Source organism: Janthinobacterium sp. GW821-FHT03C10 (assembly GCF_059420865.1).
Window position 1 is genome coordinate 246,909 of sequence record NZ_JBWKUN010000002.1, and the last position, 56,316, is coordinate 303,224.

A 56,316-nucleotide genomic window follows, 5' to 3' on the forward strand; every position below is an offset into this window, starting at 1 on the left:
AAACTGGAGCGGGAGAAGAGTCTCGAACTCTCGACCTCAACCTTGGCAAGGTTGCGCTCTACCAACTGAGCTACTCCCGCGTCATCAACAACAGGCCAGCATTATAGAGGGATTACAGGGGCTGTCAACGGGCAATATCTGGTCTTTTGCAAAATATTCCGAAGAAAGCCGTCGACTGCCTAATCCCTGTGCAATTAATGGAGGTTGCCGGCCTTTTCCTTGATCAAGGGCCATGCCAGGCGCAAGTAATAGAACATCGACCACACTGTCAGCACGCAGGCGATCCACAGCAGCTTCTCGCCCCACACATGGGTGTCGATCGCGCCGAAGATCACTTCGTGGTACAGCAGCAGGGGAATGGCCGTCATTTGCGCGGCCGTCTTGATCTTGCCAATCGAGCTGACGGCCACCGATTTCGACGCGCCGATCTGCGCCATCCATTCGCGCAAGGCGGAAATGGTGATTTCGCGGCCGATGATGATGAAGGCCAGCACGGCATTGACCCGGTCCAGCTGCACCAGCACCAGCAAGGCGCCCGCCACCATCAGCTTGTCGGCCACGGGGTCGAGGAAGGCACCGAAGGCCGACGTCTGGTTCCAGCGCCGCGCAAGAAAACCATCGAACCAGTCGGTCACGGCCGCAACGATGAAGACCAGGGTGGCAACCAGGTTCTGGTCGCCATGCAGCAGCATCGACGGCGGCAGGTAAAACACGCCGACGACGAGCGGTATCAGGGCCACGCGCAGCCAGGTCAAAAGGATGGGAATATTAAAAGGCATAAGAGAGCAATCGGCCGACGGGTAAATTGAGCATGAAGAAAGCGTGAAGAAAGCGCCACTAGTCTACATGGCCCGGCAACATTAGCCTAGTCCGGTTGCGGCAGCGCCGGACCAGGCCACGCCGCCATCAGTGCAATTGGCGGTAAATCTCTTCCGCCAGCTGCGTGGAAATTCCCTCCACCGACATCAGGTCCTCGACGCTGGCGTCGACCACGCCGCGCAAGCCGCCAAAGCGCGACAGCAGTTTCTGGCGGCGCTTGGCGCCGATGCCTTCGATCTCCTCCAGGCGCGAGGTCTGGCGCGTCTTGGCCCGCTTGGCGCGCATGCCCGTGATGGCGAAGCGGTGCGCCTCGTCGCGGATCTGCGCGATCAGCATCAGCGCCGCCGATTCCTTGCCCAGTTCCTGCGCCGCGCGGCCATCGACGAACAGCAGGGTTTCCAGGCCCACCTTGCGCCCTTCCCCCTTGGCTACGCCGACAATCAAGCTGATATCGAGTCCCAGCTCGGCGAACACCTGGCGCGCCATTTCGATCTGGCCCTTGCCACCGTCGATCAGGACCACGTCGGGCATCACGCCGTCGCCATTCGCCACCTTTTCATAGCGGCGCATCAAGACCTGGCGCATGGCCGCATAATCGTCGCCGGGCGTGATGTCGTTGATGTTGTAGCGCCGGTATTCGCCGTTCTGCATGGCGTGGTGGTGGAACACCACGCACGAGGCCTGCGTCGCCTCGCCCTGCGTGTGACTGATGTCGAAACACTCGACGCGCAGGCTGTCGAGGTCTTCCGTTTCCAGGCGCAGCGCCTCGGCCAGCGCGCGCGTGCGCGACTGCTGCGAGCCCTGCTCGGACAGCAGGCGCGCCAGCGAAATCCCGGCGCCCTTTTGCGCCATTTCCAGCCACTGGCGGCGCTGTCCCTGCGGCTGGAAGATCAGGTTGATGCGGTGGCCGCACTGTTCCATCAGCGCCACCATCAGGGCCGGCTGGTCGAATTCGATGTTCAGGATCAGGGTGCCGGGGATGAATTTCTCCGTGTAGTGCTGGGCCAGGAAGGCGGCCAGCACTTCCACCTCGATGGCTTCTTCGGCAATCGCCGCCGCATCGCTGAGCTGGCTGGGGAAATACGCGCGGTCGCCCAGGTGGCGCCCGCCGCGCACCATGGCCAGGTTGACGCAGGCGCGTCCGCCCTGGACCAGCACGGCGATGATGTCGACGTCGGCGTCGCCCGTCGTTTCCATGCTCTGCTGGTGCAGCACGCGCGACAGCGAAGCGATCTGGTTGCGCACCACCACGGCCTGCTCGAATTTCAGCTCGGCGGCAAACGCGTGCATCTTCTTTTCCAGGTCGGCCAGCACTTCGCTCTGGCGCCCGCGCAGGAAGCGCGCCGCGTTTTCCACGTCGTTTTTATAGTCTTCCTTGCTGATCAGGTCCACGCAGGGCGCGCTGCAGCGGCCGATCTGGTGCAGCAGGCAGGGCCGCGTGCGGTTCGCGTAGACGCTGTCCTCGCAGGTGCGGATCAGGAACACCTTTTGCAGGATCTGCATCGATTCCTTGACGGCCCAGGAACTGGGAAACGGCCCGAAATACTGGTTTTTCTTGTCCACAGCGCCCCGGTAATACACCATGCGCGGCGCATCGCCATTCGTGATTTTCAGATACGGATACGATTTATCATCGCGGAACAGGATGTTGTAGCGCGGCTGCAGCGCCTTGATCAGGTTGTTTTCCAGGATCAGCGCTTCCGCCTCGCTGTGCGTGACCGTCGTTTCCAGGCGCGCGATGCGCTCGACCATCATGGCGATGCGGGGACTGGCCAGGTTTTTCTGGAAATAGCTGGACACGCGCTTTTTCAGGTCGCGCGCCTTGCCGACGTACAACACCTTGTCGGCGGCATCGAAATAGCGGTACACGCCGGGCAGGTTCGGCAGCTTGGCGACGGTGGCCAGCACCTGCGCGCGCGGGTCGGGCGGCGTTTCCGTGGAATTGAGGTCGGGTATTGCTTCGGTCATTGCTGGCTCATTCTTGCACTGCCTGTTCCACGATCACGAACGCGACCGCATATTCTTCTTCATCGCTGATGGTCACTTGCGCGCTCAGCCGATGTTGCGCCATGAAGTCCGCCAGCACGCCGCTGCAGACGATCATCGGCTTGCCGCTGGGGTGGTTCAGCATCTGCGCGGCGGGCCAGGTCATCGGCATGCGCAAGCCCAGGCCGATGGCCTTGGAAAACGCCTCCTTGGCCGCAAAGCGGGTGGCCAGGAAGCGCACGCCGCGCACGGCATTCTTGGCGCTGCGGGCGCGGAATTTCTCCAGCTCCTGCGGCCCCAGTATTTTTCTGGCGAAACGCTCGCCATGGCGCGCCAGGGCCGCCTCGATGCGGGGAATCTTGCAGATATCGGTGCCGATGCCGTAGATCATGCCGCCTCCTTGCTATCTATGATCAAGCCCGGTGGCCGAGGCGCGTGGCCACCATGATGGCCTTCATTTCGCGCACGGCATTTTCCCAGCCGACAAACACGGCATGCGCGACGATGGCATGGCCGATGTTCAGTTCGGCGATATCGGGAATGGCGGCAATCGCTTGCACATTGGTGTAATGCAAGCCGTGACCCGCGTTGACCTTCAGGCCGCGCCCGACGCCGAACAGCACGCCCGCCTTGATGCGCTCCAGCTCGGCCTGCTGTTCCGCGCCTGCCGTATCGGCATAGCGCCCCGTGTGCAGTTCGATCACGGGCGCACCGAGTTCGGCGGCGGCGGCGATCTGCTGCTCGTCCGCATCGATGAACAGGCTCACGCGGATGCCCTCGCCTTGCAATTGCTTCACGGCCGCCTGCACTTCCTTGAAGTAGCGCACCACGTCCAGACCGCCCTCGGTGGTCACTTCCGTGCGTTTTTCCGGCACCAGGCACACGTCCGCCGGGCGGATGCGGCAGGCGAAGTCGAGCATTTCCTGCGTCACGGCCGCTTCCAAATTCATGCGCGTGAGCAATTGCGGCGCGATGGCGATCACGTCCGCATCCTTGATGTGGCGGCGGTCTTCGCGCAGATGCAGGGTGATGGCGTCGGCACCCGCCTGTTCGGCCAGCAGGGCAGCGCGGACCGGGTCCGGATACGCGGTGCCGCGCGCATTGCGCAAGGTGGCCACGTGGTCGATATTGACGCCCAGGTCGATGACGGGGCCGGCAGGCTGCAAAAAGCTCATAGTGATGGTATCCGTAAAGTGCCGTAGCGCAACCGCTACAGCTGCATTAAATCGATCAGTATCTGGCGCGTGTTCAAGGTGGCGCCCCCCAGTTGATGGGCCAGCAAAAAGCGCATCAGCAGCTTGCTTTGCGCCTGCGTGGCCACATCGAGATAATCTTCGCGCTCCATGTCGAGCAGGGTCTTGCCCGTGATCTTGGGCCAGGCGTCGGCGGCGCGCGCCGGGCGCGGCCCCCGCTCCGGGTCGACCACGTACACCTGCCCCGCTTCGACGGCCTGGCGCGTGCCCGTGCAGCGCGTCAGGTCGGCCGCCACGCCCGTTTCCTTGAGCAGCGCGCGCTCGAACTTGCGCAGTACGATGGGCGGCGGCTCATTGTGCGCCAGTTGATTCAAGGTGGCAACGTAATGGTCGAACAGGACGGGATGCGGGTCGTCGCGCGCCAGCAGTCTCACCAGCAATTCGTTCAGATAGAAACCGCACAGCAGGGCGGTCTTTTCCAGCGGCAACATGCCGCCCACCCATTCCGCGCCCGTCAGGATGCGCAGCTCGGACTTCCCCGTCCAGCCCGCCTGCAGCGGCTGAAACGTCTGCAGCACGCCGCGCAACTGCGAATGGGGCCGCTTGGCGCCCTTGGCGACGAGCGCGATGCGGCCGTACTCGCGCGTAAACACGTCGACGATGAGGCTGGTTTCTTTATGCGGGTAGCTGTGCAGCACGAAGGCGGGCTGGCCCGTGATGCGGCCGTCGCGCGCGGGCGGACGGCTGCGCCGTGGAGGCGCCGACGCAGGCGCTGCGGAAGGTGCGGCCGGCGGCGCGATGGCCGCCGGCGCGGGGACGGGTGCAGATGCAGCAGATGCAGCAGATGAAGCTGGCGCAGGATCGCGCTGCGCTGGCGTGGTGGTGCTCATGCGTGTAGCGTCGCCCCCAGGTTGCGGATTACTCGTAGCCGTAGGCGCGCAAGCCCGCCTCGTTGTCGGCCCAGCCCGACTTGACCTTGACCCAGATTTCCAGGTACACGGGGCCGCCGAACAGCTTTTCCATGTCCAGGCGGGCCTGGGTGGAGACTTCCTTCAGGCGCGCGCCCTTGTTGCCGATAATCATGGATTTATGCGTATCGCGCTCGACCAGGATGGCGGCGAACACGCGGCGCAGATCGCCTTCCTGCTCGAATTTCTCGATCAGCACGGTGCTCGTGTACGGCAGTTCGTCGCCGACGAAGCGGAACAGTTTTTCGCGCACGATTTCCGAGGCGAGGAATTTTTCGCTGCGGTCCGTGATGTCGTCCGGGCCAAAGATGGGCTGGTTTTCCGGCAAGAAACGCTTGATCTCGTTCTGCAAGCCTTCCAGCTGGAAATGCAGCTTGGCCGAGACGGGCACGATGGCGGCAAAGTCGCGCATGGCGGCGATCTTTTGCGCGAACGGCAGCAGCACGGCCTTGTCCTTCACGCGGTCCGATTTATTGATGACGAGGATGCACGGCACTTCCTTCGGCAGCAGGTCCATCACTTGCTGGTCGGCCGGGCCAAACGTGCCCGCCTCGATCACGTACAGGATGACGTCCGAGGAAATCAGCGTGTTCGTGACGGTCTTGTTCAGCGTCTTGTTCAGCGCGTTCGAATGGCGCGTCTGGAAGCCAGGCGTGTCGACGTAGATGAATTGCGCGTCCGGCAGCGTCTGGATGCCCGTGATGCGGTGGCGCGTGGTTTGCGCCTTGCGCGAAGTGATGCTGACCTTCGCGCCGATCAGCACGTTCATCAGGGTCGATTTGCCCACGTTGGGGCGGCCCACGATGGCGATATAGCCGCAGCGGAAGTTGTCGGGCATTTTGGTGGCTGTCATGCTAGTGTCGATTCTGTTTAGTGTGAGCGGCGATCGCCGGTGCCGCAGGGGCTTGCGCGTCGTCGCTCTGGATGGTGGCAATGCCGGCCAGCTTGAGCTGGGCGGCGCGCGGTTTGGGCTTGCGGCTGGCGGCTGGCGACTTCAACAGTGCCTGCTCGGCCACGTCCAGCGCCAGTTTGGCGGCGGCTTGCTCACCGGCGCGGCGGCTTCCGCCACGGCCGTAAACCTGGATATTCAATTTCGGCACCAGGCATTCGATCTCGAATTCCTGGCTGTGGGCGGCGCCGTGGGTGGCCACCACGTTGTACTGTGGCAGCGAAATTTTCTTGCTCTGCAAAAACTCCTGCAGCAGGGTCTTGGCATCCTTGCCCAGCGTTTGCGGATCGACCGAGTCGAGGATGGGGATATAGAACGCGCGGATCACCGTGCTGGCGGCGTCGAAACCCGTGTCGAGGAAGATGGCGCCCAGCAGGGCTTCCAGCGTGTCGGCGAGGATCGATGGACGGCGGAAGCCGCCCGATTTCAGCTCGCCTTCGCCCAGGCGCAGGAATTGCGACAGTTCCAGCTTTTGCGCGATCTCATACAGCGACTGCTGCTTGACCAGGTTGGCGCGCAGGCGCGACAGATCGCCCTCGTCGATGGACTTGAAACGCTCGTACAGGATGGAGGCGACCACGCAGTTGAGGATGGAGTCGCCGAGGAATTCCAGCCGCTCGTTATGCAAACTGCTGTGGCTACGGTGCGTCAAGGCTTGCTGCAACAGGCCAGCATCCTGGAACGTATAGCCTAAACGGGTTTGCAATAGCTGAAGATTCATTATTGTTTCTGTGTCATCTGATTGATTCGGCTGGCCGCCGCGCGGGGAATCGGCGCGGCAGCCAGGGGCGGTCCATTACAGACCAGGCCGGCTTAGTGTATGCCGCCCACGCGTTTCGGATTGCTGAAGTTCATCCACACCAGGAAAGCCTTGCCGACGATGTTCTCGTTCGGCACGAAGCCCCAGTAGCGGCTGTCCGCGCTATTGTCGCGGTTATCGCCCATCATGAAGTAATTGCCTGCTGGTACCACACACGTGAAACCGTCTTCGTTGTAGTTGCACGCTTCCTTGTGCGGGAAATCCTTCACTTCACGCAAGTTCAACGTGGGAGCGGGCTCGTCGTTGAGGATGCGGTGGCTCACGCCCGTCAGGTTTTCTTCCAGCTGCTTGTGGTAGACCGTGCTTTCGTCATCGAGGTAGTCGTCCAGCGGGGTGTACGCCACTTCCTTGCCGTTAACCGTCAAGCGCTTGTTTTCATAGGTGATTTTATCACCGGGCACACCGATCACGCGCTTGATATAGTCTTGCGACATATCTTTCGGGTACTTGAACACCATCACGTCGCCGCGCTGCGGATCGTTGACTTCAATGATGCGCTTGTTGACGATCGGCAAACGAATGCCATAGGTGAACTTGTTGACCAGGATCAAGTCACCGACCAGCAAGGTCGGCACCATCGAGCTCGACGGGATCTTGAACGGCTCGTACAGGAACGAGCGCAGACAGAACACGAGGGCGATGACGGGGAAGAAGCTGCCCGAATACTCGACCCAGGTGGGCTGGCGCAACAGGGCCGCCTCGATGCTCGCGCGGCTGCCGCCCGCATCGGACTTGATGCCCTCGGCGGCCAGCTTGGACTGGCGCGCATCGAACTCGGCCAGGGCGCGGTCGGCCGCCTTGCGGCGCTGCTTGGACAGATAAAACACATCCAGGCACCAGACCAGGCCCGTCAGCACCATCAGCACGAACAGGATTAAAGCGAAATTTCCTAAGATCACTTGCAGGTTCATTTATCGTCCACTTGTAAAATTGCCAGGAATGCTTCTTGCGGGATTTCCACGGAACCCACTTGCTTCATGCGCTTCTTGCCCGCCTTTTGTTTTTCCAGCAATTTCTTCTTGCGGCTGATATCGCCGCCATAGCACTTCGCCAGCACGTTCTTGCGCAGGGCTTTCACGTTCTCGCGCGAAATGATGTTCGCGCCGATGGTCGCCTGGATCGCCACGTCGAACATCTGGCGCGGGATCAGTTCGCGCATCTTGGCGGCCACCTGGCGGCCACGGTACTGGCTGTTCGAACGGTGGACGATGATGGCCAGCGCATCGACTTTTTCGCTGTTGATCAGCATGTCGACCTTGACCACGTCGGCCGCGCGGTATTCCTTGAACTCGTAGTCCATCGAGGCATAGCCGCGCGACGTCGATTTCAGGCGATCGAAGAAGTCCAGCACGATCTCGGCCATCGGCATTTCATACACCAGCTTGACCTGGCGGCCGTGGTAGCTCATGTCCATCTGGATGCCGCGCTTGGCGATGCACAGGGTAATCACGGAACCCACGTATTCCTGCGGCATGTACAGGTTGACGGTGACGATAGGCTCGCGCACTTCCTCGATGCGCGACGGGTCCGGCATCTTCGACGGGTTGTCGACGTTGATCAGGCTGCCATCGCGCTGGATCACTTCATACACCACGGTCGGCGCCGTCGTGATCAGGTCCATGTCGAATTCGCGCTCGAGGCGCTCCTGCACGATTTCCATGTGCAGCAAGCCCAGGAAGCCGCAGCGGAAACCGAAGCCCAGCGCCTGCGACACTTCCGGCTCGTACATCAGGGCCGCGTCGTTCAGTTTCAGCTTTTCCAGCGAGTCGCGCAGCGCGTCGTACTGGTTCGCTTCCACGGGGAACAGGCCGGCGAACACCTGCGGCTGCACTTCCTTGAAGCCAGGCAATGGCTCGGCGGCGGGACGATTGGCCAGGGTGACGGTGTCGCCCACTTTCGCCGCTTTCAATTCCTTGATGCCGGCGATGATGAAGCCCACCTGGCCAGCGGAGAGTTGCGGCAGGGATTGCGAACGGGGAGAAAATACGCCGATGTCTTCCACCAGCTGCACCGAATCGGTGGCCATCAGGCGGATCTTGTCCTTTGGCTTCAGAGTACCGTTGACCACGCGCACCAGCATGACCACGCCCACATAGGAGTCGTACCAGGAATCGACGATCAGCGCCTGCAGCGGCGCATCCGGGTCGCCCTTCGGCGGCGGCACCTTGGCGATCAGGGATTCCAGCACGTCCTGCACGCCCAGGCCCGTCTTGGCCGAGCAATGCACGGCGTCGCCCGCGTCGATGCCGATCACGTCTTCGATCTCGGCAATGGCGTTCGGCGGGTCGGCGTTCGGCAAGTCGATCTTGTTCAGCACGGGCACCACTTCCACGCCCAGGTCCAGCGCCGTGTAGCAGTTGGCGACCGTTTGCGCTTCCACGCCTTGCGACGCGTCCACCACCAGCAGCGCGCCTTCGCACGCTGAGAGCGAGCGCGACACTTCATAGCTGAAGTCGACGTGGCCCGGCGTATCGATCAGGTTCAGGTTGTAGATCTGGCCGTCGCGCGCCTTGTAGTGCAGGGCCGCCGTTTGCGCCTTGATGGTAATGCCGCGCTCGCGCTCCAGATCCATCGAATCGAGCACCTGCGCCTCCATCTCGCGGTCGGACAAGCCGCCGCACAATTGAATGATGCGGTCAGCCAAGGTCGATTTACCGTGGTCAATATGGGCGATGATGGAGAAGTTGCGTATGTTGTTCATTAACTAATATAAGTGCGAAGTTGACGACACTGCTTTAACAGGAATCAGGGGATCATGTCCGGGCCAAACAGGGCCAAAACCAGGCGCCCCACTCATGATGAAAAAAGCGCTCCGAGCAGGACATCTGCATGCCCAGGCGAGCGCTTTTGAAGCGACAGAAGCTGCTGCCTCGGACAGTAGCTTTTTCGACCTCCCCATTTTACCGGATTTCAGAGTAGAAAGCCCGTCTTATGAGGCCGGCACCGGGGCAAGCCGACATTTTCGGCTGTTTTCAGCACCAGAATGGTGCATTGCAGTGTCAATATTGGCAATTAAGCTACACCAGGCAGCGCCGCACGGCCGCCTCGTCGAGAAAATAATGACAGAGTTCGGGCTGCGCCAAGTCGCCAAACAGCACCGGCACCAGCTCGTCGAAACGGGCCAGCAGCGTGGCATCGGGCGAGGCATCGATATCGATCACGTCCACCGTGAACGGTTTTTCAGGTGGCTGCAGCAGGAGCAAGGCGTCGAGCATGTCCTGGCATAAATGGCAATAACTGCGGGAATAGAGGGTGAAGTGCATGAAGAAAGGGGAAAGGCATCCCTGCCGGAGCCGGGATGCGGGTGAATCAGCAACTTACTTCGCCGACGGACGCAGCGAAACGAATTGCGCCGTATCGCCACGGCGCACCAGCACGGCCGACGATTTCTTCGGATCGAGCTTGGCCACCAGGGCATTGAACTGCTTGGCATCTTTCACGGCAACATTATTCAATTGCAAGATCACGTCGCCAGGCTGCAGGCCGGCCAGGGCCGCCACGCCATCGGCATCCTCGACCAGCACGCCGGCGTCGATCTTCAATTCCTGCTTCTTCGCGGCCGGCACGTCGCTGACCTTCAGTCCCAGCGCATTGACGGCTTGCGCTTCCGGCTCCCTGGCGCCCTTCTTCGCCGTTTTCTCGCTTTCCAGCTCGACGACGGTGACGGGAATATCCTGCTGCGCGCCCTTGCGCCAGACGGTGACCGTGGACTTGCCGTTGACGGCGGCGCCGCCCACCAGGCGCGGCAGGTCGGACGAACGCTCGATCGGCGCACCGTTGAATTTCAGGATGATGTCGCCCGGCTTGATGCCCGCCTTGTCGGCCGGACCGCCCGGCTCCACCATCGACACTTGCGCACCCTTGGCGTTCGGCAAGCCCAGCGATTCCGCCACATCCTTGCTCACCTCGCCGATCTGCACGCCGATGCGGCCGCGCACGACCTTGCCCGTCTTTTTCAGCTGCTCGCCCACGCGCATGGCTTCATCGATGGGCACGGCAAACGAAATGCCGTTGTAGGCGCCGGACAGGGTGGCGATCTGCGAATTGATGCCGATCACTTCGCCGCGCATATTGATCAGCGGACCGCCCGAGTTGCCGGGGTTGACGGCCACGTCGCTCTGGATCAGGGGCAGGTAGTCGCCCGTATCGCGCGATTTGGCGGAAATGATGCCGGCCGTCACCGTGTTTTCCAGGTTGAACGGCGAGCCGATGGCGATGACCCACTCGCCCACGCGGATCTTGTTCGAGTCGCCGATGGTCAGGCGCGGCAGGTTGCCGCCCTCGATTTTCAGCAGGGCCACGTCGGTGCGCGCATCGGCGCCGATCACCTTGGCCTTGAATTCGCGCTTGTCCGTCAGGGTCACGTAGACCTCATCGGCGCCATCGACCACGTGGGCATTGCTCAGCACGTAGCCATCGGCCGAGATGATGAAGCCGGAACCGACGCCGCGTTGCACTTCCTGTTCCTGCGGCACGGCGCGGCGGCCGCCGCGCGGCGCCTGCTGGCGCGGGGTCGGCATGGCGCCGCCGAAGAAGCGGCGCAGAAATTCCTGCATTTCCTGCTCGTCCTGGCTACCGGCGCCAGCGCCGGGGCCGCCCATTTTCAGGCGCTCGGTGGTGCGGATATTCACGACGGCGGGGCCGACGGCGTCGACCAGGTCCGAGAAATCAGGCAGCTTCACAGCCGGCACGGCGGCCTGCGCCTGCGGCGCCAGCCCCAGCATGGCGGGAGCCAGAAACACGCCAGCGGTACCGAACAATAAGGCGGAAAGCGTCTTCACGGAAAACGACTTGCTGGCGGCACACATGTTTTTTTTCATGGAAAGGATCTCTTCGAATATATAAACGGATCAAAACGCGGATCAGGCGATTGCCTGCGTGCATGATTTGGCCACAATGACGACACCTCAGGGACATCCACACCCGGCAGCGCGCATGGCAGCAACAATATATCGCAAAAGCAAGATATTGCCTGCACACAGTGTCAATCGTACCGAAGTCCAGTGTCAAGAGGGTGACGCGGGCGTTAAGCCTGGCATAAGATGGAAAGCCGTCCTGGCGCTAGCGCTGCGCCAGCGGTCCCGCCTCCAGCGGCTCGGCCGCACCGGTCGGCACGATGGCGGCGGACAAGGGCAGCACCGGCTCCGCATGGGCAACCGGGTCCTCAGGCGCCGCCTCGGCGGCCAGGCGGCTGGCCAGGCGCCCGTCGAACTGGGCACTCAGCGCGTGGCCGCACTCCTCCGAGCGCAGCACGTCACCGATATGGCGATAGGCATTCCAGGCTTGCCGCCCCGATGGCGTATCGAGAGCGGCAAAAGCCAGTTCGAGTTCGCTCGCCGCCAGCTCGCCATCGGCCAGCGCGGAAATAGTCTCGTGCAATCGTGTATGCGTATCCATGATGGGTCCTGCCATTTCAAGAGGATCGGTGCGAAAACCGGACGCAGCCATGCCAACCTCATACTCCTCAGATTACCAGCGCTTGTCAATCGGCATGTCCAACAACGGTTTCAATTTCTCCGCAATCACTTCGCGCGCACGAAAAATCCGGCTGCGCACGGTGCCGATGGGGCACGCCATGATCTCCGATATTTCTTCATAGCTCAGCCCCTCGATTTCGCGCAGCACGATGGCCGTGCGCAATTCGATGGGCAGCACATCCATGGCCGCATTGACGGTGGCCGCAATCTGTTTGCTGGCCAGCACCGATTCGGGTGTATTGTTGTCGCGCAATTTATTGCCATCATCGAAGGACTCCGCCTGCTCGGCGTCGGCATCGCTGGACGTGGCGGCGCGCCTCCCCTGCGTGACGAGATAATTCTTGGCCGTATTGATGCCGATGCGATACAGCCAGGTATAGAAGGCGGCATCGCCGCGAAAATGGCGCAGCGCCCGGTACGCCTTGATAAAGGTTTCCTGCACCACATCTTCGGCCTCCGCCGGGTCATGCACAAGACGCGACACGAGACGCATCAAGCGGCGCTGATATTTCGATACCAGCACATCGAATGCCCGTTTGTCGCCAGCCTGCACCCGCTCGACCAGTAACTGATCATACTCGCGCTCTGTCCTCACGCCCAATGTCCCTGTAGTCATGCAGCGTGGGCGCCTGTATGGATATAGAGTTGGCCCGCTGCAAGAAGTTCAGTGTTCATCCCACTTTTATTCTTCCCCACTCCGCGCCGCGATGGCCCGGCACGCCACGGCCAGCGGACGGAAGGCGGGGCAACTGCCGCCGCGCTGCACCAGCACCTGCATGTGCCGCCCCGCGGCATCGGCCAGGCACAGCACCAGCAGCGACGGCCACAGGGTCGAGCCCGGCAACAGGCGCAGCCCTGACGGCGGCGCCAGCCCCGCGCCGGCCGGCACCGCCAGCCCGGCGGCATCCGTCCTCGACGTCCCGCCACGCTCCAGATATACCGCCAGCCGCAACTGGCCGACCGGCGAAATATCAAGCGCCAGCGGCTTTCTGCGCCTGCGCAGCAAAGCCAGCAAAAACACGCCGCCAGCCGCACTCAGCACTGCACCGGGCCAGCCCAGCGCATAGCCGCCCACCAGCTGGGCAGGCACCGCCGCAGCGCGCCACGCGCCGCTCAAGGGCCAGGCGGCGAGCAAGGCACACAGTCCCAGCACCGCTTGCAACAGGCGCAAACAGACAGGCGTGCGAATGACAGCCGCTACCGCGATCGACATACTTCATGGGAAAAAAAAGGCGCGCCGGCACCATGCCGGGCAAATTCAGGCGCCAACGAACGTTGGCGCCGAATCAGCGCTCACTACGATTTGACCGTAGCGAGCGCTTGAAAGTTCCTGCTTATTTCGCTTTACCGAAAATCAGCGTGCCATTCGTTCCGCCAAAGCCGAACGAATTCTTCACTGCATAATCGATCTTCATGTCCCGCGCCGTGTTGGCGCAGAAATCGAGATCGCAAGCCGGATCCTGGTTGAAGATGTTGATGGTCGGAGGCGACACCTGATGGTGCAATGCCAGGACCGTAAACACCGCTTCCAGACCGCCCGCGCCGCCCAGCAAATGGCCCGTCATCGACTTCGTCGAGTTGACGACCAGATTCTTGGCGTGCTCGCCGAAGGTGCGTTTGATGCCCATCACTTCCGCCACGTCGCCTTGCGGGGTCGACGTGCCGTGCGCGTTCAGGTATTGAATCTGATCCGCGTTCAAGCCGGCGTTGTTGAGGGCCGCGATCACCGATTTGCTGCCGCCGCTGCCATCTTCCAACGGCGAGGTCATGTGATAAGCATCTGCGCTCATCCCGAAACCATGCACTTCGGCATAGATCTTGGCGCCACGGGCCACCGCGTGCTCGTAGTCTTCCAGCACCATGACGCCAGCACCCTCGCCCAGCACGAAGCCGTCGCGGTCGGCATCCCACGGACGCGATGCCGTTGCCGGATCGTCGTTGCGGGTCGACAAGGCGCGTGCCGAGGCGAAACCGCCCAGGCCCAGCGGCGACACGGTCGATTCGGCACCACCGGCGATCATGACGTCGGCATCGCCGTACTCGATCATGCGCGCTGCGGCACCGATGCTGTGCAAACCGGTGGTACACGCCGTCACGATCGCCAGATTCGGGCCCTTCAGACCATATTTGATCGAAAGGTTGCCAGAGATCATGTTAATGATCGAGGCAGGCACGAAAAAGGGCGAGATACGGCGCGGACCGCGCTTTTCGTACTCGGACTTGGTTTCCTCGATCAGCGGCAAGCCGCCGATACCGGAACCGATGATCACGCCGATACGCTCGGCGTTTTCCTCGGTCACTTCCAGGCCGGAGTCCTGCATCGCCTGGATGCCCGCAGCCATGCCGTAATGGATAAAGGTATCCATATGGCGGGCTTCCTTACCGGAGATGTAATCTTCGATATTGAAGCCTTTGACTTCACCGGCAAAATGCGTGGTGAATGGCTGTGCATCAAACTTGGTAATCGTGGCAATGCCGGATTTACCTTCAATGATTGCGCCCCACGCCTCGGCAATAGTATTGCCGACAGGTGAAACGCAGCCCAGGCCGGTAACAACAACACGACGGTTTTTAGAACGGCTCAAGCGATTCTCCTGAAGTCGGTCAGACAGGCTTAGGCCTTGACGTGTGCGGTGGCGTAGTCGATCGCCTGTTGCACGGTGGTGATTTTTTCAGCTTGTTCGTCAGGGATTTCCATTTCGAATTCGTCTTCCAGGGCCATGACCAGTTCCACGGTGTCCAGGGAATCGGCGCCGAGATCGTCGACGAAGGAGGATTCGATTTTGATGTCTGCTTCTGCAACGCCCAGTTGCTCAGCGACGATTTTCTTAACGCGTTGTTCGATATCCGACATGTTATGGCTCCAAAGTGTGTGTTACGGAAAGTGCGCGCATTTTATCAGGTTTGCGCGTCCGAATACTAATTTCGGTGTCTGCTGCTAATTCGACCGAAGCTGCTGCTAAAAGATGCGATTATAGACAAAAACGGCCGTTGAATCATGCCACAAACGCCCGCCCTGTCTAGCTTTCACATCAATTCATGTACATTCCGCCGTTCACGTGCAGGGTCGTGCCCGTGATATACGCCGCCTGCGGCGAAGCCAGAAAGGCCACCGCCGCCGCCACATCTTCCGGTTTGCCCAGGCGGGACAGGGGAATTTGCGTCAACAGGGCCGCGTGCTGCTCTTCGCTCAGGGCCTTGGTCATGTCGGTATCGATGAAGCCGGGGGCGATGCAGTTCACGGTAATGTTGCGGCTGCCGATTTCGCGCGCCAGCGCGCGGCTCATGCCTTCCACGCCGGCCTTGGCCGCCGCGTAATTCATCTGCCCCGGATTGCCCGACGAAGCCACCACCGACGTGATGTTAATGATACGCCCGGTTTTGGCTTTCATCATGCCACGCAGTACTGCGCGCGACAGGCGGCCGACGGCCGACAGGTTCGTCGAAATGACGCTGTCCCACTCCTCATCCTTCATGCGCATGGCCAGCTGGTCTTGCGTGATGCCCGCATTGTTAACCAGGATGGACAGGCTGCCGTAGGTTTTCTGCACCTCGTCGACGACGGCCGCGCAACGCGCCGCATCGGTCACGTTCAGGACCAGGCCCTTGCCCGTGACGCCTTCGGCGGCCAGGTAATCGGTGATCGCTTGCGCGCCGCTTTCCGAGGTGGCGGTGCCGACGACGGTGGCGCCCTGCTTGCCCAGTTCGGTGGCGATGGCGCGGCCGATGCCGCGCGAGGCGCCCGTGACCAGCACGACTTGATTTGCTAAATTCATGAGTATCCTTAAGAGCAACCGCGGCAGGCAGGCTGCCGCGATCTGATGTTTATTTGAGCTGCGTCAAAATACGTTCCAGCGATGCCTGGTCGACGATGGCGTCGCCCACCAGCACGGGATCGATGCGCTTGGCCAGGCCCATCAGGACCTTGCCCGGACCGCACTCGATCACTTGCGTGATGCCGTCGGCCGCCACTTTCTGCATGGTTTCCACCCAGCGCACGGGGCTGGCTGCCTGGCGCACCAATGCATCCTTGATGCCGGCGACGTCGTTGACGATGGCCACGTCGACGTTGTTGATCAGGGCGATCTGCGGCGCGGCGAACGTCAGGCCGGCCATGTACTCGCGCAGGCGGTCCGATGCCGGTTGCAGCAGCGACGAGTGGAATGGCGCGGAGACGGGCAGCTTCATGGCGCGCTTGGCGCCCTTGGCCTTGGCCAGTTCGCAGGCGCGCTCGACGGCAGCAGTGTGGCCGGCGATGACGACTTGCGCAGGCGCATTGAAATTGACGGGCTCGACCACGAGGGCCGGGTTTTCCGCCGCTGCTTCCGCACAGGCGGCGCGCACGTCGTCGTCTGACAGGCCCAGCACGACGGCCATCGTGCCCTGCCCCACAGGCACGGCTTCCTGCATGGCTTGCGCGCGGAAACGCACGAGCGGCACGGCATCCTTGAACAAGATCACGCCGGCGGCGACCAGCGCCGAATATTCACCGAGGCTATGACCGGCCACGACCGTCGGCACGGGGCCGCCGGCCGCCAGCCAGGCGCGGTAGAAGGCCACGGCCGCCGTCAGCATCACCGGTTGCGTGTTGGTGGTGAGATCCAGCTCTTCCTTCGGACCTTCGGCGATCAGCTTGCCCAGGTCGCATTGCAGGGCATCCGACGCTTCGGCGACGGTTTGCGCCACCACGGGGTTGCCGGCAAAACCATCGAGCATCGCAATCGCTTGCGAGCCTTGGCCTGGAAAAACAAATGCAAATTGTGTCATGTCGACTCCGTTTTTTTTAATAGTGTTGCGGGATTACATGCGCGCCAGCACGGCGCCCCAGGTAAAGCCTCCGCCCACGCCTTCCATCATGACGTTGTCGCCTTTCTTGACGCGGCCGTCGCGCACGGCGATGTCGAGCGCCAGCGGGATCGAGGCGGCCGATGTGTTGCCATGCTGGTCGACGGTGACGACCATCTTATCCAGTGGCAAGCCGAGTTTCTTGGCCGTGCTGTTCATGATGCGGATGTTCGCCTGGTGCGGGATCAGCCAGTCGATCTGGTCCGACGTCATGTTGGCGTGCGCCAACGCTTCGTGCGCGACCTTTTCCAGCACGGACACGGCCAGCTTGAACACGGCCGGGCCATCCATGTACAGGAAAGCGCTGCCGGCCAGCGCGCCGCCGGCCAGGCTGCCGGGCACGCTGAGGATGTCCGAGTGGCGGCCGTCCGCGTGCAGCTTGGTGGCCAGGATGCCCGGCTCTTTCGACGCCGTCATGACGATGGCGCCGGCGCCGTCGCCGAACAGCACGCAAGTGCCGCGGTCGTCGAAATTGAGGATGCGCGAAAATACTTCGGCGCCGATCACCAGCACGTTTTTATGCATGCCCGATTGAATGAAACTGTCGGCCGTGGCCACCGCATACACGAAGCCGCTGCAGACGGCTTGCACGTCGACGGCGGCGCAGTTGTTCGTGATGCCCAGCTTGTTTTGCACGATGCAGGCCGTGCTGGGGAAGCTGCCGAAGAAATCGGGGGTCGAGCTGGCGACGATGATCAGGTCCAGGTCATTGCCGTTCAGGCCCGCCATGTCCAGGGCCTTTTTGGCCGCTTCCACGCCCAGGTCCGAGGAATTTTGCGACGGCGCCGCGTAATGGCGCGCCGAAATGCCGCTGCGCGAGACGATCCATTCATCCGACGTCTCGATGCCCTTGGCGGCGAGCTGTTCGGTCAAATCCTGGTTCGTGACGCGCTTCTCCGGCAAGTAGCTGCCGGTACCGATAATTTTGCTGTAAGTTTTGCTAAAAACAGTCATGCAAATACCCGTCCACTAAATGGTAGAGCTTGTTGATGTAGGTTCGTCCGGTACTGGCGTGCGCGGCATCAGCTCGGCGATCAGGCTGGCCAGGTGCGCTTGCACGTCATTTTTTGCCGCATCAAAGGCGCGGCGCAAGGCCCATTCGAAGGAATAGGCATCGGCGCTGCCATGGCTCTTGAAGACGAGACCACGCAAGCCCAGCAGGCTGGCGCCGTTGTAACGCGAGGGATTCAAACGGTTGCCGATGGCCTTCAGGGCCCCGCGGGCGATCAGCGCGCCCAGCATGGTGATCGGATTGCGCTTGAATTCGGAAGTGAGCACGTCTTTCATGAAGCGCGCCAGGCCCTCGATGGCTTTCAGGGTGACATTGCCGACAAAACCGTCGCAGACGACGATATCGGTCGTGCCCTTGAAAATATCGTTGCCTTCCACGTTGCCGTAGAAGTTCAGCGCGCCACGCTCGTGGTCGGCCTGCAGCAGCTTCGAGGTGAGTTTCACCACTTCATTGCCCTTGATATCTTCCGTGCCCACGTTCAGCAAGCCGATCGTCGGGCGTGCGATGCCTTCCATGGCGGACACGAGCACGGAGCCCATGATGGCGAACTGGTGCAAGTGATGCGGTTCGCAATCGACGTTGGCGCCCAGGTCCAGCATGTAGGTCGGACCGTTCTTTTGATTCGGCAAGATGCTGCAGATGGCAGGGCGGTCGACGCCGGACATGGTTTTCAATACATAGCGCGACACGGCCATCAGGGCTGCCGTATTACCGGCGGAAACGGAGGCTTGCGCCACGCCGCTCTTGACCTGTTCGATGGCCACGCGCATGGAGGAATCCTTCTTGCGGCGCAGGGCCACTTCCAGGGGATCGTCCATGGTAACTTGTTCGGAGGCATGCAATACCGACAGGCGCGGATGCGTGTCGGCTTTATGTTTTTTCAGTTCGGCACGGATCACGTCTTCCAATCCAACAAGGATCAGTTCGGCTTCAGGCTCATGTTTTACGAAGGAAATTGCTGCGGGAATAGTGACTGAGGGACCGTGATCTCCGCCCATGCAGTCGATAGAAATTTTGATTGTCATTTGTGTTGATTCAATACCGCTGCGGGCGTGCGGCAAGATGTGAATCGGACTGGAGCATATGCAGGGCGCAGCATGTCATGCACGCCTGAGCAAGCTTGATTCAAAATGACGGGTGCGCAAGATGAATTGCAGCCGATAAAAAAGAAGAAGCGGCGCCACGCCGAATAACCACGCAACACCGCTTTCATCTTACCCAACAAAAACGTCGATTACTCGTCGTTTTTGGTCTTCAACACTTTACGGCCACGATAGAAGCCGTTAGGGCTGATATGGTGACGCATGTGTGTTTCGCCGGTAACTGGCTCGACGCTCAATTGCGGCGCGACCAGGAAGTCGTGCGAACGGTGCATGCCGCGCTTGGAAGGGGTTTTCTTGTTCTGTTGAACTGCCATGATGACTCCTAATACATAAGTTCTAAAATTTTAGCACAATCGATTGGCAAATACATGCGAATCGAGTATCCCAGCGGCAAAGACTACCCGAAAACAGTCCGGACCGACATCGTTTATTACAATTACATTTCACTACACTTGCCATACTCGATTACTACACGCGTTTGACACGTTCTTTACAGGAAGCATAAAAAACCTACTGCGCTTCCCGCTATCGCCTCGGCGTTGCTCAGCGTACCTTCGTACGCTTGCGCTACTCAAGACGATATCGGGCCGCTCGCTACGGTTTTTTAAGGCTTCCTTTCTTACACTACTTATTCTGGCTTCAAGTCTTTCAGTGCCGCGAACGGCGACTTCTTTTCAGACTTGAGAGCATCGAGCTGCGCCGTATCGGGGCAGACGTCGTGTTTGGGTACCTGCGGCAGGGCCAGCAAGGCTTCATCTTCGATCAGGGCCGCGGCATCCATGCTGCGGCTGCCGACGATCACGTCGATCGTTTCATCGTTGATGATTTCTTCGATCTCGTCCGCGTGCTCGTCATCCTTGCCCAGCATCAGAACAGTCGAAGAATCAATTACGTAAGCATACGGAGTCAGGCAGCGCTGGCAAACCAGCTGAACGGTGCCGTTGACCGACAAGGTCAGTTGCGGGTAGCCCAGCTTGCTGGTGCCGCCGACGATCTTCCAGGCGATCTCGCCGGAACTATCTGCACAATCCTTGGTCAACCGGGTCATTTCAGCGACAGGAGTTACACCCTCGCGGCTCCCGCTGATACGACAAAAATCAAAGGCGTCGATCACAAAAGCATTCATTGGTAGAAAATTTCCCCGGAAAACCTGCGATAATAACAGGGTTTTTAGCACCGAGTCAAAGACTAAGCATCTTTTTTGACGTAATGATTGCCATAAACATGACATATTCATCAACACCGTCATGCCGCATGGAGCCTCAGTTATGGGCTCCGCGCCCTGGAATTTGCATGAAATTCCACTGACACCGACCAGTGCGGCCATGCCGGCCGCCATCCACTGCCGAATGATACCAACTTCCGCCCCATCGCGCTTGATTCTTGCATCGAGTTCGACCTACCGCAAGGAATTACTGCAACGCCTGCGCCTGCCTTTCGAGGTGGCCGTGCCCGATCTCGACGAAAGCCCCCTGCCAGACGAAAGCCCCAGCGCCACGGCCCTGCGCCTGGCCCAGGCCAAGGCGCAGGCCGTGCTCGACCGCTATCCTGGCAGTCTCGTCATCGGCTCCGACCAGGTCGCCACCCTGGACGGCGCGCAGATCGGCAAGCCCGGCAACCATGCCAATGCCCTGCGCCAACTGCAAACCATGCGCGGGCGCCGGACCGTGTTCCACACGGCACTATGCCTGCTCGACGGGCGCCACACTCCCGCCGTGGCGCAGGTGGAAGACATCCAGACCCTCGTCACCGTACGCGACTTGCCCGACGCGGAACTGGACGCCTACCTGCGCATCGAGCAGCCGTACGACTGCGCCGGCAGCGCCAAGAACGAAGGCCTGGGCATCGCCCTGCTCGAACGCATCGACAGCACCGACCCGACCGCCCTCACCGGCTTGCCGCTGATCGCCCTCACCGGCATGCTGCGCAAGGCGGGCGTGGCGTTTTTCACCCCTTAACCACCCTGGGGTCAGACCCGACGGGTCTGACCCCGGCCAATACAAAGCTAAGAATATGACCGGCACCCTGTACCTGATCCCCAACCACCTCGGCCTGTCCGATGGCGCCATCGACCCGCTGGCCCGCATCATTCCCGAGCAAGTACGGCAGATCACCTCGCAACTCGATTATTTCGTCGCAGAAAACGCCAAGACGGCGCGCGCCTTTTTGAAATTGATCGGCAGCCAGCATCCGCTGGCCAGGCCGCTGCAGGAAATCACGATTTCCGAACTGAACGTGAATACCCCGGCGCAAGCACTGGCTGGCCTGCTGGCACCGCTGTTGGCGGGCCGCGACGCGGGCCTCGTGTCGGAAGCGGGTGTGCCCGCCGTGGCCGACCCCGGCGCCGACCTGGTGCGTCTGGCGCATCAGCACGGCATCAAGGTGCGTCCGCTGGTGGGACCGTCGTCGATCCTGCTGGCCGTGATGGCCAGCGGCTTGAACGGCCAGAGCTTCGCCTTCAACGGCTACCTGCCCACCGATGCGGCCCTGCGCGCCAAGCGCATCAAGGAACTGGAAAGCCGGTCGCGCAATGAAAAGCAGACACAGCTGTTCATCGAAACGCCGTACCGCAACGCCGCCATGCTCGAAGCCCTCGTGGCGCAATGCGCGCCATCGACCCTGATCTGCGTCGCCACCGACCTGAGCCTGGACTCGGAAAGCGTGCAGACGTGGAATGGCGGACAGTGGAAGAAACAATTGGCCTCTGGCAAGGCACCGGACTTCCACAAGAAACCGACCGTGTTCCTGTTGTTGGGACAGTAATCTCCCTTTCATAAAAAAACGCCACGGCTGCATCAACCGTGGCGTTTTTTATTGCAGCACTAACCGAGGACGACTATACGCGCCGTGTACCGGTGTTCTTTTGGCCGCCCTTGCCCGTCTCCAATACAAACTTCGCGCCATCGTCGCGGCCCAGCACCTTCACCAGGTAAGGCATGACTTCGCGCAACATCGGCTCCAAGGTGTACGGCGGGTTCAAGATGAACATGCCGCTGCTGTGCAAGCCGAAGCCATCCGGCGACGGCGTGTTGACCGTCAGGGTCACATGCAGCCAGTCCGAGCTGGGCAATTGCTTGAGCTTGTCGGCGAACTGGCGCGATTCCATGCGCTGCAGCACCGGATACCAGACGGCGTACATGCCGGACGGGAAGCGCACGAGGGCGTCGGCCAGGGTGTCCTTGACCTTGCGGTAATCCATCTTGTCTTCGTACGGCGGGTCGATCAGCACCAGCGCGCGGCGCGATGGCGGCGGCAGCAGGGCCTTCAGGCTCTGGAAGCCGTCCGCCTTGGTGATGAGCACGCGCTTGCCGCGCACGGTGGGACGCTCGCCCTGGGCCAGCGCATGCGCCTCGACCTTGCGGAAGTTGTCGGCCAGAATCTTTGCATCGGCAGGGTGCAGTTCGAACAGGCGCAAACGGTCTTGCTCGCGGCTGACCTTGTCGGCGCAGTACGGCGAACCCGGGTAGTAGCGCATCTTGCCGCTCGGATTCATTTCCTTGATCAGCTTCATGTACTCGGCCAGCGAGGCCGGCCAGTCCGTGCGGTCCCACAGGGGCGCGATGCCCGTTTCGTACTCGGCATTTTTCGAGGCATAACCGCCGTCGAGCGCGTACACGCCCGCGCCGGAGTGGGTATCGATATAACTATAGGCGGTATCTTTTTGATTCAGATATTGCAACAACTGAATCTGCACATAATGCTTCAACACATCGGCGTGATTACCCGCGTGAAAGGCGTGGCGGTAACTCAACATAAGCTGGCTAATTCCATAATAAAAATAAACAAAGGCGGGAGCGCTGACACCGGGCAGGGCATGAGAACAGACTGGAGGGGTCAGGCTGCGGGGCCAGGAAACAGCATGGACCAGCGTAATCAGCGCGCAATTATCAGCATTATCCACCAGAAAGGTGTATTGCATCAAAAAACACCCATAAACAAGCTCATGCATTCTCGGGACCGCGGGGGCCGGGCGCGGTAGAATACGCGCATCGGGCGCCCCGCGTCCATCCGCCTACCAACTAGATACAACCATGCACAGCCTGACCCTCACGACCGATAACCGCGCCGACGTCGCGGCAGCCCTGGCCGGCCCGCGCTGGACGGTGGCCTGCCTGTGTGCGCTATGGTGCGGCACCTGCGGCAGCTACCGCGCCACGTTCGAGGAACTGGCCGCGCGCCACCCGGACGTCGCCTTCGTCTGGATCGACATCGAAGACCAGGCCGACGTGGTCGGCGACCTCGACATCGACAACTTTCCCACCCTGCTGATCCAGCACGAGGATAACGTGGCCTTCTTCGGCACCGTGCTGCCCGACGGCGGCCTGGCGCACCGCATGGTGCAGGCGCAGCAGGCGCTCAGCGCCGGGGAACTGGCGGCGCTGGCCAGCAGCACGCAGGAACGGCGCGACTGGCAGCGCGACTGCAATCTGCGTCATCTGCTGGCCGCCGCGCTGGCCTGATCCACATCAAGCCAGCCGCAGCGGCAGGCTGCGCAGCCGTTTTCCCGTCAAGCTGAACACGGCGTTGGCCACGGCCGGCGCGATCGGCGGCGTGCCCGGCTCGCCCACGCCTTCCGGATGCTCGGCGCTGGCGATGATGATGGTTTCCACCTCGGGCGTTTGCCCCATGCGCAGCACGGGATAGTCGTGGAAATTGCTCTGCTCGACTTTGCCATCCTTGAAGGTGATCTCGCCGCCCAGCGCCGCCGACAGGCCGAACAGCACGGCCGACTCCATCTGCTGGGCGATGATGTTCGGATTGACGGCGATGCCGCAATCGATGGCGCACACGACGCGCTGCACGCGGATCTCGCCGTTTTCCACGGACACTTGCGCCACTTGCGCGACGATGCTGCCGAACGACTGGTGCAGGGCCACGCCATGCGCATGGCCGGGCGGAGGACTGCCCGCCTTGGCCACCGCCGCGTCGAGCACGGCCAGGTGGCGCGGATGGTTCACCAGCATGGCACGGCGGAAGGCGATGCCGTCCTGCCCCGCCGCGTGCGCCAGTTCGTCGATAAAACTTTCCTTGAAGAAAGCATTGTGCGAGTGCCCGACCGAGCGCCAGTAACCGACCGGCACAGCACTGTCGGCGATCACGTGAGCGATGCGCTGGTTGGCGATTTCATACGGCATGTCGAATTCGCCTTCGGCCGTGGTCTTGTCGGGCCCCGCACCGGGCAAGCCGAAATTGCGCTGCAGAAACTGGTGCGTGATGGAGCCGCTGACGGATTTATTCTCCCAGGAAGCGATGCGGCCGTGCTCGTCGAGCCGGGCCGCGAAGCGGGCCAGCGCGGCGGGACGGTACATATCGTGTGCCGTGTCCTGTTCGCGCGTCCATACCAGCTGCACGGGCGCGCCATCGCACTGCAGCGCGATGGCCACGGCTTGCGCGATCATATCCACTTCCAGGCGGCGGCCGAAACCGCCGCCGAGCAGCAGCACTTCGATGGCCACGTCCTTCGCATCGACGCCGGCCACCTTCGCCGCCACATCGACGGCGATGCCGGGCGCCTGCGTCGAGACCCACAGCATCACCTTGCCATTTTTCACCTGCGCGGTGCAGTTGACGGGCTCCATGGCGGCGTGCGCGAGGAACGGCGCGCGGTATTCGGCCTTGACGCTGCGCAAGCCTTGCACGGCTTTACTTTCCACCTCGCCGCTGGCGTGGTAGGCATAACCGGCTTCGGTGTCCAGCAGGCGGGCAAATTCCGCATACACGCCCGCGCTGGACAAGTTCGCGTGCTGGCCCGCCTTCCACTGCGTCGGCAAGGCGACAGCGGCCTGTCTGGCGCGCCACCAGGTATCGGCCACCACGGCGGCACAAGACACGCTGCGCTGGGCCAGCTGCGGCGTCAAGTCCAGCACTTTCTTGACCCCGGCCATGGCGAGCACGGGCGCCGCATCGAAGGCGGCCAGGGTATCGCCCAGGCGCGGCGGCAGATGCAGGGCCGCGTACAGCATGCCCGGCGGGCGCGCATCGATGCCGAAACGCGCGCTGCCATTCACCTTCAACGGCGTATCGCGGCGCGGCGCCGGCTGGCCGATCAGCTTGAAATCCTTGGGCGACTTCAGCACGGGCGTGCCCGGATCGATGGCGGCGGCGCGCTGCGCCAGACTGGCGTAGCTGGCGCGCCGGCCGTCCGGGTGGAGCACTGCGCCATTTTCCGTGCGGCATTGCGCGGCCGGCACCTGCCACAACGCGGCGGCAGCCCCCACCAGCATGGCGCGCGCGCAAGCGCCGGCCTCGCGCATGGGGCCCCAGCCATCCTTTACACTCGACGAGCCGCCCGTGACGATCACGCCCAGTTCGCGCGCCGCCTTGGCCACCGTCCACTGCGCCAGCGCTTTGACGCGGCCCTGGTCATCCGGGTGGAACGGCAGGCTGTCCTTGAGCATGGCGACGTTGCCGAAGATTTTATCCATGGGCGCCTGGATCAGCTTGACGCCGGCCAGCGGTACGTCGAGCTCCTCGGCCACCAGCATCGGCAAGGCCGTGTGCACGCCCTGCCCCATCTCGCTGCGCGGCATGGCCAGGAGCACCGTGCCGTCCGATTGAATCGCCAGCCAGCCGTTCAAGGCCACGGCGCCATCATGCAGCGGCAGCGGCGCGCTGCCGTGCAGGCGCTGGCGCGGCGGCAGCACGCCCCAGCCCAGCACCAGGGCGCCCACGCCGGCCACGCCGAGACCAAGGCCGCCGAGCAGGAAACGGCGGCGCGACGGGGAGGATTCTGCGGCCATGGGCTATCCTTTATAGTGGTGAGTGATCGATCCAGCGCTCCAGCATATCCTGTGCCAGCACCGGACGGCTATAAAAATAACCTTGCGCCAGCTTGCAGCCATGGCGCAGCAGGAAGGCGGCCTGCTCTTCCGTCTCCACGCCTTCGGCGATCACGGACAATTGCATGCTCTTGCCCAGCTGGATGATGGCAATGGCGATCGCTTCGTCGTTGACGTCCGTCGAGATATCCTTGATGAAGGAGCGGTCGATCTTCAGGGTTTGCACGGGCAGCTGTTTCAGATACGCGAGCGAGGAATAGCCGGTGCCGAAATCGTCGATGGCCAGGCCCACGCCGATGGCGTGCAGATCGTTGATGAAGCCGAGGGCGTCGCCCGTGTTCATGATCACCGATTCCGTCACTTCCAGCTGCAGCCGCTGCGGCTCCAGTCCCGTTTCCTTCAAGATGTCGGCCACCATGCCGGCGATGCTGCCCCGCTCGAACTGCTTGACGGACAGGTTGACGGCCATCTTCGGCACATGCAAGCCCTGCGCCTGCCAGCGCATCATCTGGCGGCACGCTTCGTCGAGCACCCATTTGCCCAGCTGGTTGATGAAACCGCTGTCCTCGGCCAGCGGAATGAAGCGCGCGGGCGGCACCAGACCCAGTTCCGGGTGGTTCCAGCGCACCAGCGCCTCAACGCCGACCAGGCGGCCCGTGTCGATTTCCACCTGCGGCTGGTAATTGAGGAAGATTTCGTTCTTTTCGATCGAGCGGCGCAGGAAGGTTTCCAGGCGCAGGCGCTCGACGCCCTCGCCCGTCATCGACGGCGCATAGAAGCGGTAGCCGTTGCGCCCGCGCGCCTTGGCCTGGTACATGGCCACGTCGGCGTTGCGGATCAGCATGTTCAAGTCCAGCGCATCGTCCGGATACAGGCTGATACCCACGCTGCAGGTGACGAACAGTTCGTGGTCGGCCACCGTGAACGGCTGGTCGAACATGGTCATCAGCTTTTCCGCCACCTGCGTCGCGCCGTACTCGCCGTCGATACCCTCGAGCAGCACGATGAACTCGTCGCCGCCCAGGCGCGCCAGGGTATCGCCTTCGCGCAGGCGGGCCGCCAGCTGGCCGGCCACCTTTTGCAGCAATTCGTCGCCCACATGGTGGCCCAGGGTGTCGTTGACGTTCTTGAAGCGGTCCAGGTCGATGAACAGGACGGCCAGCTGCTCCTGGTCGCGCGCGGCGCGCAGCAACGCATGCTGCAGGCGGTCATGGAACAGCAGGCGGTTCGGCAGCGCCGTCAGCGGATCGTGGTGCGCCATGTGGTCGAGCTTTTCCTGCGACTGCTTGATCAGCGTGATGTCGCTGAATACGCCCACGTAATGCGTGGTGCCGGCGCGCGCGTCGCGCACGGCGCTGATGGTCAGCCACTCCAGATAGACTTCACCGTTCTTGCGCTGGTGCCAGATTTCGCCGCGCCAGAAACCGCTGGTCTTCAGCTCGTCCCACATGGCCTCGTAGAATGCCGCGTCGTGGCGCGCCGAGCGTGTCAGCGAAGAGTGCCGGCCCAGCGCCTCCGCTTCGCTGTAGCCCGTGATCTGCGTGAAGGCGGGATTGACGGTGACGATGATGCCGCTGGCATCGACCACCATCACGCCGTCGGCGATGTGTTCCAGCACGGTGGCCGACAGGCGCAGCTTTTCCTCCGCTTCCTTGCGCGCCGTGATGTCGGCATACACCCAGATGCTGCCTTCGTTGGGGCGCAGCGGATCGAGCGCGCAGCCGCTGACGAGCGCCCAGAACAGGCTGCCGTCGCGGCGCTTGTACTGGCGCTCCTCGCTGAAGTCGGCGCCCGTCGCCATGGCCGGATACTGGCGCTCGCCCGCCTCCTCGAAGTCATACGAGGTCATGAACACGATGGCGGTCGAATTGCCCGTCATCTCAGCATGGCCGTAGCCGAACAGTTCCTCGCAGCGGCGGTTGACGGAAATGATGCGGCGGTGGCGCACGAACATCACGCCGAACATCACGTTGTCGAGGATGGCGCTCTGCTCCGTGAGCAGCGCTTCGATGCGCATCTCGTGGTGCTTGCGCTGGCTGATGTCGGCAATGATGCCGTCGACCCAGATGACGCCCTGCTCGCCCGCCTGCGGCTGGCCATTCTCGGCCACCCAGCGCTCGATGCCGAAGGCGTCGACGATGCGGTATTCCAGCGCATACGGCCGCACGTCGGCCACCGCCTGGCGCACGGCGCGGCGGTGCTCGCGGCGGTCTTCCGGGCAGATCAGGTCGGCCCAGGCATGCGTGGTGCCGCGCATGAACTGGCGCGCCGAATAGCCGGAAATCTCTTCGATGGCATCGCTGACGAAATCGATGGGGCCGTCGGGCCGGTAGCGGAAGACGGCGCCCGGCACTTGCGTGACGATGGTGCGGAAACGCTCTTCGCGCTGGCCCACGTCCTCGAACAACTGGCCGATGGCCGCGCGCATTTGCTCGAGCTGGGCCGTCAGGCGTCCCAGCTCGTCATTGCTGTGCGAGACCAGGGGCGTGTCGAAATCGCCGTGCGACAGGCGGTCGGAAAAGCGCGTCAGGCGGCGCAGCGGTTTCAGCAGGCGGCGGTTCAGGAACAGCACGATCAGCGCCATCGACACGGCCAGCTGCGCGCCCAGCACGAAAATATAGGAGATCTGCTTTTCGCGCAGCTCCTGCTGGCTGCGCGCATCGTCCATCTCGACGACGACGTGGCCGATGCGTTCGCCGCGCACGAGGATGTCGCGTTCGGCGCGGTACAGATTGCCCACGGGCCGCTGCGGCGCCTGCAGGCGGATGAATTCCGTGTCGCCCTGCCCCAGCACCTTCACCAGCAGCACGGCGCGGTCGCGCATCACCGACTCGACCAGCGAATGGGCCGATTCCGCATTCATGTTCCACAGCGACTCCTGCATGCCCAGCGCCAGGATGTCGGCATTGCGCTGCAAGGCCTCGTTCAGGCTGGTGCGCGCCGACTGGCGCTCGTGCACGCCGACCAGCACATAGCTGCCGAAGATGGCGGGCACGACCAGGCCGCCAAACACCACCAGCAGCAGGGCGCCATAGATCGACGAGCCGTACAGCACGCGCAGGCTGGCGCGCAGGCGCTGATAAGGTGAATTAAACATGCGACAACAGGGCAACAGGGATCAGGCGGGCGATCATCGAACTTTACGGGGAATCTGGGTGATAAGGCGGGAAGAAACTTTTTCAGGAGCAATTATGCATGGAAAAAGCGGGAAAAGTCACCAATAAACACGCGCCAGCGGCTACCGCATGTCATATAGACAGGGTGGAAAAACCACAAGCAAGCCCGCGCGCCCGGCCAGCGCCAGCAGAAAAGCGCGCAGCTTGCTATCATCGCGCCACTTTACCTAGAGGAACCACCATGACCTTCTCCATCTACTCCGCATCGATCCCCGTCTTCAAACAGATCCTGGGCAGCCTGGCCGCCATCCTGGACAAGGCGGAAACGCACGCGCAAGACAAGAAAATCGACCCGAACGCCCTGCTGCAATTCCGTTTGTTCCCGGACATGCTGCCGTTCGTGCGCCAGATCCAGATCGCCACCGACTTCGCCAAGGGCTGCGGCGCGCGCCTGGCCGGCGTGGCCGTGCCGCCATATGAAGACAGCGAACAGAGCTTTGCGGAACTGAAGGCGCGCATCGTGAAAACCATCGCCTTCCTGGAAAGCCTGCCGCAAGCGGACATCGACGGCAGCGAAACGCGCGCCATCACCACCGGCAGCGGCGAAAAGACCAAGCATTTCACGGGCCAGACCTATCTGTTCCACTACGCGCTGCCGCACTTCTTCTTCCACGCGACGACGGCGTACGACATCCTGCGCCACAATGGCATCGAAGTCGGCAAGAAAGATTTTATCGGTAGTTATTGATCGTTAGCGTCAACAGTACCGGGGTCAGACCCTCAATGCCGCTCACACAAAAGTCATCGCCGGCATGTGAGGGGGTCTGACCCCAGCAGTTGCCTTTGGGTTAGCTAAGTATTCCTGCGCGGATACCCCTGCGCCAGGATGCGCACCCACACCACTTCCTTCTCTTCATCCGTCATCGACACCCAGTGGGCCACTTCCACCACGGTGCGGCCGCAGCCGCGGCAGATTTCATCGAAGGTCGTCGAGCACACGGCCACGCAGGGCGTGTCTGGACGCGGCGGCAATTCCTTGTCAGCCATCAGGATACCTTCGGCAAGCCGAGCTTTTCCCAGCCTTCGACGCCCAGCGCTTCCAGGGTGGCGATATTCTTGTCGAAGATTTCCGACGCTTCCGGGAACGCCTCGACGGCGCGCTCGATGCTGTCCTCGCGCAGCAGGTGCAGGGTCGGGTAGGGCGAACGGTTGGTGTAGTTGCTGATGTCGTCCTCGAACGTCTCGGCAAACTGGTAGTGCGGGTGGAAACTGGCCACCTGCAGTTCGCCGGCCAGGTGCATGTCTTCCACGGCCGCGTCGGCCACATCGAGGAATTCGTTGTAGTCGAGGAAATCGTTGAGGGTGTACGGGTGGATCAGCAGGGTCGTGTCGATCTGCTCGGGGTCCGTGTCGGCCAGGGTTTGCAGCTCGTCCATCAGCATCGCCAGCAGATCTTCCGGATTGCTCGATTCGCACACCACATAGCGGATCTGCTTCTTGACGTGCACGGCCTTGGCGAACGGGCACAGGTTCAGGCCGATCACGGCCTTTTCCAGCCAGGCGACGGTATTGGCGATGATGACGGCGTTGTCGTCGTCGTGGCGCGGCGGGGTGTTCATATACTTGACTCTCTATCAATAAGGCGGCCGGCAGCCGAATGGCCGGCCAAAGCCAAATTGTACGCACTCTTTGCGCAGTCTCATACCGGACGACGGCCAGGCTTGCGCCAGCCTCGTCGCCATGTATGCTATAACAGCGGCCGAATCGCGCATTGGGCAAATTAAATTTGTAATAATGACAGCATTTGCGAATGGAAACTCAGCCGCTTCCCACTTATTGCCGCTTATTTCCTGTCATCATGCTGACATAATTCTTGACTCCGGCATGTGGATATACGTACACTCGCAGCTTGATCATGGGTCTGTCCGATGTTTCTCCGACGACAACAATGGAACACTATGCACGAAAACTCCTTTAAATCTACCGTCCTGGCGGCGTTGGCCCTGGCGCTTGCGCCCGCCCTCAGCCAGGCGTACGAAGCCGGTGTTGAGAGCGATAACGCGCCAGTCGCCGCCGCCACGCCGGCCCTGATCCCGATGACCGCCCAGGTCACGGCGAAACTCCCCACCCTCGACAACCGCCTGCAAAAGACCGACCGTCTGCTGAAAAACCTCAGCGACAATTCCGATCCGCTGCGCGAAGCCGATGTCTGGGGCCGCATCCGCAGCGGCTATGCGATTCCCGACATTAACAACCAGCTGGTGGCCAACCACGTCAACTGGTACGCCACCCGCCCCGACTACATCGCCCGCACCACGGCGCGCGCCTCGCGCTACATCTTCCACGTGGTGCAGGAACTGGAAAAGCGCGGCATGCCGACGGAACTGGCCTTGCTGCCGTTCATCGAATCCGCCTTCAACCCGCAAGCGTTCTCCAGCGCCAACGCGGCCGGCATGTGGCAATTCGTGCCCGCCACGGGGCGCGATTTCAACCTCAAGCAAAACATGTTCAAGGACGAACGCCGCGGCGTGCTGGCCTCGACCGATGCGGCCCTGACGTATCTGCAGCGCCTGTATGACATGTTTGGCGACTGGCAACTGGCCCTGGCCGCCTACAACTGGGGCGAAGGCTCGGTGCAGCGCGCCATCAAGAAAAACCAGGCGCTGGGCAAACCGACCGACTTCGAAAGCCTGGCCGACCTGATGCCGGCCGAAACGCGCAACTACGTGCCGAAATTGCAAGCGGTCAAGAACATCATCGCCAATCCGGCCCAGTTCGGTCTGACCCTGCCCGTGGTCGACAACCAGCCCTATTTCACGGCCATCGACAAGACCAGCGACATCGACATCACCGTCGCCGCCCAGCTGGCCGAACTGTCGATGGATGAATTCAAGGCCCTGAATCCGCAATTCAACCGCCCCGTCATCATCGGCGGCGAAAAGACGAAGATTCTGTTGCCACAGGAAAACGCTGCCAAGTTCACCACCAACCTGGCGCAATGGGGCCATGCCTTGTCGAGCTGGACCACGCACAAGATCACGAATGCGCGCGAGCGCATCGAAACCCTGGCGTCGAAATTCGGCACCACGGCCGACGTGCTGCGCCAGGCCAACAACATTCCGCAGCGCACCAGCCTGCGCGCCGGCTCCACCATCCTCGTGCCGAAAACCTCGGCCACGATGAACAAGGACATCACCCAGGAAATCGCCGACAGCGCCACCATGCTGCTGGAAGCGGACCGTCCGGAACGGGCCGCCAAGGCACTGCGCCGCGCCGCCAAGGGCGGCAAGGCGCAAACGGCGCCAATTTCCTTGGTGAAACCGCGCATCCAGCGCGGCGGCGGCAACAGTCGCGCCAAGGCCCGCCACTGATCGCCTGATCTGTATAGAGCCACCTCGCCGGCCGCCACAGCTTTGCTGTCGCGGCCGGTTGCACATCCGCCCCACCACCCCAGACAGGAGTCGTCATGGCTTTCTTGCAAGGCAAAAAAATCCTCATCACGGGCTTGTTGTCGAACCGCTCCATCGCCTATGGCATCGCCAAGGCCTGCCACCGCGAAGGCGCCACCCTCGCCTTCACGTACGTGGGCGAACGCTTCAAGGAGCGCATCACGGAATTCGCGGCGGAATTCGGCAGCGAACTGGTGTTCGACTGCGACGTATCCAGCGATGAACAGATCAGCGCCGTCTTCCGCGACCTGGCGCAGCACTGGGAACATCTGGATGGTCTCGTGCATGCCATCGGCTTCGCGCCGCGCGAGGCGATCGCCGGCGACTTCCTCGACGGCCTGTCGCGCGACAGCTTCCGCATCGCGCACGACATTTCCGCCTACAGCTTTCCCGCCATGGCCAAGGCCGCCCTGCCCCTGCTGCATCCGGGCGCTTCGGTCCTGACCCTGACTTACCTGGGCGCCGTGCGCGCCGTGCCTTACTACAACACCATGGGCCTGGCCAAGGCCTCGCTGGAAGCGTCCGTGCGCTACCTGGCCGAGTCGCTGGGCCCGCGCGGCATCCGCGCCAACGGCATCTCGGCCGGCCCCATCAAGACCCTGGCCGCCTCCGGCATCAAGGATTTCAGCAAGCTGCTGGGCTTTGTGGCCGAGCACGCCCCGCTGCGCCGCAACGTCACCATCGAAGAGGTGGGCAACACGGCCGCCTTCCTGCTGTCCGACCTGGCTTCCGGCATCACGGGCGAGATTACCTACGTCGATGGCGGCTTTTCGCAAGTAATGGCCGTCAATCCGGAAGTAGAGTAATTGGCACCTGGTCGACGTGGCGCAAGCGGCCCGGCAAATCAACCTGGCCAGGGAAACGCGACAGGCGCCGCCGCTGCCCGCCGACATCGTGGCCATGCTCCATTAAACGGAAGAAAACTACGTATTCTTACTGATTTCACATAGGAAACATGATCAAAACGTGGTAGGACTGTCGTTTCTTCTCATTTAGGCCGTGCAAAACGGCGGCAAATACGGTATAGTGTCGTTGTGCGCTGCAATATGTTTCCTTGAAGCGATGGCAACACCGCAGTTACATGCACTACAAACTTAGCAGCTTCGCAAGCCTTAGCGCATCCACAGGATGCCGCTTAATAAAGCCCTCCCGCCTTGTGTGTCGCACCTGACACCGTCCCGGCGCAAAGCTTTTGTGCCGAAATTTCTTTCTAGTTGAGTCATTTCGTTTTGGTTGGCGTTGCTATTTTGCGTTCTGCTTTTTGCAAGAACGCTGATTTTCACGAAAGAAAAAGAATGACATTTGAATCCTTAGGCCTGCATCCGTCCATCCTCGCCGCTCTGACCGAATCGGGCTACACCGCGCCAACCGCGGTACAGTCGCAAGCGATTCCAGCCGCGATCGAAGGCCGTGACCTGCTGGTCTCGTCGCAGACCGGTTCGGGCAAGACGGCAGCTTTCATGCTGCCATCGCTGCACAAACTGGCCAGCGCCGAACAAAGCGCCGCCGGCAAGACGCCAAACCAGGAAATGCAAGCATCGCGCGCCCGCGGCGAGCGTCCACGTTTCAAGGCTGCCCAGCCAAAAATGCTGGTGCTGACGCCAACGCGCGAACTGGCCCTGCAAGTGACGACCAACACCGACAAGTACAGCACCGGCATCCGCCGCATCAAGGCTGTGTCGATCCTGGGCGGCATGCCTTACCCTAAACAAATGCAATTGCTGGCCAAGAATCCTGAGATCCTGGTCGCTACCCCTGGCCGTTTGATCGACCACATGGATTCGGGCAAGATCGACTTCTCGCAACTGGAAATCCTGGTGCTGGACGAAGCCGACCGCATGCTGGACATGGGTTTCATTGACGACATCGAAAAGATCGTCGAAGCGACGCCGGAAGGCCGTCAAACCATGCTGTTCTCGGCAACCTTGGATGGCGTGGTCGGCAACATGGCGCGCCGCATCACGAAAAACCCGCTGGTCATCCAGGTGGCAAGCTCGAGCAACAAGCATGAAAACATCACCCAGCGCGTCCACTTCGTCGACGACCTGTCGCACAAGAATCGCCTGCTGGACCACCTGCTGCGCGACGAAACCTTGGACCAGGCTGTTGTGTTCACCGCCACCAAGCGTGACGCCGACACCATCGCCGACCGTCTGAACATCGCCGGTTTCTCGGCTGCCGCCTTGCACGGCGACATGCATCAGGGCGCGCGCAACCGCACCCTGGACGGCATGCGCCGCGGCCAGGTCAAAGTGCTGGTCGCCACCGACGTTGCCGCCCGCGGTATCGACGTGCCAACGATCACCCACGTGTTCAACTACGATCTGCCGAAGTTCCCGGAAGACTACGTCCACCGCATCGGCCGTACCGGCCGCGCTGGCCGCAATGGCCTGGCCATCTCGCTGGTGAACCACGCTGAAGGCATGAACGTCAAGCGCATCGAACGCTTCACCAAGCAATTGATCCCGGTCAATGTCATCGAAGGTTTCGAGCCAAAGAAAACGGCATCGGCACCACGTTCGAGCGCCCGTCCAGGCGGCTGGAAACCAGGCGACAACCGTGGCGGCGCGAAGCCAGGCCAGCGCACGTTCAGCAAGCCAGGCGCACCGCGTAAAGACGGCGCTCCTAGCACCGGCGGCGGCTACAAGGGTTCGAACCCGCGCAGCACCGACGGCGCACGCCGCAGCTACGGCGACCGTTAATCACGGCGCCATGCCGCCAGCAGGCGGCAAGCAATAAGAAACGGCCACCAGATCACTCTGGCGGCCGTTTTTTTTATGCCCGCAACGCTTTATTTCTTCGACACCTTCTGGCGCGACAGCTTGCGCAGCTTGGCCTGCTCGAAGCGCAGCTGCTGCTCCGGCGTTTCCAGCGCCAGCGGCGGCACGGCCACGGGCTTGCGGTTGGCGTCCACGGCCACCATGGTGAAATAGCAGCTGTTGGCGTGGCGCACCAGGCGCTGCTGGATGTTTTCCGTCACCACGCGGATGCCCACTTCCATCGACGTCGTGCCCGTGTAATTGATCGAGGCCAGGAACGTCACCAGTTCGCCCACGTGGATAGGCTGCAGGAACATCACCTGGTCCACCGACAGGGTCACCACATAGCTGCCCGAATAGCGGCTGGCGCAGGCGTAGGCGACGCTGTCGAGGTATTTCAGGATGGTGCCGCCGTGCACGTTACCGGAAAAGTTGGCCATATCGGGCGTCATCAGGACCGTCATCGTCAGTTCGTGGGCCGACCAGTTCATCGCGCTGTCCAAAGTGTTCTCCAAAGGGGAAATAAAAGTGAGGGGGATGTGAAAACCGGCCCCAGGGGCCGGTTGCCGGGACAGGCTGTTACAGTCCCAGGTTGTCGATGTCGGCCAGCGATTCGCGGCCCTTGTCGGAAATATCGTGGCCCTCGCCTTCGGCGCGCGCCACGATGTGGGCTTTCTTGCCCAGGAAATAGGCCACGTCCGTATCCAGCTTGGTCAGCGGATCCGCGGCCACGGCGCGCAAGCCCATGATGCAGCGGCGCAGGAACAGCAGTTGCTGCGCCTTATCCGTGATGGACAGACGGCCGTCGCGTGCATAGCTGAGCAACTTCAGGCCCGACAGGCGCTTGGCATTGCGGGCAACGCAGGCGCTCGGGCGCTCGGTCTTGATGCCGCGTGCAACTTGCTCCAGCGCGTCATATTCATCGGTTGTTAATTTCTCGTTCTTCATTACTTTTCCATAAAAGGCCAGGTGTTCGGCCCCCATGGTACGCGCCCCGCTGCGCATCGGCAACAGGCAACGTGAATCTACCGCCGCCCGCCATGCGGCCAGGCGGCTGAAACACGGACGAGAAGACGCTTATTTGTAGCTGCGCAGCAGCAGCCAGGCCAGGCCGCAGCCGGCCACGGCGCCCGCCAGCGCCAGCGCGGCGAGGTTCTTGCTGGTGAGCACAGGGCGACGGCCCAGGTAGATTTTGTTATGCAAGGAATTGCCCATGATGGTCTCCTGTACAAGAATTTTTATGATGTCTCATTATAAGAACAGAATCGTGACGGCCGCATGACACTCGACAGTTCAAGCTTGATTTGTATCCACTCGGCAACATTTATTGAGATTTTTGTTGTTTAAATGGCGTGGCTATACCGCCGCGCAAGTGTTCCATTTCCGACTGGAAATAAACCACACGTCGGCAGCAGACGCGGCACGCAGCCTGCCGTTCAGCCCATCTTGACGGGCGGCGGCGGCGGCGTCGGTTCCTCGACCGGCACAGGGTCGATGTGCGGCGGCTGCTCCGGCGGCGGCGTGAGGGGATCGCCTTCCGGCGGTGGCGGCATATCGGGTTCGGGCGTGCTGTGCGCACGCAGCGGGGCATGACGGAATCGTGGCTGCATGGTGGCCTCCTTTTGTCCCACTGTAGCCGATGCGGCAAATGCCCGGCGCCCGCCTGTGGCATGCCTCGGGAACTAAACGGCGCGGCGCCGCTCCAATTGGAGAGCATCCCCTACGGTAGAGTTCAAGCGATCCCCACACGATGGCGCGCAAGAAAATCTTATTCATGGCCGAGGCAGTGACCCTGGCCCATGTTGGCCGCCCCCTGAGCCTGGCCCAGGGCCTGGACGAGGACGCCTATGAGGTGCATTTTGCCTGCGCCGACGGCTATGACTTTTGTTTCAAGCAAGTCCCTTTCCGGCGCTGGCGCATCGACAGCATTTCGTCGCTGCAATTCCTTCAAGCGCTGGCCCACGGCAAGCCCGTCTACACGGAAAGCACCCTGCACGCGTACGTGGAAGACGATTTGCGCCTGCTCAATGCCGTCCAGCCCGATCTCGTGATCGGCGACTTCCGCCTGTCGCTGTCCGTCAGCGCGCGCCTGCAGCGCATTCCCTACATTACCATCAGCAACGCCTACTGGAGTCCCTGGGTGCGCCAGCACTACACGGTGCCCAGCCTGCCCCTGACCGGCATGCTGCCCATCTGGCTGGCCGATCCCCTGTTCCGCCTGATCCGGCCGCTGGCCTTCGCCTCGCATGCCGTGCCCCTGAACCGCGTGCGCCGCCGCCATGGCTTGCCCTCGCTGGGCGGCGACCTGCGGCGCATCTACACGGATGCCGACCGCACCTTGTACGCGGATATTCCGCAACTGTTCCCGCCGCACGGCATGCCGTCCACGCACGACTACCTGGGCCCCGTCATCTGGGCGCCGCCGCTCGACTTGCCGCCCTGGTGGCAGCGCCCTGAACTGAGCAGCGGACGCCCGATCATCTATGTCACCCTCGGCAGCTCGGGCCAGGGGCAGCTGCTGCCGCGCGTGCTGCGCGCGCTGGCGCCCCTGCCCGTCACCGTGCTGGCGGCCACGGCCGGCACCATCCGCGTCGATGCCGTGCCGCCGAATGCCTATGTCGCCCCCTTTTTGCCGGGCGACGCGGCCGCCCGCCGCGCCAGCCTGGTGATCTGCAACGGCGGCAGCCCCACCAGCCAGCAGGCGCTGACGGCAGGCGTGCCCGTCATCGGCATCGCCGGCAACCTCGATCAATTCCTCAACATGCACGGCATCGCCGGCGCCGGCGCCGGCCTGCTGCTGCGCGCCGACCGCTTCCAGGAAACCACCCTGCGCCATGCCGCCACGCGCATGCTCGACGATGGCCGCGCCAGGCTGGCGGCGCGCCAGCTGGCCACGGCCATGCGCGACTATGTGCCAGGACAACGCCTGCTGTCCCACCTGCACGCCCTGCTGGGCTCCTTGCCGCAAGACGAGCAGCCTTGAGCGGCAGCGTCGGTTTTTCTTACAACGCGTCCGGCAACACCTGCACTGCGTCAACAAAAGCACGCCAAGTCCTTGATTTCAAAAGAACCTCATGCGTTGGCATGGAAGTCGCTTAAGTCTGGCCATGAGCACCTGCCGACAGGACTCAGGCAAGACTTCCAGACTCACTCAACCACGAGGTGAATGACATGAAACTTTCTAAACTGAAACTGCTCCCGGCGGCAGCGACACTGGCCATGCTGTGCGCGGCCGGTAGCGCACAAGCGGGCGCCTACGGCTATTCCTACAACAACATCTTCGGCCTGACGATCGGCGTGCCGACGGGCCAGATCACTGTGGCCAACAGCACCACCATCTCGCGCAGCACGGCTACCCTGAACGGTGTGAGCGTCATCAATGGCGGCGCCGGCTCGCTCGACGCGCCGCGCGCCAACGTCGGCGCCGTGACCAAGGGCGAGAACGACTTCACACAGCAAGGTCCCAGCGGCAACTTTTCGCGCGGCGACGCGCAGATCGTCAGCACGCAGTTCCCCTCGTTCCCGCCCGGCTCCACCTCCACGCAGGCGGTGAACGTGGCCGAAGCCCACCTGGACGGGCCTGCCGGCACGGCCGATGCGTCCGGGCGCAACGGTTCGACCACGGGCTTCTCCGTCGATTTCGTCGTCGGCTCCCCCACGGCGACGCTGAGCTTTGACTTCCTGGCATCGCCCTTCATGCAGGTATTCCTGCAAAGCACAGTGGGCGTGCTGTCCACCGCCACGGCCAACCTGGTCGTCACCTTCACCATCACGGACGCAGCCGGCCTGACGGTGTTCAACTGGACACCCGATGGCGTGGTCGGCTCGGGCATCTTCGGCGGCACGGAAAACACCGATGGCGCCAACCTGAACACCAGCCTGGCGACCAATTTCCTGACGCGCGGCAACCTGTTCACCTACGACCCTTCCGGCTGCGGCACACCCACGGGCACGGGCGTGGGTACGGGCTGCGGTAGCAACTTCAGTTCCGTCAGCAATGCTTTAACGGCCGGCAACTACACCTTGACCTTGAATGCGGTGGAAAGCGTGGACCTGGTGAAACAGGCGGTGCCGGAACCTGGCACTTTGGCACTGCTGGGTCTGGGCCTGGCTGGCCTGGGCTATGCCCGCCGCCGCAAGCTTGCCGCCTGAACCAGGCAACAGGGGGGATTTACAGGCGAGGGAATCTCCTCGCCTTTTTTATGTGGCAGGCCTGTCGGTTTTCCTTACAACGAACGCGGCCGACCGGCAGATGAGGATTTTCATGACTATATTTTCTTGTACCCGCTTGCCAACGGCCCTGCTGGCCTTGCTGTTGCTGGCCAGCAGCGGCACTGCCAGCGCCGCCGCCTATGGCTATTCGTACACCAGCGTCTTTGGCCTGGTCATCAGCAATCCCTCCGGGTCTGTCTCCCTGCTCAGCAACATCGACCTGTCGCGCACCACCGCCACGCTCAATGGCAGCAGCATCATCCACGGCGGCAGCAACGAGATCGACGCGCCGCAAGCGACACGCGGCGCCGTGACCAAGGGAGAAAACGACTTTACGCAGCAAGGCATGGGCAATGCCTCGTATGCGCGCGGCGAGGCGCAGATCGTCACCTCGCAAATCCCGCCCTTTCCACCGGGCTCGACCAGCACGCATACCGTGAATGCGGCGGAAACCTTCCTCACGGGCGGCGGCAGCGCCGACGCCTCGGGACGCAACGGTTCCAGCACCGCGATGACCGTCAATTTCGTCGTCGGCCAACCGGGCGCGACCCTGGCCTTCGACTTCCAGGCCCTGCCCTTCATGCAGTTGTACCTGGACGCCCTGGCCGGCACGGGCTCGGCGGCCACGACGAATATGGCGATGACGTTTACCATCATCGATGAACACGGCCAGATCGTCTTCAACTGGGCCCCCGACGGCAGCCTGGGCTCCGGCATCCTGGGCGGCACCGAACTGGCCGACGCCGCCAACCTCAACACAGGATACGCGCAAACGCCGCTGACCAGCGGCAGCATGTTCACGTACGACCCCAGCGGCTGCGGCGCGCCCACGGGCACGGGCATCGGCACGACGTGCGGCGGGCAGTATGGCGCCGTCACGGACAACCTGGTGGCGGGCAGCTATACCCTGGTGTTGAACATGCTGAACAGTTCCGAACTGGCGTATGTGCCGGCGGTCACGCCGATGCCCCTACCGGGCACCCTGCCGTTGCTGGCGGCGGGCCTGGCGGCGCTGGCGGCCCTGGCGCCAAGGCGGCGGCGCTGACCGCGCAGGAAGTCACGCCTCACGGCCCAGCCGTGGGCGCCACCAGCAAGTCTTGCAGCGGCCGGCGCAGCGAACGCGCACTCGCCGCCGGCCCCGCGCCTATGCGCCCGAGGAACACGGCCCGCTCGACCGCCGCCGCCCCCAGCACGGCCTGGCATTGCACGGCCAGTTCCTGCGCCATGTCCTGCATGCCATCGGTGCGTGAAAAGGTGCGCCGTTCGCGCACGTAGCGGGCAAAGATCAGCGGCGTCAATTCCGGCTGCAATTGCAGGCCCAGCTGCGTGGCCGTCAGCCAGAAGCGCTGCATGGCGCGGCCGGCCGCCACGTAATCGTCGATATGGCGCGGCGGCGCATCGGCCAGCAGCACGAAATGCGCGGCACAATACAGGCCCGGCAGCAAGTCCATCTGCAGCCGGGGGGCAATAGTGCCGCCCAGCCAGGTATTGAAAAAATCCACGCGGCGCCAGCTATGCATGACCCAGCGCATCAGCCGCGCCGTCATCGGATCGACACCGAGCGCCTGCTCCGGGATGCGGTCGGCACTGAAGCGCGCGCCCCATTCGATCACGTCGCGGTGCACCTTGTGCGCTTCGGGCATGGTCAGGCGCAGCTTCGCATTGTCGAACATCAGACGTGCACAGGCCAGGCGCGCGCGCGCACCTTCGCACCACTGCACGCCGTAGCCGGGCGGCAAGCTGGCCGCCAGCGCCGCCTTTTCGCTGGCGCGCAAGCTGCGCGTGCTGAGCCGGCGCCGCTGCACGCTGCGCCGGGGCAGGAAGGCCGCCAGCGCATCGGGCAGCATGCCGGGACTGTCGACCAGCCGTACGTCGAAGGTGGGCAGGGTCTCGGGCATGGCCGTGCGCCGGCGCGCCTCCATGCGCAAGCCGTGGCAGCTGGCCGCCAGGGCCATGCTTTCGAGCAAGGCGCCCAAGGACAGCTGGCTGGGATGGCCGTCGAGGTCGTACACGCAGTGGCTGCGCGTATCGAAGCCATGCACGACCACGTGCCGCTGGTCCACGACTTCAAAGCGCCAAGGCTGCGTGTTGTCGCCGCTGGGCGCCCAGCGCGCCTGCTCGAGGATGTCTTCCAGCACGGAATCGATCTGCGCGATCTGCGGTGCTTGCGCCATTTATGCCCCCTGTGCGGCGCGGCGCCGCTTGATGATGGCCATGGTCAGCCGTTGCAGCGGATGGCGGTTGCCGCCGGGACGCCAAGTATGCACGAGCTTGTTGCGGTAGGCGTCGAAATGCACGCCGTGCGGCGCCGCCATCACCTTGCCGCGTTTTAACAATATCTTCAAGGCTTCCGTGGCGGCCGCGCCCGCGCACAGCTGGCAGCCCATGATGGTCGACGGTCCGCGCCGCTCCTTCAGGTTGATGGCGGACGGGTCCACCAGATAGGGGCCGTGCAAGCCGGCCGGCGCCAATCCGACGAGAAAGCGCAGCGCCTTCTCTTCCTCGGGCAAGTCGCCCCAGCCAAAGTATTCTTCGAACGTCATGCCGCCCGGCATGAAGCTGAGCACGGCCGTGCCCATGCCCAGCGGCGCGGCCGTGATGGATGGAATGCCCAGGCGCGCGCACGTGGCGAAGGTGGCCTGGCGCGCGGGGAAGGCAAAGAAATCGAGGCCATCCACGTACAGGTCGACGCCGGCAAAGAACTCGGCCAGGTTGCTGTCGTGTATGCCGTCAGGAAACTGTTTAATCTCCAGTTCGGGATTGATGTCCGTCGCCATCTGCGCCAGCACGGCCACCTTGGGCTGGCCCAGGGTCGACATCATGGCGCCGGCCTGGCGGTTGAAGTTGGCGATATCGAAGGTGTCGAAGTCGGCGATGTGGAAGGCGCCGATGCCCAGCCGCGCCAGGGTCAGCAAGTGCACGCCGCCCACGCCGCCCATGCCCGCGATGGCCACGCGCTTGCCCCGCAAGCTCTCCTGCTCCGCCTGCGTCACCCAGCCCAGGTTGCGGGCAAATGCCGCGTGATAGGAAAAACCGTCTGTCATGCTCACCTCTTCTGTGCGCCCATGCGGACGAAAAAGTTTGGACAGGTGAGCCGGGGATAAGTTCCCCTCATGACAGAAAAAAGCGGCTAGCGCGCCAGGCGCCGCGGTGCCGCGGCCGGCGCCACGGCGCCCACCTTGAACACGCTGACGATCTGCGCCAGCCCCGCCGCCTGCTCGTTCATCGCCTGCGCCGCCGCCGACGCCTGCTCGACCAGGGCCGAGTTTTGCTGCGTCATGTTATCCATCTCGACGATGGCCTGGTTGATCTGCTCGATGCCGGCGCTCTGCTCGGCGCTGGCCGAGGAAATCTCGGCCACGATATCGGTCACGTGCTGCACGCTGGACACGACTTTTTCCATCGTTTCGCCCGCCAGCGCCACCAGTTTTTCACCGGCGCCCACCTGTTCGGCGGAGCTGTCGATCAATTGCTTGATCTCCTTGGCGGCACCGGCCGAGCGCTGGGCCAGGTTGCGCACCTCGCTGGCGACGACGGCGAAGCCACGGCCCTGCTCGCCCGCGCGCGCCGCTTCCACGGCCGCGTTCAGGGCCAGGATATTCGTCTGGAAGGCGATGCCGTCGATGACGGCGATGATGTCGCCGATCTTTTTCGACGAGGCATTGATGGCGCCCATGGTGTCGACCACCTGGCTCACCACGCCGCCCGCCTGGCTCGCCACTTGCGAGGCAGAAATGGCCAGCTGGTTGGCCTGGCGCGCATTGTCCGCATTCTGGCGCACGGTCGAGGTCATTTCTTCCATGGTCGAGGCCGTTTCTTCCAGGGATCCCGCCTGCTGCTCCGTGCGCGCCGACAGGTCGTGGTTACCGGAAGCGATCTCGCCCGATGCCGTGGAAATCGATTCCGCATCGCTGCGCACCTGGCTCACCAGGTGCGCCAGGTTGTCGCGCATGGCCTTGATCGCCATCAACAGGCTCGATGTGTCGCCGGGACGCGTGTCGATCTGCGTGGTCAGGTCGCCCTGGGCGATTTGCGCCACGATGGCGACAGCATAGTCGGGCTCGCCACCGAGCTGGGCCAGGATGCGGCGCAGCATCAGGGCCGCCAGGGCGCCCACCACCACCATCAGCGCGCCGCCAATGGCCAGCAGCGCACCCGCCTGGGCCCAGAACTTGTGGTTGATGTCATCGATATACGTGCCCGTGCCGATCAGCCAGTCCCACGGCGCAAATTTCACCACGGCATACATCTTCGCCACCGGGTCCTTCACACCCGGACGCGTGCCGTCCGCCAGCACCAGGCCGATGCGGCTGTTGGCCAGCGCGGCGCGGTAGCGGTCGCCCGACTGCTTCATGTTCTTTTGCGGCGTGCCGATGCGCGAAGCATTCGGATGCACGTACAGCAAGTCCGTGCTGAAATCGCGCACGAAGTAATACATCTCATCCTTGACGAAGCTGCCGATGGCCAGCTTGGCCTGCTGCTGGGCCTGCTCCCGCGTGAGCTTGCCCGACTGTTCCAGCGCATACGCCTTTTCCACCGACGCGTTGGCCAGCTCGACCAGCACCGTCAATTGCTCGACGCGCTCGGCCATCATGGTCTGGCGCAAGGAATACAGGGAAAAGGAAGCGATGAGGACGATGCCAAGCAAGGTGCTGAAACACAATAAAAGAATGCGCGAACGGAGAGTCATGGGTGCCTGGATAAAGAAAATGTGGAATTATAAACAATTTCCCAATGGAAATCTTTTCAGAAAAGCAAAGCGGGCGGCGCTACCGGGCTGATGCCCGGCAGGCACCGCCCGCTTTGTTGCTACTCGCTGTTACTGACGCGTCACGCCAGCGCTTCCTTGGCCGCCTCTTCGGGCGTCAAACCATCATAGAACTGGTCGGTAAACCACTCGACCTGCTCTTCGATATGGTCCTGCGCCTGCGCCACGGTGGCACCGCCGGCCACGAGGAAGCCTTCGACCTCGATACACCAGTTGATCAATTCCAGGGTTTCCGGATCGAGTTCTTCTTTCTTCGCCATCGTATTTCCTTGCTTGTTAAATTGCGATCAGATCAATTAACAGCAGTTTAACAGCTTCGGCACGCTAGCGTCCCGGCAAGCCCGGCATATAAATTACTTGGCCGCGACGTTTTTACGTTCCGGATACAGCACCACCTGCACATAATTGTGCATGTCCAGGTAGCGCTGCGCGGCCAGCTTGACGGCTTGCGGCGTGATGGCGCGCACGCGCTGCTCGTAACGCAGGATGTGCGCGGGATCGCGCCCCTGCGTCACCGAACCCATCAGCTGGCTCATCCAGTAGCGGTTTTCGCGCAGCGATTTTTGCTGGCGCGTGATCCAGTTCAGCTTGACCTTTTCCAGGTCGGCCACGGACGGCCCGTCCGCCTTCATCTTGTTGATTTCGGCAAAGGCCGCGGCGATCACCTTGTCCACGTTTTCCGGTCCCGTCGGCAAATTCAAGGCCACCGAGTAATGGCCGTACGGATGCTGGCCCATCGAGGTTTCAAAGCCGCCGCCATAGATCATGCTCATCTTTTCGCGCAGCACTTCGATGACTTTCAGGTTCAGCACCTCGCCCAGCGCCTGCAGGGTCAGTTTCTGCTCGTCCGAATACGCCGCGTCGCCATTGAAGGTGATGGAAATCGTGCTTTTGGGCTCGCTGCCCATGTAGATATCCTTCTTGACGACCCCGGTCACCGGGCGCATGCCCACGTCGCGGTAGGCGTGCGCCACCTCGCCCACGGGCAAGGTGCCCAGGTAGCTGGCGATCAGCGGCTTGATCTTGTCGAGCTCGAAGCTGCCCGCAAAGATGAAGGTCATGTCGCGCGCGCTGGAAAAACGCTGGCGGAAGATGTCCAATGAACGGTCCAGGCCCACCTTGTCGAAGTCGGCCGCGCGCGGCACGCCATCGACACGCGGGTTGTCGCCATACATGGCGTGCTGGATGGCATCGTAAAACACGGCTTCCGGCTGCGCCATGCTGTTTTTCGCCAGGTCCTGCTGCTTGCCGATGAAGGACTGGTACAGGCCCGCATCCTTGCGCACGTCATGGAAATACAAATACACGAGCTGCAGCATGGCTTCCACGTCGGCGCTGCTGGCCGAGCCGCCAAAACCTTCGCTCAGCTCGCCCAGCGAAGCGCCCACGTTGACCGTCTTGCCGGCCAGCACTTTCTGCAAGTCCAGCGGTGCCAGGTCTTTCAGGCCCATGCTGCCGACCACGGCGCTGGCATAGCGGGCGTTATAGATGTCGGCGTCGCCGAACAGCGACTGGCCGCCGAAGCGCGTCGAGCCCATCAGCACTTGGTCGTTCTTGAAATCCGTCGGTTTCAGCAGCACGCGCACGCCATTGCCCAGGATCAGTTCCGTCACGCCGATGGCGCTGTTCAACTTTTCCGAGACGATGCTGCCGCCGGCCGGCGGGCCGTCCATCAGCTTGCTGGCAAGCACTTTCTCCGTGCGCGGCTCGACGGTTTGCCGCTCCGCTTGCGCAACGGCGTCGAGCAATTGCTGCTGCGTCGGCACAGTCGAGGCCGCATTGCCCGCTGTCGGTTCGGCGCCCATGAAGACCACCAGCTTCTTTTGCTGGTCGGGAATCACCTTGGCCACCGTCTCGTTGATTTCCTGCAAGGTCACCTGCGGCAAGAGTTCCTGCGCGTACAGCAATTCGTTGGCGATGCCGGGAATGGCTTCCTGTTCCAGGAAGTTGCGCGAATACTCGGCCACGAAACCGGCCGAATCGGACTTGTCGCGCTCGCTGTACGCGCGCTCGTAATTGCGCAGCATGTCCTTGCGCGCGCGGTCCAGCTCATCCTGGCTGAAGCCGAAGCGGCGCGCCCGTTCATCTTCCTGCACCAGCGCATCGACGGCCGGCTGCACGCCGCCCTTGCCCAGCAAGGCATACGCGCTGAACGATTCATAGCCGCGCACCAGCTTGCCCATGCTGCTGCCGCCCTGGATGAAGGGCGGGTTCGCCTGCTGCGTCAATTCCTGCATGCGCGCGCTGAGCATCTGGCCATACAGGTTTTCGATCATCTGGCGGCGGTAGTCGGCGATGGTGACGGGCTCCTGCGCGGCGCGGATGGGGTAGCGGATGAAGACGCTGTCGTCCGGCGCTTCCTTGTCCGTGATCACCAGCGCTTCCGTCTGCGAACGCTGCGGCACTTCCGCATACAGGCGCGGACGCGGTTTCGCGGGGTTTTTCAGCTTGCCGAAATGCTGCCGGATCAGCTTTTCAGCCTGGCTCGGCTCCACGTCGCCGACCACCATCACGGCCATCAGATCGGGACGGTACCAATCCTTGTAGAAACGCTTGATGGCTTCCGGCTTGAAGGTTTTCAGCACCGATTCCTTGCCGATCGGCATGCGTTCCGCATAGCGCGAACCGTTCAGCAGTTTCGGATACAAGACCTTGTTCATGCGGTCGCTGGCGCCCTTGCCCAGGCGCGCCTCTTCCAGCACGATGCCGCGCTCGCTGTTGATGTCGGCCGGATTGAATTTCAAGCCATGCGCCCAGTCTTCCAGCACGAGAAACCCCTTTTCCAGGTTTTCCTTCTTGTTCGTGGGAATCGGCAGCACGTAGACGGTTTCATCGAAGCTCGTGTAGGCGTTCAGGTCGGCGCCGAACTTCACGCCGATCGATTGCAAATAGGAAATCAGTTCATTGCGCTTGAAATGCGTGGAGCCATTGAAGGCCATGTGTTCCGTGAAATGCGCCAGGCCTTGCTGGTCGTCGTCTTCCAGGATGGAGCCGGCTTTCACCACCAGGCGCAACTCCACTTTCTGCGCGGGACGGGCATTTTTCTTGATGTAATAGGTCAAGCCGTTCGGCAGTTTTCCGACGGTAACTTCTGGTGCCAGCGGCAGGGGATCGGTCAAACGGATTTCCGCCTGGGCCATGCAGGCGCACGCCAGCAAGACGGCGCCCGAGATCAGGCGTAATTTACTCAGCTTCATGTATTCTCAACGGTAAGATTCAGTAGTCATACCTTACACTGAAATCGTCTTTCCGCCATTAAAAACAGCTTAGGGTAAACCATTTTTCCCAGGGAACTTTGCCGAATAGCAAACTCAACAGTGTCCTGCCACATTTTTTCATCTGTGCTAAAGTATTGCCGCCGGTCATGTGGACCGGCACAACAATACGTCTTCGGGGCGGGGTGCGATTCCCCACCGGCGGTAAGACCGGCAACGGTCAAGCCCGCGAGCGCTTTCCAGGCACCGCTTGGCGAGGTCAGCAGATCCGGTGTGACTCCGGGGCCGACGGTATAGTCCGGATGAAAGAAGATGTGCAGTAAACGCGATGTCCGATCGACCTGTCGATGCGGCCGGCTGCGTCTATTCGCTTGCCCTGCAGCGTTTTTCGCCTATGCGAGGAGCGTTTCACCATGTTAGTCAACAGCTATACCCTGCTTTCCAACGACCTGGAAGGTCGCATCCAGTCCGCCCTGGCCGCCATGCGCGCCGGCATTCCCGTCATCCTGCTCGACGATTTCGACCGTGAAAACGAAGCCGACCTGATCCTGTCTGCCGAGAAACTCACGCACGAAACCATGGCTTTGCTGATCCGCGAATGCAGCGGCATCGTCTGCCTGTGCCTGCCCACGGACGTCGTCAGCGCGCTGGAATTGCCGCCCATGTCGTCCGACAACGGCAGCCGCTACGGCACGCCGTTCACCGTCTCCATCGAGGCGCGCGACGGCGTCACGACGGGCGTGTCGGCCGCCGACCGGGTCACCACCATCCGCGCCGCCATCGCACCGAACGCCAAGCCCGCCGACCTGGTGCGCCCCGGCCACGTCTTCCCCCTGCGCGCCGCGCCCGGCGGCGTGCTCGAGCGCCGTGGCCACACGGAAGGCTCCGTCGACCTGTCGCGCATGGCGGGCCTGAACCCGGCCGCCGTGCTGTGCGAGCTGATGAACCCGGACGGCACCATGATGCGCGGCGACGATATCGAACGCTTCGCCGAACTGCACGGCATGCCGATCCTGACCATCGAAGAACTGGTGGAATGGCGCAGCACGCACGGAAAATAAGCGTACAGTAAGCGCTCACGCGGCGGCCACGGCCTTCGGCAGATGCACGTGGCGGTACACGAGGCCCGCCGCCAGGCCATACGCGGCGGCGATCGTCGCGTAGGCCAGCGGCAGGCGCAGCGACCAGTCGGGCAGCATGTGCAGGATGCTGCCGATCAGCGCCACGCCCACCAGCGCGCCGATCTGGCGGTTGGCATTCAGGGCCGCCGCCGCGCTGTTCGCATGCCGCTTGCCGGCCACCCGCATCACGGTGGCCGTCATGGCGGGAATGGCGATGCCGATGGCCACATTCATGACGGCCGTGCCCAGCGCCAGCCAGCCATACGCCGTGCCAGGACGTAAACCCATCAGCAGCAGGGCCATCGCGGCTCCCACCAGCAAACCGGCCAGCATGGGCCAGCGCGTGCCATGACGGGCCGCGATACGTCCCGCCATGAAGTTCCCCACCGTGTAGGCCGCCATCATGGGCAGCAGGCGCAAGCCCGACTGCAGGGCGTCGGCGCCGCCCGACTGCTGCAGGAACAGGCTCAATAAGAACAGCTGGCCGAATACGCAGAAATTGATCAGAAAACCCACGCCATTGGCCGCGCCAAAGCTGCTGCTGTGAAACAGTTCACGCGGCAACAGCGGATGGCTGCCGCTGCGCTCGCGCCGCAGCAACTGCCCGGCCGACAACAGCGTCACGGCGCCCGCCGTCAGCACGCCGGGCGACAGCCAGCCCAGCACGGGCCCTTCGATCAGCACGAAACTGAGGCCCGCCAGCGCCGCCACACCCAGCGCATGGCTGAACAGAGACAGATCGCGCGGCTGGCGCGCCGGCGCCACCAAGAGCAGCTGCGCCATGACGATGGCCAGCAGGCCCAGCGGCACGTTGACCCAGAACACGCTGCGCCAGCCGAACTGGTGCACGAGGATGCCGCCGATCAAGGGGCCGGACGCACCGGCCACGCCCACCAGCGCCGACCAGGCGCCCAGCATGCGCGTGCGTTCGCGTTCGTCGTCAAAGCTGTGCGTGAGCAGGCTGAGCGAACTGGGCATGAACAGGGCCGCGCCCGCGCCCTGCAGCAGGCGCGCCGCCGTCAGGAAATGCCCGTCGGGCGCGGCGCCGCACAGGATCGAGCCGAGGATGAAGACGCCGAGGCCGCCCTGGTACACGGCTTTCGGCCCGTAGCGGTCGGCCAGCGCGCCGCCGGCCAGCAGCAGCGCGGCGAACGTCAAGGTGTAGCCGTCGACCACCCAGACCAGGCCCGTCAGCGGGATATGCAAGTCCAGCGCGATATCGGACAGCGCCACGTTGACGGCCGTGACGTCGAGCATGGCCATGACGAAGCCGAAGGCCAGGGTCAGCAGGATCAAGCCGCTGGCGCGGCGTGGTGGGGAAGCAGTCATCATATTTCCTTGCAGGGACAGCGGGGCCGCCATTATGCGAGCGTTGCACGATGCAGTAAACAGTCATAAACTCGGCACACTGATGCAAAAATGCATCACCATACGCAATAGGAGAAGCAGCTTGGATTGGGATAACGCGCGCATCTTTCTGGCCATCGGCCAGGCCGGCACCCTGCGCGGCGCGGCCGCCCTGCTGTGCATCGACCAGGCCACGTGCGGGCGCCGCCTGGCCGCGTTGGAAACGTCGCTGGGCGCCACCCTGTTCCTGCGCACGCCGTCGGGCTATGTGCCCACGCCGGCGGGCGAGCTGGCGCTGACGGCCGCCGAGGCGATGGAACGGGCGGCCGACAAGCTGCAGCGCGAGATGCAGGGCGTCGACACCCGTTTAAGCGGCCTGGTGCGCGTGGCCACCACGGACACCATGGCCAGCCATTTCGTCATCCGCGCCATGCAGCGGCTGCACGCGGCGCATCCGGACATCCGCATCGTGCTCAACGTGGCGCCCGCGCTGGCCAGCCTGACGCGGCGCGAAGCGGACCTGGCCGTACGCGGCGTGCGTCCCACCGACCCGGACCTCATTTCGCGCCACCTGGTCAAGCGCAGCCTGGGCCTGTACGCATCGAAGACCTATCTGGCCGCACGGGGCGAACCCGTGCGCGGCACGGCGCTGGCCGGCCACGACATCGTCATCTACCACCATTCCGTGACGCCGCGGCACGCGGAGAAAATCGCGGGCGAGCCCGTCGCCAACGCCAGGGTCGCCATGGAAGTCAATTCGGCGGCCATGCTGCAGGAAGCCACGCGCGCGGGCCTGGGCGTGGCCGAGCTGGCCACTCACCTGGGCGACATCGACCCGCAGCTCGTGCGCATCTGGCCCGAACGGGCGGAAAGCTACGACGTGTGGCTGGTCATGCACGCCGACCTGAACCGCTCGGCCCGCGTGCGCGCGGCGGCCGACGCGATTATCCACAGCGTCACCAGCGTGGCCGGCCAGTAGCCAGGCTGCCGGGCACGGCCGCACGGCAGGACAATCGCTTGTATCGAACGCATCCAATGTTAAGATGCCATGATGACCCTCTCCGTCTCCCTCATCATCAGCCTGCGCCGCCTGCACCGGGCCACCATGGCCTGGCTGGTCAGCTGGTGGCGCATGCTGCATTTCGCCATCCTCGTGTTTTCGCTGGCCCTGTCGCCGTCGAGCTATAACCGCGACAACCGTCCCATCCTCGCGCACCGGCTCGTGACGAACACGGCGCCCAACCTCGTGTGGTTCAGCGTGGCCTGCGCGCTCGTCAGCCTGGTGCTGATCCGCATCGTCGTCGTCAGCGCGCAAAGCTACGGCCTGTCGCGCTATGCGCTGGAAATGGTGGTGCGCGTGCTGGTGCTGGAACTGATACCGCTGACGGCCGCCCTGTTCGTGGCGCTGCGCCTGACCCTGCCCGACGGCATTGCATTTGCGCAAATGCGCTCTTCCGGCATGCTCGACACCATGCAGCGCCAGGGCGTCGACCTGCTGCGCCGCGAATACTTTCCACGCGTCATGTCCGGCATCTTCGCCGTGTGGATGCTGGCCATCGTCAGCTGCGTCACCTCGCTGATCCTCGCCTACCTCACCATCTACGGTTTCACGCCATGGGCGCTGCAAGGCTACACGCGCGTGGTGGGACAGATCTTCAATCCGGCCGTGGCCCTGATCCTGATGCTCAAGGTGATCTTCTTCAGCTTTGCCGTGGCCCTGATCCCGCTGGCCTCCTCGTACTATCCGGAAGACCCGCACGGCCGCCGCAACCGCCTGTGGGCCGCGCACGGCCTGTCCGAAATGCTGCGCCTGTTTTCCGTCATCCTGCTGATCGAAGTGGCTTCGCTGATGGGCAATTACTACTGATGCCCGCCACTCGCCAGCGATTCCGATTTCCCCCATACCAGAGCCAGAAGCCATGAGCCAACCGCAAAATCCCGACCAGGTCGACGTCACGGCGCCAGCCGGTCTCACGCAAGATTCCGTCCTGCCCGCCCCGCCGCCCGTACGCCACGCCGAACTGAAGGCGGCCATCCTGCTCATCTTCATGTTCGTGCTGGTGGTCGGCTCCGTCGTCTACCTGATGTATGCACGCGGCGCCTTCGAAGCCACGCAAACCCTGGTGCTGACGGCCGACGATTCCGACGGCGTGGGCGTGGGCGCCGACCTGACCTTTTCCGGCTTTCCCATCGGCCGCGTGCAACGCATCGAACTGGCGCCGGACGGGCGCGCGCGCGTCATCGTCGACGTGCCGCGCAAGGATGCGCACTGGCTGCGCAGCAGCTCCATCTTCACCCTGGAGCGGGGCATCGTGGGCGGCGCCAAGCTGCGCGCCTACAGCGGCATACTGACGGACCCGCCGCTGCCCGACGACGCCACGCGCGACTTGCTGGTGGGCGACATGGCGGCGGAAATCCCCCGCCTGCTGGCCGCCGCCAAGGATTTGCTCAACAACGTGGCCAGCCTGACGGGCAGCGATTCCGCCCTCGACGGCACCTTGCGCAACGTGCAGGCCGTGACGGGCAAGCTGAGCGGCCCTGGCGGCGCCATGGGCTTGCTGACGGGCGACGACAAGCAGTCGCGCCTGCTGGTCGAGCGGGCCAACGCCCTGCTCGTTACGGCCGACCAGCTGGCGCGCCGCACGGATGGCCTGGTGGCCAATGCCGACACGCGCGTCTTCGGCGACAAGGGCGTCATGACGGATGCGCAGGCAACCATCGTGCAGCTGAACGCCCTGCTGGCCGACACGCGCGCCAGCCTGAAAAAAGTCGACGCCGTGCTGGTCGAGGCGCAAGCCGTGGGCGCCAACGCCAGGGCGGCGACCGCCGATCTGGGTCCGCTGCGCGCGGACGTGGAAAGCAATCTGCGCAAGGTCGAGCAGCTGGTCAATGACATCAACCGCAAATGGCCGTTCAAGCGCAATCCGGAGATCAAACTGCCATGAAAATGTCCCGCCCCGCCCTCGCCGCCCTGCTGTCCACCTTGCTCGCCGCCTGCTCCAGCGGCCCGCCCGTGCCCGACTGGAAGATGAATGCGCAAAGTTCCATCGAACGCTTCCAGGCCGCCTATCTGAATGGCAACGCCCTGGTCGAGCAGACGGAATTCCGCCGCGCCCGCAGCCAAGTGGCCGGCACGGGCAAGCTCGAACTGGTGGCGCGCATCGAACTGCTGCGCTGCGCCGCCCGCGTGGCCAGCCTGGCCTTCGAGGACTGCGGGGGCTTCGATGCCCTGCAAGCGGACGCGAACGACGCCGACCGCGCGTATGCGGCCTATTTGGCCGGCAAGGCGCAAGGGTCCGACGCCGCCCTGCTGCCGCAAGCGCAGCGCGCGGCCGCCGGCGCCGCATCCGACACGGCCGCCGCCAGCGCCGTGGCGGCCATCGATGACCCGCTGTCGCGGCTGGTGGCGGCCGGCGTGCTGCTGCGCTCGGGCCGCGCCACGCCGGCGCTGCTCGACACGGCCGTGGCCACCGCCTCAGACCAGGGCTGGCGCCGCCCGCTGCTGGCCTGGCTGGGCGTGCAGCGCCTGCGCGCCGAACAGGCGGGCGACACGCAAGCGGCGCAGCGCATCGCGCGGCGCATGGCGATCGTCGAACAGCCGCCGGCCCCTTGAGCGTGTGCCCATGGACGGCCCAAGGCAGGCAGAATCAGGCATAATTCAGCCAGGATGACAGCTATGCCGTGCAGGCAGCGAGGTGTGACGATGCAGTTCGAGGATTTCGACCTTTCCACCCCCGATACCGGCCGGCATGCCGGGGCGGCGCCTGATGCGGACGCGTCGGCGGCCACGGCCGTGCGCCTGCAATACCTGCTCGACAATACGCCTTCCATCATCTATTGCACCGTGCCCAGCGGCGACTTCAAGATGACCTTTGTCAGCAACAATGCCCTCAATGTGCTGGGCTACCAGCCCGAGGAGATGGTGGCCGACCCGAATTTCTGGTTCGATCACATCCACCCCGACGATGCCCCCGGCATCTTTTCCAGCCTGGCACAGATCTTCGTCGAAGGCGCGCGCGCCTATGAATACCGTTTCCGCGTGCGCGACGGCAGCTATCTGTGGATGCACGACAGCCTGCGCCTGGTGCGCGACGAGCACGGCGTACCGTTCGAGGTCATCGGTTCGCTGACGGATATCACCGAACGCAAGGGCATGGAAGCGATGCTGCAGGCGCGCGGCGAGGAGCAGCAACTACTGATCAGCAAGTTGCAGGAAGCGCACGACCAGCTGCTGCAATCGGAAAAGATGGCGTCCATCGGCCAGCTGGCGGCCGGCATCGCGCATGAAATCAACAACCCGATCGGTTTCGTCAACTCCAACATGAGTTCGCTGCAAGCCTATGTCGGCACCCTGTTCGACGTGATCGCCCAGTATGAAGCGGCGATGCGCGAGCCGCTCGACGGCCCGGCCCTGGCCGCGCGCGTGGCCCAGGTGCGCGGCCAGGCCGACCTGGCCTTCCTGCAGGACGACATCGGCGACCTGGTGCGCGAATCGATGGATGGCTTGAAACGCGTGCGCGACATCGTGCAGGCGCTGAAGGATTTCTCCCACGTGGGCGAGACGGACTGGCAAGTGGCCAGCCTGCATGCGGGCCTGGACAGCACCCTGAATATCGTCGCCAACGAACTGAAATACAAGGCGCGCATCGAGAAGCACTATGGCGAGCTGCCGCCGATACTGTGCCTGGCTTCGCAGCTGAACCAGGTGTTCATGAACCTGCTCGTCAACGCGGGCCAGGCCATCAGCAGCGACGGCGTGATCAGCATCCGCACGGGCCACGCGGGCGACTGGGTGTGGGTGGAAATCGGCGACACGGGCGCCGGCATCGCGCCCGAGCACCTGAACCGCATCTTCGAGCCGTTCTTCACCACCAAGGCCGTGGGCAGCGGCACGGGCCTGGGCCTGTCGCTGTCGTACGGCATCGTCAACAAGCACGGCGGACGCATCGAGGTGGCGTCGGAAGTGGGCCAGGGCACGCGCTTTACCGTGCACCTGCCGCTGCAGCCGCCCAGCGCCGCTGCCGCGAACGCCTAGGCATCCTTCACGGGCGCGTACACGCGGATGCTCAGGCGCCCGCCATTCTTGCCTTCGAAATCGAGCAGCTGGGCGATCACGCGGGCCGTCAGCACGTGTTCGGCCGCCAGCAGCATCAGGCCGTCGCGGCTGATCAGGTCGCGCGACAGCGTCATGCCCGGCTCCAGCTGGCCCGACAGCACGGTCAGGTCGCGCGCCGGCGGCTCCGTCTCCTCCATGATGCTGCGGAAAGCGGCCACCACGGCCGGGTCGTAGCGCTTGCCGACGCTGTCGTAGATCAGGGTGCGCGCTTCGTCGGCGCGCAGGCTGCGCTGCACCATGGCGCCGATCTGCAAGCCGTCGTAGTCGGACGCCAGCGCCAGGATGCGCGCGCCCATGGGGATGGCCAGGCCCACCAGGCCGTCGGGAAAGCCGCCGCCGTCGAAGCGCTCCAGCTGCGAGCGCAGGATGACGGAAACGGCGCGCAGCTCGTCGAGCGCCATCAGCAGCTGTTCGGCGCGCAGCGGATGCTTGCGGAAGGCGGCCAGCTGCTCGCCCGTCCAGGCGCTGGCCGGCAGTTCCAGCACGTCGTCACTCAGGCTCAGCTTGCCGATATCCTTGAGCAGGGCCGCGATGAACACGTCGCGCGCCTCCTGCCCTTCCAGGCCCAGCGCCTGCGCCAGCTTGCGCGACAGTTCGGCCACCCGCCGCGCATGGCCGGCCAGCTTGCCGCCGCGCATTTCGATCAGGTTGGAAAACACCTTGATCGTCGTCACGAACGTGGCCTTCAGGCGCTCGTTGGCCGCCTGCACCTCGTCGTGCGACTGCTTCAGCTGCTGCGTGCGCGTGGCCACCTTCGCTTCCAGGCTGGCGTTGAGCGCCTGCAGCTCCACGTTCTGGCTGGCCGTCAGCGCTTCCAGGCGCCGTTTTTCCTGTTCCAGCGCGCGCCGTTCCAGCGCGTGGCGCACCACCAGCACGATATCGTTCTCGTCCCACGGCTTGGTCACGTAGCGGTAGATCTCGCCCTGGTTGATGGCGTCGAGGATGGACTGGATGTCGGCATAGCCCGTCAGCAGCAGGCGTATGGTGCCGGGCCAGCGCTGGCGCACCTGGGCCAGGAACTGCGCGCCATCCATGTGCGGCATGCGCATGTCGGAAATGACCAGGTCCACCGTCTCGCTCTCGAGCAGGGCCAGGCCGGCCGCGCCGCCGTCGGCCGTCAGCACGCGGTAGCCGTGCGGGCGGAACAGCCGCCGCAGCGACGACAGGATATTCGGCTCGTCGTCGACGCACAGGATGGTGGGCGGCGCGGCCGCGGTGCTGGCGCTGGTACTGGTGCTCATGCTCATGCTGTCCTGTTCGGT

55 protein-coding genes, 1 tRNA gene and 1 riboswitch (1 of these 57 cut by a window edge) are annotated in these 56,316 nt (G+C 63.1%); of the genes, 16 read left to right on the top strand and 40 right to left on the bottom strand.

All coding sequences use genetic code 11. From position 1 onward, the window contains the following. Positions 1–4 precede the first annotated feature (4 nt). The 23 genes from AC07VH_RS08900 to AC07VH_RS09010 all read right to left on the bottom strand — a co-directional run bounded on the left by AC07VH_RS08900 (position 5) and on the right by AC07VH_RS09010 (position 20,298). Positions 5–80: transfer RNA gene (locus AC07VH_RS08900), tRNA-Gly, on the bottom strand. A 114-nt stretch (positions 81–194) separates the two neighbouring features. Further along, entirely contained in the window at positions 195–779 is a 585-nt protein-coding gene (gene pgsA / locus AC07VH_RS08905) for a CDP-diacylglycerol--glycerol-3-phosphate 3-phosphatidyltransferase (RefSeq protein ID WP_034749601.1), read from the bottom strand. A 127-nt stretch (positions 780–906) separates the two neighbouring features. Further along, complete coding sequence (gene uvrC, locus AC07VH_RS08910; protein ID WP_475415308.1) at positions 907–2,787, bottom strand: excinuclease ABC subunit UvrC; 1,881 nt, start codon at positions 2,785–2,787, stop codon at positions 907–909. A 7-nt stretch (positions 2,788–2,794) separates the two neighbouring features. Beyond that, complete coding sequence (gene acpS / locus AC07VH_RS08915; RefSeq protein ID WP_489630419.1) at positions 2,795–3,196, bottom strand: holo-ACP synthase; 402 nt, start codon at positions 3,194–3,196, stop codon at positions 2,795–2,797. A 22-nt stretch (positions 3,197–3,218) separates the two neighbouring features. Continuing rightward, a complete protein-coding gene (pdxJ, locus tag AC07VH_RS08920; protein WP_475415306.1) occupies positions 3,219–3,980 on the bottom strand; it encodes a pyridoxine 5'-phosphate synthase in 762 nt (253 codons plus the stop codon). Between the two features lie 35 nt (positions 3,981–4,015). Further along, the gene (gene recO / locus AC07VH_RS08925) at positions 4,016–4,888 is read right to left on the bottom strand and encodes a DNA repair protein RecO (protein WP_494787260.1); all 873 of its coding nucleotides are present in this window, start codon (positions 4,886–4,888) and stop codon (positions 4,016–4,018) included. 28 nt (positions 4,889–4,916) lie between these two features. After that, on the bottom strand, positions 4,917–5,819 hold the full coding sequence (era, locus tag AC07VH_RS08930) for a GTPase Era (RefSeq protein ID WP_076566641.1): 903 nt from the start codon (positions 5,817–5,819) through the stop codon (positions 4,917–4,919). Between the two features lies 1 nt (position 5,820). Beyond that, a complete protein-coding gene (rnc, locus tag AC07VH_RS08935) occupies positions 5,821–6,636 on the bottom strand; it encodes a ribonuclease III (protein ID WP_034749615.1) in 816 nt (271 codons plus the stop codon). 92 nt (positions 6,637–6,728) lie between these two features. Continuing rightward, positions 6,729–7,646 carry a signal peptidase I gene (gene lepB, locus AC07VH_RS08940; RefSeq protein ID WP_494787261.1) on the bottom strand — a complete coding sequence of 306 codons (918 nt, stop codon included), beginning with the start codon at positions 7,644–7,646 and terminating at the stop codon, positions 6,729–6,731. Continuing rightward, positions 7,643–9,436 (bottom strand): translation elongation factor 4, encoded by a 1,794-nt coding sequence (gene lepA / locus AC07VH_RS08945; protein ID WP_475415304.1) that lies wholly within the window; start codon positions 9,434–9,436, stop codon positions 7,643–7,645. Before lepA ends, lepB begins: the two co-directional genes overlap by 4 nt. 316 nt (positions 9,437–9,752) lie before the next feature. Further along, on the bottom strand, positions 9,753–9,998 hold the full coding sequence (locus AC07VH_RS08950; RefSeq protein WP_475415303.1) for a glutaredoxin family protein: 246 nt from the start codon (positions 9,996–9,998) through the stop codon (positions 9,753–9,755). Positions 9,999–10,052: 54 nt separating this feature from the next. Next, the gene (locus tag AC07VH_RS08955) at positions 10,053–11,555 is read right to left on the bottom strand and encodes a DegQ family serine endoprotease (RefSeq protein ID WP_494787262.1); all 1,503 of its coding nucleotides are present in this window, start codon (positions 11,553–11,555) and stop codon (positions 10,053–10,055) included. A gap of 241 nt (positions 11,556–11,796) precedes the next feature. After that, positions 11,797–12,132, bottom strand: coding sequence for an RseA family anti-sigma factor (locus tag AC07VH_RS08960; RefSeq protein WP_475415301.1), 336 nt, complete (start codon positions 12,130–12,132; stop codon positions 11,797–11,799). A 72-nt stretch (positions 12,133–12,204) separates the two neighbouring features. After that, positions 12,205–12,828 carry an RNA polymerase sigma factor RpoE gene (gene rpoE, locus AC07VH_RS08965; protein ID WP_070223871.1) on the bottom strand — a complete coding sequence of 208 codons (624 nt, stop codon included), beginning with the start codon at positions 12,826–12,828 and terminating at the stop codon, positions 12,205–12,207. Positions 12,829–12,894: 66 nt separating this feature from the next. Continuing rightward, positions 12,895–13,425, bottom strand: a complete 531-nt coding sequence (locus AC07VH_RS08970; RefSeq protein ID WP_475415300.1) for a hypothetical protein — start codon at positions 13,423–13,425, stop codon at positions 12,895–12,897. 121 nt (positions 13,426–13,546) lie between these two features. Beyond that, on the bottom strand, positions 13,547–14,797 hold the full coding sequence (fabF, locus tag AC07VH_RS08975) for a beta-ketoacyl-ACP synthase II (protein ID WP_326455852.1): 1,251 nt from the start codon (positions 14,795–14,797) through the stop codon (positions 13,547–13,549). 29 nt (positions 14,798–14,826) lie between these two features. After that, on the bottom strand, positions 14,827–15,066 hold the full coding sequence (gene acpP, locus AC07VH_RS08980; protein ID WP_008449912.1) for an acyl carrier protein: 240 nt from the start codon (positions 15,064–15,066) through the stop codon (positions 14,827–14,829). 178 nt (positions 15,067–15,244) lie between these two features. Beyond that, positions 15,245–15,988: a 3-oxoacyl-ACP reductase FabG gene (fabG, locus tag AC07VH_RS08985; RefSeq protein WP_034749638.1), complete on the bottom strand. Its 744-nt coding sequence runs from the start codon at positions 15,986–15,988 to the stop codon at positions 15,245–15,247. Between the two features lie 49 nt (positions 15,989–16,037). Then, the gene (fabD, locus tag AC07VH_RS08990) at positions 16,038–16,979 is read right to left on the bottom strand and encodes an ACP S-malonyltransferase (protein WP_494787263.1); all 942 of its coding nucleotides are present in this window, start codon (positions 16,977–16,979) and stop codon (positions 16,038–16,040) included. Between the two features lie 33 nt (positions 16,980–17,012). Next, positions 17,013–18,011, bottom strand: a complete 999-nt coding sequence (locus AC07VH_RS08995; protein ID WP_436495034.1) for a beta-ketoacyl-ACP synthase III — start codon at positions 18,009–18,011, stop codon at positions 17,013–17,015. A 15-nt stretch (positions 18,012–18,026) separates the two neighbouring features. Further along, positions 18,027–19,094, bottom strand: coding sequence for a phosphate acyltransferase PlsX (gene plsX / locus AC07VH_RS09000; protein ID WP_102294926.1), 1,068 nt, complete (start codon positions 19,092–19,094; stop codon positions 18,027–18,029). Positions 19,095–19,303: 209 nt separating this feature from the next. Further along, complete coding sequence (gene rpmF, locus AC07VH_RS09005; RefSeq protein ID WP_034749653.1) at positions 19,304–19,486, bottom strand: 50S ribosomal protein L32; 183 nt, start codon at positions 19,484–19,486, stop codon at positions 19,304–19,306. 314 nt (positions 19,487–19,800) lie between these two features. Then, positions 19,801–20,298 (bottom strand): YceD family protein, encoded by a 498-nt coding sequence (locus AC07VH_RS09010; protein ID WP_086140344.1) that lies wholly within the window; start codon positions 20,296–20,298, stop codon positions 19,801–19,803. A 223-nt stretch (positions 20,299–20,521) separates the two neighbouring features. Here AC07VH_RS09010 and AC07VH_RS09015 point away from each other — a divergent pair, with 223 nt between their 5' ends. Together AC07VH_RS09015 and AC07VH_RS09020 are read left to right on the top strand one after the other, a co-directional pair. Then, positions 20,522–21,130 (top strand): Maf-like protein, encoded by a 609-nt coding sequence (locus AC07VH_RS09015; RefSeq protein WP_475415297.1) that lies wholly within the window; start codon positions 20,522–20,524, stop codon positions 21,128–21,130. A gap of 55 nt (positions 21,131–21,185) precedes the next feature. Next, complete coding sequence (locus AC07VH_RS09020; protein ID WP_494787264.1) at positions 21,186–21,935, top strand: SAM-dependent methyltransferase; 750 nt, start codon at positions 21,186–21,188, stop codon at positions 21,933–21,935. A gap of 73 nt (positions 21,936–22,008) precedes the next feature. On the opposite strand, the gene AC07VH_RS09025 is transcribed toward AC07VH_RS09020, so the two are convergent. Next, entirely contained in the window at positions 22,009–22,926 is a 918-nt protein-coding gene (locus AC07VH_RS09025; RefSeq protein ID WP_092714677.1) for a 23S rRNA (adenine(2030)-N(6))-methyltransferase RlmJ, read from the bottom strand. A 277-nt stretch (positions 22,927–23,203) separates the two neighbouring features. Here AC07VH_RS09025 and AC07VH_RS09030 point away from each other — a divergent pair, with 277 nt between their 5' ends. Next, the gene (locus AC07VH_RS09030) at positions 23,204–23,632 is read left to right on the top strand and encodes a thioredoxin family protein (protein WP_494787265.1); all 429 of its coding nucleotides are present in this window, start codon (positions 23,204–23,206) and stop codon (positions 23,630–23,632) included. A 6-nt stretch (positions 23,633–23,638) separates the two neighbouring features. Here AC07VH_RS09030 and AC07VH_RS09035 read toward each other — a convergent pair whose 3' ends face one another. After that, complete coding sequence (locus AC07VH_RS09035) at positions 23,639–25,912, bottom strand: xanthine dehydrogenase family protein molybdopterin-binding subunit (protein ID WP_494787266.1); 2,274 nt, start codon at positions 25,910–25,912, stop codon at positions 23,639–23,641. Between the two features lie 10 nt (positions 25,913–25,922). Next, entirely contained in the window at positions 25,923–29,048 is a 3,126-nt protein-coding gene (locus AC07VH_RS09040; RefSeq protein WP_489630410.1) for a sensor domain-containing protein, read from the bottom strand. Positions 29,049–29,308: 260 nt separating this feature from the next. Here AC07VH_RS09040 and AC07VH_RS09045 point away from each other — a divergent pair, with 260 nt between their 5' ends. Further along, positions 29,309–29,815 (top strand): DUF1993 domain-containing protein, encoded by a 507-nt coding sequence (locus AC07VH_RS09045; RefSeq protein ID WP_034779265.1) that lies wholly within the window; start codon positions 29,309–29,311, stop codon positions 29,813–29,815. 104 nt (positions 29,816–29,919) lie between these two features. On the opposite strand, the gene AC07VH_RS09050 is transcribed toward AC07VH_RS09045, so the two are convergent. Both AC07VH_RS09050 and AC07VH_RS09055 read right to left on the bottom strand, forming a co-directional pair. Next, entirely contained in the window at positions 29,920–30,114 is a 195-nt protein-coding gene (locus AC07VH_RS09050; protein ID WP_034749680.1) for a DUF1289 domain-containing protein, read from the bottom strand. Further along, positions 30,114–30,686: a DUF1415 domain-containing protein gene (locus AC07VH_RS09055; RefSeq protein WP_096238580.1), complete on the bottom strand. Its 573-nt coding sequence runs from the start codon at positions 30,684–30,686 to the stop codon at positions 30,114–30,116. The genes AC07VH_RS09050 and AC07VH_RS09055 overlap by 1 nt, the downstream gene beginning before the upstream one ends. Before the next feature lie 339 nt (positions 30,687–31,025). Here AC07VH_RS09055 and AC07VH_RS09060 point away from each other — a divergent pair, with 339 nt between their 5' ends. The 3 genes from AC07VH_RS09060 (at position 31,026) to AC07VH_RS09070 (ending at position 35,218) form a co-directional block, all read left to right on the top strand. Continuing rightward, on the top strand, positions 31,026–32,438 hold the full coding sequence (locus AC07VH_RS09060) for a transglycosylase SLT domain-containing protein (RefSeq protein ID WP_494787267.1): 1,413 nt from the start codon (positions 31,026–31,028) through the stop codon (positions 32,436–32,438). A gap of 95 nt (positions 32,439–32,533) precedes the next feature. Next, positions 32,534–33,322 carry an enoyl-ACP reductase FabI gene (gene fabI, locus AC07VH_RS09065; RefSeq protein ID WP_070311433.1) on the top strand — a complete coding sequence of 263 codons (789 nt, stop codon included), beginning with the start codon at positions 32,534–32,536 and terminating at the stop codon, positions 33,320–33,322. Between the two features lie 489 nt (positions 33,323–33,811). Continuing rightward, the gene (locus AC07VH_RS09070) at positions 33,812–35,218 is read left to right on the top strand and encodes a DEAD/DEAH box helicase (protein WP_071322891.1); all 1,407 of its coding nucleotides are present in this window, start codon (positions 33,812–33,814) and stop codon (positions 35,216–35,218) included. A gap of 89 nt (positions 35,219–35,307) precedes the next feature. Here the strand turns inward: AC07VH_RS09070 and AC07VH_RS09075 are convergent, their stop codons facing one another. From AC07VH_RS09075 to AC07VH_RS09090, 4 genes are all read right to left on the bottom strand, one after another. After that, entirely contained in the window at positions 35,308–35,766 is a 459-nt protein-coding gene (locus tag AC07VH_RS09075; RefSeq protein WP_086147498.1) for an acyl-CoA thioesterase, read from the bottom strand. Positions 35,767–35,854: 88 nt separating this feature from the next. Continuing rightward, positions 35,855–36,223: a hypothetical protein gene (locus tag AC07VH_RS09080; protein ID WP_489630407.1), complete on the bottom strand. Its 369-nt coding sequence runs from the start codon at positions 36,221–36,223 to the stop codon at positions 35,855–35,857. Positions 36,224–36,352: 129 nt separating this feature from the next. Beyond that, on the bottom strand, positions 36,353–36,490 hold the full coding sequence (locus AC07VH_RS09085; RefSeq protein WP_475415291.1) for a hypothetical protein: 138 nt from the start codon (positions 36,488–36,490) through the stop codon (positions 36,353–36,355). Positions 36,491–36,711: 221 nt separating this feature from the next. Further along, positions 36,712–36,885, bottom strand: a complete 174-nt coding sequence (locus AC07VH_RS09090) for a hypothetical protein (RefSeq protein ID WP_475415290.1) — start codon at positions 36,883–36,885, stop codon at positions 36,712–36,714. Between the two features lie 164 nt (positions 36,886–37,049). Between AC07VH_RS09090 and AC07VH_RS09095 the strand changes: the two genes are divergently transcribed. From AC07VH_RS09095 to AC07VH_RS09105, 3 genes are all read left to right on the top strand, one after another. Next, a complete protein-coding gene (locus AC07VH_RS09095; RefSeq protein WP_494787268.1) occupies positions 37,050–38,258 on the top strand; it encodes a nucleotide disphospho-sugar-binding domain-containing protein in 1,209 nt (402 codons plus the stop codon). A gap of 188 nt (positions 38,259–38,446) precedes the next feature. After that, positions 38,447–39,427 (top strand): EDSAP-1 family PEP-CTERM protein, encoded by a 981-nt coding sequence (locus tag AC07VH_RS09100; protein WP_489630404.1) that lies wholly within the window; start codon positions 38,447–38,449, stop codon positions 39,425–39,427. Positions 39,428–39,539: 112 nt separating this feature from the next. Next, complete coding sequence (locus tag AC07VH_RS09105; protein ID WP_475415287.1) at positions 39,540–40,532, top strand: EDSAP-1 family PEP-CTERM protein; 993 nt, start codon at positions 39,540–39,542, stop codon at positions 40,530–40,532. A 19-nt stretch (positions 40,533–40,551) separates the two neighbouring features. On the opposite strand, the gene AC07VH_RS09110 is transcribed toward AC07VH_RS09105, so the two are convergent. From AC07VH_RS09110 to AC07VH_RS09130, 5 genes are all read right to left on the bottom strand, one after another. Continuing rightward, a complete protein-coding gene (locus AC07VH_RS09110; RefSeq protein ID WP_494787269.1) occupies positions 40,552–41,661 on the bottom strand; it encodes a nitroreductase family protein in 1,110 nt (369 codons plus the stop codon). Beyond that, on the bottom strand, positions 41,662–42,531 hold the full coding sequence (locus AC07VH_RS09115; protein ID WP_494787270.1) for a ThiF family adenylyltransferase: 870 nt from the start codon (positions 42,529–42,531) through the stop codon (positions 41,662–41,664). 86 nt (positions 42,532–42,617) lie between these two features. Further along, positions 42,618–44,177, bottom strand: a complete 1,560-nt coding sequence (locus AC07VH_RS09120) for a methyl-accepting chemotaxis protein (RefSeq protein WP_475415284.1) — start codon at positions 44,175–44,177, stop codon at positions 42,618–42,620. Positions 44,178–44,317: 140 nt separating this feature from the next. Beyond that, positions 44,318–44,515, bottom strand: coding sequence for a hypothetical protein (locus AC07VH_RS09125; RefSeq protein ID WP_010399555.1), 198 nt, complete (start codon positions 44,513–44,515; stop codon positions 44,318–44,320). Between the two features lie 93 nt (positions 44,516–44,608). After that, positions 44,609–47,452, bottom strand: a complete 2,844-nt coding sequence (locus AC07VH_RS09130; RefSeq protein ID WP_494787271.1) for a M16 family metallopeptidase — start codon at positions 47,450–47,452, stop codon at positions 44,609–44,611. Positions 47,453–47,637: 185 nt separating this feature from the next. Next, positions 47,638–47,788, top strand: a riboswitch (FMN riboswitch). A 95-nt stretch (positions 47,789–47,883) separates the two neighbouring features. On the opposite strand from AC07VH_RS09130, the gene ribB reads away from it, so the two are divergent. Continuing rightward, entirely contained in the window at positions 47,884–48,531 is a 648-nt protein-coding gene (ribB, locus tag AC07VH_RS09135; RefSeq protein WP_489630399.1) for a 3,4-dihydroxy-2-butanone-4-phosphate synthase, read from the top strand. A 15-nt stretch (positions 48,532–48,546) separates the two neighbouring features. Here ribB and AC07VH_RS09140 read toward each other — a convergent pair whose 3' ends face one another. Beyond that, a complete protein-coding gene (locus AC07VH_RS09140) occupies positions 48,547–49,923 on the bottom strand; it encodes an MFS transporter (RefSeq protein ID WP_494787272.1) in 1,377 nt (458 codons plus the stop codon). Positions 49,924–50,041: 118 nt separating this feature from the next. Between AC07VH_RS09140 and AC07VH_RS09145 the strand changes: the two genes are divergently transcribed. The 5 genes from AC07VH_RS09145 to AC07VH_RS09165 all read left to right on the top strand — a co-directional run bounded on the left by AC07VH_RS09145 (position 50,042) and on the right by AC07VH_RS09165 (position 54,973). Next, entirely contained in the window at positions 50,042–50,917 is an 876-nt protein-coding gene (locus tag AC07VH_RS09145) for a LysR family transcriptional regulator (protein WP_494787273.1), read from the top strand. A 72-nt stretch (positions 50,918–50,989) separates the two neighbouring features. Next, positions 50,990–51,805 carry an MlaE family ABC transporter permease gene (locus AC07VH_RS09150; protein ID WP_070224172.1) on the top strand — a complete coding sequence of 272 codons (816 nt, stop codon included), beginning with the start codon at positions 50,990–50,992 and terminating at the stop codon, positions 51,803–51,805. Positions 51,806–51,857: 52 nt separating this feature from the next. Beyond that, positions 51,858–52,883 (top strand): MlaD family protein, encoded by a 1,026-nt coding sequence (locus tag AC07VH_RS09155; protein WP_475415279.1) that lies wholly within the window; start codon positions 51,858–51,860, stop codon positions 52,881–52,883. Beyond that, positions 52,880–53,551, top strand: coding sequence for a hypothetical protein (locus AC07VH_RS09160; RefSeq protein ID WP_494787274.1), 672 nt, complete (start codon positions 52,880–52,882; stop codon positions 53,549–53,551). The genes AC07VH_RS09155 and AC07VH_RS09160 overlap by 4 nt, the downstream gene beginning before the upstream one ends. Positions 53,552–53,641: 90 nt before the next feature. Further along, positions 53,642–54,973, top strand: a complete 1,332-nt coding sequence (locus tag AC07VH_RS09165; protein ID WP_475415346.1) for an ATP-binding protein — start codon at positions 53,642–53,644, stop codon at positions 54,971–54,973. On the opposite strand, the gene nosR is transcribed toward AC07VH_RS09165, so the two are convergent. Together nosR and AC07VH_RS09175 are read right to left on the bottom strand one after the other, a co-directional pair. Beyond that, the gene (gene nosR, locus AC07VH_RS09170; RefSeq protein WP_475415277.1) at positions 54,970–56,295 is read right to left on the bottom strand and encodes a response regulator c-di-GMP phosphodiesterase, NosR family; all 1,326 of its coding nucleotides are present in this window, start codon (positions 56,293–56,295) and stop codon (positions 54,970–54,972) included. The two genes, AC07VH_RS09165 and nosR, sit on opposite strands and share 4 nt — an antisense overlap. Before the next feature lie 20 nt (positions 56,296–56,315). Beyond that, on the bottom strand, position 56,316 holds a 1-nt sliver of the coding sequence (locus AC07VH_RS09175; protein ID WP_494787275.1) for an ATP-binding protein. The gene runs 1,463 nt beyond the window's last position; just 1 of its 1,464 coding nucleotides falls inside the window; its start codon lies off the right edge, out of view — the gene reads right to left on this strand; its stop codon straddles the right edge of the window (only 1 of its three bases is visible, at position 56,316).

Bases quoted from the DNA above. Each gene is read 5' to 3' on its own strand.
- pgsA (WP_034749601.1), bottom strand. From the start codon at position 779: ATGCCTTTTAATATTCCCATCCTTTTGACCTGGCTGCGCGTGGCCCTG.
- AC07VH_RS09055 (WP_096238580.1), bottom strand. From the start codon at position 30,686: ATGAACACCCCGCCGCGCCACGACGACGACAACGCCGTCATCATCGCC.
- AC07VH_RS09090 (WP_475415290.1), bottom strand. From the start codon at position 36,885: ATGCAGCCACGATTCCGTCATGCCCCGCTGCGTGCGCACAGCACGCCC.
- AC07VH_RS09050 (WP_034749680.1), bottom strand. From the start codon at position 30,114: ATGGCTGACAAGGAATTGCCGCCGCGTCCAGACACGCCCTGCGTGGCC.
- acpP (WP_008449912.1), bottom strand. From the start codon at position 15,066: ATGTCGGATATCGAACAACGCGTTAAGAAAATCGTCGCTGAGCAACTG.
- AC07VH_RS09100 (WP_489630404.1), top strand. From the start codon at position 38,447: ATGAAACTTTCTAAACTGAAACTGCTCCCGGCGGCAGCGACACTGGCC.
- AC07VH_RS09060 (WP_494787267.1), top strand. From the start codon at position 31,026: ATGCACGAAAACTCCTTTAAATCTACCGTCCTGGCGGCGTTGGCCCTG.
- recO (WP_494787260.1), bottom strand. From the start codon at position 4,888: ATGAGCACCACCACGCCAGCGCAGCGCGATCCTGCGCCAGCTTCATCT.
- AC07VH_RS09015 (WP_475415297.1), top strand. From the start codon at position 20,522: ATGATACCAACTTCCGCCCCATCGCGCTTGATTCTTGCATCGAGTTCG.
- fabD (WP_494787263.1), bottom strand. From the start codon at position 16,979: ATGACACAATTTGCATTTGTTTTTCCAGGCCAAGGCTCGCAAGCGATT.
- uvrC (WP_475415308.1), bottom strand. From the start codon at position 2,787: ATGACCGAAGCAATACCCGACCTCAATTCCACGGAAACGCCGCCCGAC.
- era (WP_076566641.1), bottom strand. From the start codon at position 5,819: ATGACAGCCACCAAAATGCCCGACAACTTCCGCTGCGGCTATATCGCC.
- AC07VH_RS09080 (WP_489630407.1), bottom strand. From the start codon at position 36,223: ATGAAGAACGAGAAATTAACAACCGATGAATATGACGCGCTGGAGCAA.
- AC07VH_RS09120 (WP_475415284.1), bottom strand. From the start codon at position 44,177: ATGACTCTCCGTTCGCGCATTCTTTTATTGTGTTTCAGCACCTTGCTT.
- AC07VH_RS09105 (WP_475415287.1), top strand. From the start codon at position 39,540: ATGACTATATTTTCTTGTACCCGCTTGCCAACGGCCCTGCTGGCCTTG.
- rpoE (WP_070223871.1), bottom strand. From the start codon at position 12,828: ATGACTACAGGGACATTGGGCGTGAGGACAGAGCGCGAGTATGATCAG.
- AC07VH_RS09020 (WP_494787264.1), top strand. From the start codon at position 21,186: ATGACCGGCACCCTGTACCTGATCCCCAACCACCTCGGCCTGTCCGAT.
- rnc (WP_034749615.1), bottom strand. From the start codon at position 6,636: ATGAATCTTCAGCTATTGCAAACCCGTTTAGGCTATACGTTCCAGGAT.
- AC07VH_RS09130 (WP_494787271.1), bottom strand. From the start codon at position 47,452: ATGAAGCTGAGTAAATTACGCCTGATCTCGGGCGCCGTCTTGCTGGCG.
- AC07VH_RS09155 (WP_475415279.1), top strand. From the start codon at position 51,858: ATGAGCCAACCGCAAAATCCCGACCAGGTCGACGTCACGGCGCCAGCC.
- AC07VH_RS09095 (WP_494787268.1), top strand. From the start codon at position 37,050: ATGGCCGAGGCAGTGACCCTGGCCCATGTTGGCCGCCCCCTGAGCCTG.
- ribB (WP_489630399.1), top strand. From the start codon at position 47,884: ATGTTAGTCAACAGCTATACCCTGCTTTCCAACGACCTGGAAGGTCGC.
- rpmF (WP_034749653.1), bottom strand. From the start codon at position 19,486: ATGGCAGTTCAACAGAACAAGAAAACCCCTTCCAAGCGCGGCATGCAC.
- acpS (WP_489630419.1), bottom strand. From the start codon at position 3,196: ATGATCTACGGCATCGGCACCGATATCTGCAAGATTCCCCGCATCGAG.
- AC07VH_RS08955 (WP_494787262.1), bottom strand. From the start codon at position 11,555: ATGAAAAAAAACATGTGTGCCGCCAGCAAGTCGTTTTCCGTGAAGACG.
- AC07VH_RS09165 (WP_475415346.1), top strand. From the start codon at position 53,642: ATGCAGTTCGAGGATTTCGACCTTTCCACCCCCGATACCGGCCGGCAT.
- AC07VH_RS09150 (WP_070224172.1), top strand. From the start codon at position 50,990: ATGACCCTCTCCGTCTCCCTCATCATCAGCCTGCGCCGCCTGCACCGG.
- AC07VH_RS09140 (WP_494787272.1), bottom strand. From the start codon at position 49,923: ATGATGACTGCTTCCCCACCACGCCGCGCCAGCGGCTTGATCCTGCTG.
- AC07VH_RS09115 (WP_494787270.1), bottom strand. From the start codon at position 42,531: ATGACAGACGGTTTTTCCTATCACGCGGCATTTGCCCGCAACCTGGGC.
- AC07VH_RS09030 (WP_494787265.1), top strand. From the start codon at position 23,204: ATGCACAGCCTGACCCTCACGACCGATAACCGCGCCGACGTCGCGGCA.
- fabI (WP_070311433.1), top strand. From the start codon at position 32,534: ATGGCTTTCTTGCAAGGCAAAAAAATCCTCATCACGGGCTTGTTGTCG.
- pdxJ (WP_475415306.1), bottom strand. From the start codon at position 3,980: ATGAGCTTTTTGCAGCCTGCCGGCCCCGTCATCGACCTGGGCGTCAAT.
- lepB (WP_494787261.1), bottom strand. From the start codon at position 7,646: ATGAACCTGCAAGTGATCTTAGGAAATTTCGCTTTAATCCTGTTCGTG.
- AC07VH_RS08960 (WP_475415301.1), bottom strand. From the start codon at position 12,132: ATGGATACGCATACACGATTGCACGAGACTATTTCCGCGCTGGCCGAT.
- nosR (WP_475415277.1), bottom strand. From the start codon at position 56,295: ATGAGCACCAGTACCAGCGCCAGCACCGCGGCCGCGCCGCCCACCATC.
- AC07VH_RS09110 (WP_494787269.1), bottom strand. From the start codon at position 41,661: ATGGCGCAAGCACCGCAGATCGCGCAGATCGATTCCGTGCTGGAAGAC.
- AC07VH_RS09010 (WP_086140344.1), bottom strand. From the start codon at position 20,298: ATGAATGCTTTTGTGATCGACGCCTTTGATTTTTGTCGTATCAGCGGG.
- AC07VH_RS09085 (WP_475415291.1), bottom strand. From the start codon at position 36,490: ATGGGCAATTCCTTGCATAACAAAATCTACCTGGGCCGTCGCCCTGTG.
- AC07VH_RS08995 (WP_436495034.1), bottom strand. From the start codon at position 18,011: ATGACTGTTTTTAGCAAAACTTACAGCAAAATTATCGGTACCGGCAGC.
- AC07VH_RS09125 (WP_010399555.1), bottom strand. From the start codon at position 44,515: ATGGCGAAGAAAGAAGAACTCGATCCGGAAACCCTGGAATTGATCAAC.
- AC07VH_RS09025 (WP_092714677.1), bottom strand. From the start codon at position 22,926: ATGTTGAGTTACCGCCACGCCTTTCACGCGGGTAATCACGCCGATGTG.
- AC07VH_RS09035 (WP_494787266.1), bottom strand. From the start codon at position 25,912: ATGGCCGCAGAATCCTCCCCGTCGCGCCGCCGTTTCCTGCTCGGCGGC.
- plsX (WP_102294926.1), bottom strand. From the start codon at position 19,094: ATGACAATCAAAATTTCTATCGACTGCATGGGCGGAGATCACGGTCCC.
- AC07VH_RS09160 (WP_494787274.1), top strand. From the start codon at position 52,880: ATGAAAATGTCCCGCCCCGCCCTCGCCGCCCTGCTGTCCACCTTGCTC.
- lepA (WP_475415304.1), bottom strand. From the start codon at position 9,436: ATGAACAACATACGCAACTTCTCCATCATCGCCCATATTGACCACGGT.
- AC07VH_RS08950 (WP_475415303.1), bottom strand. From the start codon at position 9,998: ATGCACTTCACCCTCTATTCCCGCAGTTATTGCCATTTATGCCAGGAC.
- AC07VH_RS09070 (WP_071322891.1), top strand. From the start codon at position 33,812: ATGACATTTGAATCCTTAGGCCTGCATCCGTCCATCCTCGCCGCTCTG.
- fabG (WP_034749638.1), bottom strand. From the start codon at position 15,988: ATGAATTTAGCAAATCAAGTCGTGCTGGTCACGGGCGCCTCGCGCGGC.
- AC07VH_RS08970 (WP_475415300.1), bottom strand. From the start codon at position 13,425: ATGTCGATCGCGGTAGCGGCTGTCATTCGCACGCCTGTCTGTTTGCGC.
- AC07VH_RS09075 (WP_086147498.1), bottom strand. From the start codon at position 35,766: ATGAACTGGTCGGCCCACGAACTGACGATGACGGTCCTGATGACGCCC.
- AC07VH_RS09040 (WP_489630410.1), bottom strand. From the start codon at position 29,048: ATGTTTAATTCACCTTATCAGCGCCTGCGCGCCAGCCTGCGCGTGCTG.
- AC07VH_RS09045 (WP_034779265.1), top strand. From the start codon at position 29,309: ATGACCTTCTCCATCTACTCCGCATCGATCCCCGTCTTCAAACAGATC.